General features: G+C 36.5%; 60 protein-coding genes and 5 tRNA genes (2 of these 65 cut by a window edge). 17 read left to right on the forward strand and 48 right to left on the reverse strand.

Going from position 1 to position 57,551, the window contains the following annotated elements:
* The 23 genes from rplF to NMG63_RS06415 all read right to left on the reverse strand — a co-directional run.
* Positions 1-519 carry the 5' portion of a 50S ribosomal protein L6 gene (rplF, locus tag NMG63_RS06305; protein WP_003775214.1) on the reverse strand. It extends 27 nt beyond the left edge of the window, so the window shows 519 of its 546 coding nt (coding positions 1-519); the start codon lies at positions 517-519; its stop codon lies off the left edge, out of view.
* A 15-nt stretch (positions 520-534) separates the two neighbouring features.
* The gene (gene rpsH / locus NMG63_RS06310; RefSeq protein ID WP_003775212.1) at positions 535-933 is read right to left on the reverse strand and encodes a 30S ribosomal protein S8; all 399 of its coding nucleotides are present in this window, start codon (positions 931-933) and stop codon (positions 535-537) included.
* Positions 934-954: 21 nt separating this feature from the next.
* Entirely contained in the window at positions 955-1,224 is a 270-nt protein-coding gene (gene rpsN, locus NMG63_RS06315) for a 30S ribosomal protein S14 (RefSeq protein ID WP_003775210.1), read from the reverse strand.
* On the reverse strand, positions 1,224-1,769 hold the full coding sequence (rplE, locus tag NMG63_RS06320; protein ID WP_003775209.1) for a 50S ribosomal protein L5: 546 nt from the start codon (positions 1,767-1,769) through the stop codon (positions 1,224-1,226). The genes rpsN and rplE overlap by 1 nt, the downstream gene beginning before the upstream one ends.
* A 14-nt stretch (positions 1,770-1,783) precedes the next feature.
* Positions 1,784-2,092 (reverse strand): 50S ribosomal protein L24, encoded by a 309-nt coding sequence (gene rplX, locus NMG63_RS06325; RefSeq protein ID WP_003775207.1) that lies wholly within the window; start codon positions 2,090-2,092, stop codon positions 1,784-1,786.
* A 9-nt stretch (positions 2,093-2,101) separates the two neighbouring features.
* Positions 2,102-2,470, reverse strand: a complete 369-nt coding sequence (gene rplN / locus NMG63_RS06330) for a 50S ribosomal protein L14 (protein WP_254006710.1) — start codon at positions 2,468-2,470, stop codon at positions 2,102-2,104.
* A gap of 12 nt (positions 2,471-2,482) precedes the next feature.
* Positions 2,483-2,743, reverse strand: a complete 261-nt coding sequence (gene rpsQ, locus NMG63_RS06335) for a 30S ribosomal protein S17 (RefSeq protein ID WP_003775202.1) — start codon at positions 2,741-2,743, stop codon at positions 2,483-2,485.
* Positions 2,744-2,757: 14 nt separating this feature from the next.
* The gene (gene rpmC / locus NMG63_RS06340) at positions 2,758-2,961 is read right to left on the reverse strand and encodes a 50S ribosomal protein L29 (RefSeq protein WP_003775201.1); all 204 of its coding nucleotides are present in this window, start codon (positions 2,959-2,961) and stop codon (positions 2,758-2,760) included.
* Positions 2,958-3,380, reverse strand: coding sequence for a 50S ribosomal protein L16 (rplP, locus tag NMG63_RS06345; protein WP_003775199.1), 423 nt, complete (start codon positions 3,378-3,380; stop codon positions 2,958-2,960). Before rplP ends, rpmC begins: the two co-directional genes overlap by 4 nt.
* A gap of 2 nt (positions 3,381-3,382) precedes the next feature.
* Entirely contained in the window at positions 3,383-4,159 is a 777-nt protein-coding gene (rpsC, locus tag NMG63_RS06350; RefSeq protein WP_003775197.1) for a 30S ribosomal protein S3, read from the reverse strand.
* Positions 4,160-4,173: 14 nt separating this feature from the next.
* Positions 4,174-4,509 (reverse strand): 50S ribosomal protein L22, encoded by a 336-nt coding sequence (rplV, locus tag NMG63_RS06355; RefSeq protein ID WP_003775195.1) that lies wholly within the window; start codon positions 4,507-4,509, stop codon positions 4,174-4,176.
* Position 4,510: 1 nt separating this feature from the next.
* Positions 4,511-4,786: a 30S ribosomal protein S19 gene (gene rpsS / locus NMG63_RS06360; RefSeq protein ID WP_003775192.1), complete on the reverse strand. Its 276-nt coding sequence runs from the start codon at positions 4,784-4,786 to the stop codon at positions 4,511-4,513.
* 21 nt (positions 4,787-4,807) lie between these two features.
* Positions 4,808-5,644 (reverse strand): 50S ribosomal protein L2, encoded by an 837-nt coding sequence (gene rplB, locus NMG63_RS06365; protein WP_254006711.1) that lies wholly within the window; start codon positions 5,642-5,644, stop codon positions 4,808-4,810.
* Between the two features lie 80 nt (positions 5,645-5,724).
* On the reverse strand, positions 5,725-6,009 hold the full coding sequence (gene rplW / locus NMG63_RS06370) for a 50S ribosomal protein L23 (protein WP_003775188.1): 285 nt from the start codon (positions 6,007-6,009) through the stop codon (positions 5,725-5,727).
* Positions 6,009-6,638 (reverse strand): 50S ribosomal protein L4, encoded by a 630-nt coding sequence (rplD, locus tag NMG63_RS06375; RefSeq protein WP_003775187.1) that lies wholly within the window; start codon positions 6,636-6,638, stop codon positions 6,009-6,011. Before rplD ends, rplW begins: the two co-directional genes overlap by 1 nt.
* The gene (gene rplC, locus NMG63_RS06380; RefSeq protein WP_254006712.1) at positions 6,631-7,323 is read right to left on the reverse strand and encodes a 50S ribosomal protein L3; all 693 of its coding nucleotides are present in this window, start codon (positions 7,321-7,323) and stop codon (positions 6,631-6,633) included. Before rplC ends, rplD begins: the two co-directional genes overlap by 8 nt.
* A 15-nt stretch (positions 7,324-7,338) precedes the next feature.
* Complete coding sequence (rpsJ, locus tag NMG63_RS06385) at positions 7,339-7,650, reverse strand: 30S ribosomal protein S10 (RefSeq protein ID WP_003775184.1); 312 nt, start codon at positions 7,648-7,650, stop codon at positions 7,339-7,341.
* A 360-nt stretch (positions 7,651-8,010) separates the two neighbouring features.
* Complete coding sequence (gene tuf, locus NMG63_RS06390) at positions 8,011-9,195, reverse strand: elongation factor Tu (protein WP_003775179.1); 1,185 nt, start codon at positions 9,193-9,195, stop codon at positions 8,011-8,013.
* 90 nt (positions 9,196-9,285) lie between these two features.
* Complete coding sequence (fusA, locus tag NMG63_RS06395; RefSeq protein WP_003775178.1) at positions 9,286-11,352, reverse strand: elongation factor G; 2,067 nt, start codon at positions 11,350-11,352, stop codon at positions 9,286-9,288.
* Between the two features lie 30 nt (positions 11,353-11,382).
* Positions 11,383-11,853, reverse strand: coding sequence for a 30S ribosomal protein S7 (gene rpsG, locus NMG63_RS06400; RefSeq protein WP_003775176.1), 471 nt, complete (start codon positions 11,851-11,853; stop codon positions 11,383-11,385).
* A gap of 30 nt (positions 11,854-11,883) precedes the next feature.
* Positions 11,884-12,303, reverse strand: coding sequence for a 30S ribosomal protein S12 (rpsL, locus tag NMG63_RS06405; RefSeq protein ID WP_003775175.1), 420 nt, complete (start codon positions 12,301-12,303; stop codon positions 11,884-11,886).
* A gap of 216 nt (positions 12,304-12,519) precedes the next feature.
* Positions 12,520-13,614 carry a sporulation integral membrane protein YtvI gene (gene ytvI / locus NMG63_RS06410; protein ID WP_254006713.1) on the reverse strand — a complete coding sequence of 365 codons (1,095 nt, stop codon included), beginning with the start codon at positions 13,612-13,614 and terminating at the stop codon, positions 12,520-12,522.
* Positions 13,615-13,670: 56 nt separating this feature from the next.
* On the reverse strand, positions 13,671-14,192 hold the full coding sequence (locus NMG63_RS06415) for a thermonuclease family protein (protein WP_254006714.1): 522 nt from the start codon (positions 14,190-14,192) through the stop codon (positions 13,671-13,673).
* A gap of 120 nt (positions 14,193-14,312) precedes the next feature.
* Here NMG63_RS06415 and NMG63_RS06420 point away from each other — a divergent pair.
* From NMG63_RS06420 to NMG63_RS06445, 6 genes are all read left to right on the forward strand, one after another.
* Positions 14,313-14,403 (forward strand) — tRNA-Ser (locus tag NMG63_RS06420).
* Between the two features lie 29 nt (positions 14,404-14,432).
* Positions 14,433-14,508, forward strand: a tRNA-Asp gene (locus tag NMG63_RS06425).
* A gap of 7 nt (positions 14,509-14,515) precedes the next feature.
* A tRNA-Gly gene (locus tag NMG63_RS06430) sits at positions 14,516-14,589 on the forward strand.
* A 245-nt stretch (positions 14,590-14,834) separates the two neighbouring features.
* Positions 14,835-14,910: transfer RNA gene (locus NMG63_RS06435), tRNA-Asp, on the forward strand.
* A 3-nt stretch (positions 14,911-14,913) separates the two neighbouring features.
* Positions 14,914-14,987 (forward strand) — tRNA-Gly (locus NMG63_RS06440).
* A gap of 108 nt (positions 14,988-15,095) precedes the next feature.
* A complete protein-coding gene (locus tag NMG63_RS06445) occupies positions 15,096-15,812 on the forward strand; it encodes a hypothetical protein (protein WP_254006715.1) in 717 nt (238 codons plus the stop codon).
* Positions 15,813-15,822: 10 nt separating this feature from the next.
* Here the strand turns inward: NMG63_RS06445 and NMG63_RS06450 are convergent, their stop codons facing one another.
* The 8 genes from NMG63_RS06450 to NMG63_RS06485 all read right to left on the reverse strand — a co-directional run bounded on the left by NMG63_RS06450 (position 15,823) and on the right by NMG63_RS06485 (position 25,146).
* Positions 15,823-17,832 (reverse strand): ABC transporter permease, encoded by a 2,010-nt coding sequence (locus NMG63_RS06450; protein ID WP_254006716.1) that lies wholly within the window; start codon positions 17,830-17,832, stop codon positions 15,823-15,825.
* 84 nt (positions 17,833-17,916) lie between these two features.
* Complete coding sequence (locus NMG63_RS06455) at positions 17,917-18,315, reverse strand: GyrI-like domain-containing protein (protein ID WP_254006717.1); 399 nt, start codon at positions 18,313-18,315, stop codon at positions 17,917-17,919.
* A 63-nt stretch (positions 18,316-18,378) separates the two neighbouring features.
* Positions 18,379-20,328, reverse strand: coding sequence for an FtsX-like permease family protein (locus tag NMG63_RS06460; protein ID WP_254006718.1), 1,950 nt, complete (start codon positions 20,326-20,328; stop codon positions 18,379-18,381).
* An 11-nt stretch (positions 20,329-20,339) separates the two neighbouring features.
* Positions 20,340-20,513 (reverse strand): translation initiation factor IF-2, encoded by a 174-nt coding sequence (locus NMG63_RS06465; RefSeq protein WP_254006719.1) that lies wholly within the window; start codon positions 20,511-20,513, stop codon positions 20,340-20,342.
* Between the two features lie 114 nt (positions 20,514-20,627).
* Positions 20,628-22,589: an FtsX-like permease family protein gene (locus tag NMG63_RS06470; protein ID WP_254006720.1), complete on the reverse strand. Its 1,962-nt coding sequence runs from the start codon at positions 22,587-22,589 to the stop codon at positions 20,628-20,630.
* Positions 22,579-23,346: an ABC transporter ATP-binding protein gene (locus tag NMG63_RS06475; RefSeq protein WP_254006721.1), complete on the reverse strand. Its 768-nt coding sequence runs from the start codon at positions 23,344-23,346 to the stop codon at positions 22,579-22,581. Before NMG63_RS06475 ends, NMG63_RS06470 begins: the two co-directional genes overlap by 11 nt.
* Positions 23,347-23,477: 131 nt before the next feature.
* A complete protein-coding gene (locus NMG63_RS06480) occupies positions 23,478-24,482 on the reverse strand; it encodes a sensor histidine kinase (protein ID WP_003775152.1) in 1,005 nt (334 codons plus the stop codon).
* Positions 24,472-25,146 (reverse strand): response regulator transcription factor, encoded by a 675-nt coding sequence (locus NMG63_RS06485; protein ID WP_254006722.1) that lies wholly within the window; start codon positions 25,144-25,146, stop codon positions 24,472-24,474. Before NMG63_RS06485 ends, NMG63_RS06480 begins: the two co-directional genes overlap by 11 nt.
* A 102-nt stretch (positions 25,147-25,248) precedes the next feature.
* Here NMG63_RS06485 and NMG63_RS06490 point away from each other — a divergent pair, with 102 nt between their 5' ends.
* The gene (locus tag NMG63_RS06490) at positions 25,249-26,040 is read left to right on the forward strand and encodes a CorA family divalent cation transporter (RefSeq protein ID WP_003775147.1); all 792 of its coding nucleotides are present in this window, start codon (positions 25,249-25,251) and stop codon (positions 26,038-26,040) included.
* Here the strand turns inward: NMG63_RS06490 and NMG63_RS06495 are convergent.
* Complete coding sequence (locus NMG63_RS06495) at positions 26,037-26,624, reverse strand: LexA family protein (RefSeq protein WP_238000445.1); 588 nt, start codon at positions 26,622-26,624, stop codon at positions 26,037-26,039. The two genes, NMG63_RS06490 and NMG63_RS06495, sit on opposite strands and share 4 nt — an antisense overlap.
* Positions 26,625-26,748: 124 nt before the next feature.
* On the opposite strand from NMG63_RS06495, the gene dinB reads away from it, so the two are divergent.
* Together dinB and NMG63_RS06505 are read left to right on the forward strand one after the other, a co-directional pair.
* Complete coding sequence (dinB, locus tag NMG63_RS06500; protein WP_013853161.1) at positions 26,749-27,969, forward strand: DNA polymerase IV; 1,221 nt, start codon at positions 26,749-26,751, stop codon at positions 27,967-27,969.
* Positions 27,970-28,069: 100 nt separating this feature from the next.
* Positions 28,070-29,223, forward strand: a protein-coding gene (locus tag NMG63_RS06505) for an IS3-like element ISErh1 family transposase (RefSeq protein ID WP_110899853.1) whose coding sequence is annotated in 2 segments (ribosomal slippage) — positions 28,070-28,343 and positions 28,343-29,223 — 1,155 coding nt in all. Because the reading frame shifts where the segments join, the coding sequence is not laid out codon by codon here.
* A gap of 55 nt (positions 29,224-29,278) precedes the next feature.
* Here NMG63_RS06505 and NMG63_RS06510 read toward each other — a convergent pair.
* Together NMG63_RS06510 and NMG63_RS06515 are read right to left on the reverse strand one after the other, a co-directional pair.
* Positions 29,279-30,526, reverse strand: a complete 1,248-nt coding sequence (locus NMG63_RS06510) for a sensor histidine kinase (RefSeq protein ID WP_238000444.1) — start codon at positions 30,524-30,526, stop codon at positions 29,279-29,281.
* Positions 30,527-30,620: 94 nt separating this feature from the next.
* A complete protein-coding gene (locus tag NMG63_RS06515; protein ID WP_003775139.1) occupies positions 30,621-31,349 on the reverse strand; it encodes a LytR/AlgR family response regulator transcription factor in 729 nt (242 codons plus the stop codon).
* Positions 31,350-31,565: 216 nt separating this feature from the next.
* Here NMG63_RS06515 and NMG63_RS06520 point away from each other — a divergent pair, with 216 nt between their 5' ends.
* Positions 31,566-31,904 (forward strand): hypothetical protein, encoded by a 339-nt coding sequence (locus NMG63_RS06520; RefSeq protein WP_254006723.1) that lies wholly within the window; start codon positions 31,566-31,568, stop codon positions 31,902-31,904.
* Between the two features lie 51 nt (positions 31,905-31,955).
* Here NMG63_RS06520 and dcm read toward each other — a convergent pair whose 3' ends face one another.
* From dcm to NMG63_RS06555, 7 genes are all read right to left on the reverse strand, one after another.
* Entirely contained in the window at positions 31,956-33,206 is a 1,251-nt protein-coding gene (dcm, locus tag NMG63_RS06525; protein WP_238000442.1) for a DNA (cytosine-5-)-methyltransferase, read from the reverse strand.
* An 18-nt stretch (positions 33,207-33,224) separates the two neighbouring features.
* A complete protein-coding gene (locus tag NMG63_RS06530; RefSeq protein ID WP_254006724.1) occupies positions 33,225-34,127 on the reverse strand; it encodes a PD-(D/E)XK motif protein in 903 nt (300 codons plus the stop codon).
* A gap of 13 nt (positions 34,128-34,140) precedes the next feature.
* Positions 34,141-34,821 (reverse strand): DUF6339 family protein, encoded by a 681-nt coding sequence (locus NMG63_RS06535; protein WP_254006725.1) that lies wholly within the window; start codon positions 34,819-34,821, stop codon positions 34,141-34,143.
* Positions 34,822-34,835: 14 nt separating this feature from the next.
* A complete protein-coding gene (locus NMG63_RS06540) occupies positions 34,836-35,783 on the reverse strand; it encodes a hypothetical protein (RefSeq protein WP_254006726.1) in 948 nt (315 codons plus the stop codon).
* A complete protein-coding gene (locus NMG63_RS06545) occupies positions 35,783-37,900 on the reverse strand; it encodes a hypothetical protein (RefSeq protein ID WP_238000560.1) in 2,118 nt (705 codons plus the stop codon). Before NMG63_RS06545 ends, NMG63_RS06540 begins: the two co-directional genes overlap by 1 nt.
* 9 nt (positions 37,901-37,909) lie before the next feature.
* A complete protein-coding gene (locus NMG63_RS06550; RefSeq protein WP_254006727.1) occupies positions 37,910-40,744 on the reverse strand; it encodes a Z1 domain-containing protein in 2,835 nt (944 codons plus the stop codon).
* Positions 40,745-40,934: 190 nt separating this feature from the next.
* Positions 40,935-41,954, reverse strand: a complete 1,020-nt coding sequence (locus NMG63_RS06555) for an FAD-dependent oxidoreductase (RefSeq protein WP_254006728.1) — start codon at positions 41,952-41,954, stop codon at positions 40,935-40,937.
* 180 nt (positions 41,955-42,134) lie between these two features.
* Between NMG63_RS06555 and NMG63_RS06560 the strand changes: the two genes are divergently transcribed.
* From NMG63_RS06560 to pepF, 3 genes are all read left to right on the forward strand, one after another.
* Positions 42,135-44,453 carry an HAD-IC family P-type ATPase gene (locus tag NMG63_RS06560; RefSeq protein WP_254006729.1) on the forward strand — a complete coding sequence of 773 codons (2,319 nt, stop codon included), beginning with the start codon at positions 42,135-42,137 and terminating at the stop codon, positions 44,451-44,453.
* A gap of 59 nt (positions 44,454-44,512) precedes the next feature.
* Positions 44,513-45,130: an ankyrin repeat domain-containing protein gene (locus tag NMG63_RS06565; RefSeq protein ID WP_003775131.1), complete on the forward strand. Its 618-nt coding sequence runs from the start codon at positions 44,513-44,515 to the stop codon at positions 45,128-45,130.
* Positions 45,131-45,199: 69 nt separating this feature from the next.
* Positions 45,200-47,002, forward strand: a complete 1,803-nt coding sequence (gene pepF, locus NMG63_RS06570; RefSeq protein WP_254006730.1) for an oligoendopeptidase F — start codon at positions 45,200-45,202, stop codon at positions 47,000-47,002.
* Between the two features lie 49 nt (positions 47,003-47,051).
* Here pepF and NMG63_RS06575 read toward each other — a convergent pair whose 3' ends face one another.
* The 3 genes from NMG63_RS06575 to nagA all read right to left on the reverse strand — a co-directional run bounded on the left by NMG63_RS06575 (position 47,052) and on the right by nagA (position 49,591).
* Complete coding sequence (locus NMG63_RS06575; RefSeq protein ID WP_254006731.1) at positions 47,052-47,447, reverse strand: hypothetical protein; 396 nt, start codon at positions 47,445-47,447, stop codon at positions 47,052-47,054.
* A 92-nt stretch (positions 47,448-47,539) separates the two neighbouring features.
* Positions 47,540-48,376: a M15 family metallopeptidase gene (locus NMG63_RS06580; protein ID WP_254006732.1), complete on the reverse strand. Its 837-nt coding sequence runs from the start codon at positions 48,374-48,376 to the stop codon at positions 47,540-47,542.
* 60 nt (positions 48,377-48,436) lie between these two features.
* On the reverse strand, positions 48,437-49,591 hold the full coding sequence (nagA, locus tag NMG63_RS06585; RefSeq protein ID WP_254006733.1) for an N-acetylglucosamine-6-phosphate deacetylase: 1,155 nt from the start codon (positions 49,589-49,591) through the stop codon (positions 48,437-48,439).
* 155 nt (positions 49,592-49,746) lie between these two features.
* Here nagA and NMG63_RS06590 point away from each other — a divergent pair, with 155 nt between their 5' ends.
* Positions 49,747-50,469 (forward strand): glucosamine-6-phosphate deaminase, encoded by a 723-nt coding sequence (locus NMG63_RS06590; RefSeq protein ID WP_254006734.1) that lies wholly within the window; start codon positions 49,747-49,749, stop codon positions 50,467-50,469.
* Between the two features lie 42 nt (positions 50,470-50,511).
* Here the strand turns inward: NMG63_RS06590 and NMG63_RS06595 are convergent, their stop codons facing one another.
* Complete coding sequence (locus NMG63_RS06595) at positions 50,512-50,841, reverse strand: zinc ribbon domain-containing protein YjdM (protein ID WP_254006735.1); 330 nt, start codon at positions 50,839-50,841, stop codon at positions 50,512-50,514.
* A gap of 202 nt (positions 50,842-51,043) precedes the next feature.
* Between NMG63_RS06595 and agaF the strand changes: the two genes are divergently transcribed.
* On the forward strand, positions 51,044-51,478 hold the full coding sequence (gene agaF / locus NMG63_RS06600; protein WP_003775118.1) for a PTS galactosamine/N-acetylgalactosamine transporter subunit IIA: 435 nt from the start codon (positions 51,044-51,046) through the stop codon (positions 51,476-51,478).
* 26 nt (positions 51,479-51,504) lie between these two features.
* Here the strand turns inward: agaF and NMG63_RS06605 are convergent, their stop codons facing one another.
* Complete coding sequence (locus NMG63_RS06605) at positions 51,505-52,692, reverse strand: helix-turn-helix domain-containing protein (RefSeq protein WP_254006736.1); 1,188 nt, start codon at positions 52,690-52,692, stop codon at positions 51,505-51,507.
* Positions 52,693-52,741: 49 nt separating this feature from the next.
* A complete protein-coding gene (locus tag NMG63_RS06610) occupies positions 52,742-55,807 on the reverse strand; it encodes a polysaccharide lyase 8 family protein (RefSeq protein ID WP_254006737.1) in 3,066 nt (1,021 codons plus the stop codon).
* A gap of 266 nt (positions 55,808-56,073) precedes the next feature.
* Here NMG63_RS06610 and NMG63_RS06615 point away from each other — a divergent pair, with 266 nt between their 5' ends.
* Positions 56,074-56,637, forward strand: a complete 564-nt coding sequence (locus tag NMG63_RS06615; protein ID WP_013853175.1) for a TetR/AcrR family transcriptional regulator — start codon at positions 56,074-56,076, stop codon at positions 56,635-56,637.
* Between the two features lie 12 nt (positions 56,638-56,649).
* Positions 56,650-57,057, forward strand: coding sequence for a DUF2871 domain-containing protein (locus NMG63_RS06620; protein ID WP_123171246.1), 408 nt, complete (start codon positions 56,650-56,652; stop codon positions 57,055-57,057).
* A gap of 53 nt (positions 57,058-57,110) precedes the next feature.
* Here the strand turns inward: NMG63_RS06620 and NMG63_RS06625 are convergent, their stop codons facing one another.
* Positions 57,111-57,551 carry the 3' end of a DUF885 domain-containing protein gene (locus NMG63_RS06625; protein ID WP_254006738.1) on the reverse strand. It continues 1,278 nt past the right edge of the window, so 441 of the gene's 1,719 nt are visible here — the last part of the coding sequence; its start codon lies beyond the right edge, outside the window; the stop codon is at positions 57,111-57,113.

The raw sequence follows: 57,551 nt of genomic DNA on the forward strand, positions 1-57,551 counted from the left end.
TTTGCGACGGATAACTTCATTCTTGTATTTAATACCTTTACCGAGATATGGTTCAGGTTTACGAGTAGCACGAATGTTTGCTGCCCATTCTCCAACGCGTTGCTTATCAACACCTGTGATGTTAATAGCTGTTGCGCTAGGTACTTCGATATCTACACCATCTTCTAGTTCAAACTCGATTGGATGTGAGTATCCAACATTCAAGACTAACTTGTTATCTGACTTAGATGCACGATACCCGATACCAACTAATTCTAGAGATTTAGTGAATCCTTCACTTACTCCAGTAATCATGTTAGCGATTAGTGATCGTGTAGTACCATGTAATTGTTTAACTTTTTTTGAATCATTCGGGCGTTTAACGTTAATTTCGCTTCCGTTGATTTCGATTTCGTAAAGCTCACTGAACTGACGTGTTAAAGTTCCCTTAGGACCTTTTACTGTCACCTCATTGCCAGCTTTTAATTCGACTTCAACGCCTGCCGGAATGGTAATCGTTTTATTTCCGATACGTGACATTTAGTGTCTCCTCTCTTACCAAACGTAAGCTAAGACTTCGCCACCAACATGTTTAGCGCGAGCTTGCTTGTCTGTTAGCATACCTTCTGAAGTTGAAATGATTGCAATTCCAAGTCCGTTAAGAACACGTGGAACTTCATTTGTCTTCGCGTATACGCGTTTACCAGGTTTTGAAATTCGTTTTAACCCGCTAATTACTCGTTCGTTGTTAGGACCATATTTAAGAACAATTGTAATTGTCTTCTTGATTCCTTCACCACTAACTAGGTAGTCGCGGATAAAACCTTCTTCTTTCAAAATTCTAGCGATTTCTGTTTTTTCTTTACTTGCTGGAATTTCAACTACATCGTGTTTTGCTTGAATAGCATTACGAACACGTGTAAGTAAATCAGCGATTGGATCTGTTACATACATCTGAAAAGCTCCTCCTTTATACTACCAGCTTGCCTTTTTAACGCCTGGAATTTGCCCTTTATGAGCAGCTTCGCGGAAGCGAATACGAGACATACCGTATTTACGTAAGTATCCGTGAGGGCGTCCGTCAACCATATCGCGGTTGTGAAGACGTACAGGTGATGCATTACGAGGAAGTTTTTGAAGTCCTTCGTAGTCACCTTTGGCTTTTAGTTCAGCACGTTTTTCTGCGTAGCGATCTACGATCTCTTGACGTTGTTTTTCACGAGCGATTTTTGATTTCTTAGCCATTAGTTACCCTCCTTTTTAAATGGCATGCCTAACATTGAAAGTAAAGCATAACCTTCTTTATCTGTTTTAGCTGTAGTAACGATAGTAATATCCATACCACGAACTTTATTAACTTTGTCAAAATCGATTTCTGGGAAAATTAATTGTTCTTTAACACCCATAGTATAGTTACCACGTCCGTCAAATGATCCACCGTTAATACCACGGAAGTCACGTACACGAGGAAGAGCAACTTTGATAAGTTTTTCTAAGAAGTCATACATTTTTTGACCACGAAGTGTAACTTTACATCCAATAGGCATATCTTCACGTAATTTGAAGTTAGCAATTGATTTCTTAGCTCTTGTGATAACTGGTTTTTGACCAGTAATAATTTCTAAATCAGCAACAGCATCATCTAAGAATTTTGTGTTGTTGATTGCTTCACCAACACCCATGTTAACTACGATTTTTTCGAGTTTAGGTGTTTGCATTACTGAAGTATAGTTAAATTCTTCAACTAATTTAGCAACTACTTCATTTTTGTATTGTTCTTTTAAGTTCATTTAGCTATACCTCCTTATTTTACTGCTGCGCCTGATTTTTTATAGACGCGAACTTTTTTACCTTTTTCTTCTGTGTAAGCTACACGGCTTGGAGCTTTCGCTTTAGCATCGTATAACATTACGTTTGAAACATGAATCCATGCTTCTTGTTCAATAATACCACCCTCTGGGTTCATTTGGCTTGGTTTCATGTGTTTTTTAATTAAATTAACACCTTCAACCTTAACTTTGTCATGTTTAGGTGAAACTTCAATGACATCACCAATGGTGCCCTTGTATGAGCCTGTAATTACTTGAACATTATCTCCACGTTTGATTCTCATAAAAGCCTCCTATAACACTTCCGGTGCTAATGATACGATTTTCATGAAATTATATTCACGAAGCTCGCGAGCTACCGGTCCAAAAATACGAGTTCCGCGAGGAGTCATATCATCTTTTAAGATAACAACTGCGTTATCATCAAAATTAATGTATGATCCATTTTCACGACGTACACCGTATTTAGTACGAACTACTACCGCTTTAACGACATCACCTTTTTTAACTGTTCCACCAGGAATAGCATGTTTAACCGTACCAACAACAATGTCTCCAATGCTTGCTGAACGACGACGGCTACCACCTAGGCAACGAATTACTAAGATTTCCTTAGCACCAGTGTTGTCAGCGACTTTACATCTTGATTCATTTTGTATCATCTTGACAACCTCCTACAATACTTCGGCTTTTTCAACTAATTTAGTAACGCGGCAGAATTTAGTTGCTGATAATGGACGAGTTTCCATAATTTCAACAATATCTCCAACTTTGATTTCATTAGTTTCATCATGAGCCTTGAATTTTTTTGAATAGTTTACACGTTTTCCATACAATGGATGACGTTTTGACGTTTTTACTTCTACTACTACCGTTTTATCCATTGCATCAGATACAACAGTACCACGGTAAACTTTGCGCTTGTTTCTTTCCATCGCGTTGTGTCCTCCTACTTATTGTCACTAAGCTCGCGCTCAGTGATCACTGTCTTAATCCGAGCAATCGTTTTACGGATTTCTCTTAATCGAGCAGGATTTTCAAGTTGACCAATTGCTTGTTGGAAACGTAAATCAAATAACTCTTCCTTTAAAGCATCAATTTCAACTAATAAATCAGCGTCATTTTTTTCACGGATTTCTTTTACTGTTGTCATACTTGTTCCTCCTCTCCCTTTTTAACAAATCGAGTTTTAACTGCTAGTTTGTGTGAAGCTAAGCGGAACGCTTCGCGTGCTACTTCTTCAGGTACTCCAGCGATTTCAAACATTACTCGACCTGGCTTAACAACTGCAACCCAACCTTCAGGTGCACCTTTACCAGAACCCATTCGAACTTCTAATGGTTTTTTAGTGATTGCTAAGTGAGGGAAGATTTTAATCCAAACTTTCCCACCACGTTTCATATAACGAGTCATTGCAATACGAGCAGATTCGATTTGACGGTTACTTACATAGTTTCCTGATTCAGCAACCAAACCGTATTCTCCAAAAGCAACAGTACGTCCAGCTTTTGAACGTCCCTCGTATGAAAGACGATGTGGTTTTCTATATTTTGTACGTTTTGGCATTAACATAACTAGTTACCTCCTTGCTCGTCTTTTGATGCAGCTGAAGCTGCTGGTTTAGCATTACGTGGGTTGTTGTTTGGACGACGGTCGTTACGACGACGACGTGGTCGATCAAACTTACCACCCTTAGGTGCTTCAGGTTCTTGAACCTTTTGACCTGGTAATACTTCACCGCGGCAGATCCAAACTTTAACACCTAAGATACCAAATTGAGTATTAGCTTCATAGTGTGCGTAGTCAATGTCTGAACGAAGTGTATGAAGAGGAACGATTCCCTCTGAATATCCTTCTGAACGAGCCATATCTGCTCCACCTAAACGGCCTGAAACGGCAGTTTTGATTCCTTTAGCACCTGCGCGCATTGTACGTTGAATTGTACGTTTTTGAGCAGTTCTAAATGATGCACGTTGTTCTAATTGCTCAGCAATGTTACGAGCAACTAAATGAGCATCTAAATCTGGGTTAGCAACTTCTAACACTTTAATGTTAACTGTGTTGCCTTCTGAGATTTTTGCAATATCTTTTTTAACTTTTTCAATATTTGCACCATTAACTCCAATAACAACTCCTGGGCGAGCTGTACGGATAATGATGTCAACACGATTCTTTGATCGTTCGATTTCTACGCGTGATACATATGCATCTTTAAGATTTTTGAAAATATAGTCACGAATTAATTTATCTTCGTGTAATAAATTTGCGAAATCTTTTTCAGCATACCAACGTGATTCCCAATCACGAATGACACCAACGCGCATACCGATCGGATGTACTTTTTGTCCCATTGTCTGTCCTCCCTTTAGGCGCGTTCCGAAACCACAACAGTGATGTGGCTTGTACGCTTCATGATTGGCGCTGCAGAACCTTTAGCTCTAGGTCTGAAACGCTTCATTGTTACACCTTCATCAGCATAGCATGCTGAGATGTAAAGTTTTTCTTCATCTAATTGATGATTGTTTGTTGCATTTGCAATTGCTGAGTCTAAGACTTTAGCGATTACTTTTGAAGCAGAATTAGGTGTATATCTTAAGATAGCTGCTGCATGATCAACATCAAGTCCACGAATTTCATCTAGAACAAGACGTGCTTTACGTGGAGTAACACGAACTGTTTTAACTATTGCTTTTACTTCCATATTAACGACCCGCCTTCTTGTCAGCTGCGTGACCTGTATAACGACGTGTTGGTACGAACTCACCTAATTTATGTCCTACCATGTCTTCAGTAACAAACACTGGAACGTGTTCCTTACCATTATGCACCGCAAACGTATGCTCAACGAATTGAGGGAAAATAGTTGAACGGCGTGACCATGTTTTAATTACTTCTTTTTTGCTTTCTGCATTTAGTTTTTCAACTTTGTTCATTAAATGAAGATCACAAAATGGTCCTTTTTTTAAACTACGACTCATATCTTTCTTCCTTCCTTTCGTCTACTTATCATTGCGTCGACGTACAATTAACTTAGTCGATGCTTTTTTATCTCTACGAGTTTTAACACCCATAGCTTTTTTACCCCAAGGTGTCATAGGTGACTTACGTCCGATTGGAGTACGTCCTTCCCCACCACCATGAGGGTGATCAACAGGGTTCATTGCAGAACCACGTACAGTTGGGCGAATACCCATGTGACGTTTACGTCCAGCTTTACCAATGTTAACTAATGAATGTTCTGAGTTTCCAACTTCACCGATTGTTGCACGGCATGTTGATAAAATCTTACGAACTTCACCAGATGCTAATTGAACAGTAACATGTTTTTCTTCAACACCAAGAACTTGAGCTGATGTTCCAGCTGAACGCACTAATTGTGCACCACGTCCTGGTTTTAATTCAATATTATGTACTAATGTACCTTCAGGCATTTGACCTAATTCTTTAGCGTTACCAACTTTAATATCAGCTGATGCACCACTATAAATTACGTCGCCTACTTTTAGTCCTTTAGGAGCTAAAATATAACGTTTTTCCCCATCAGCGTAGCTTAATAAAGCGATATTTGCTGAACGGTTTGGATCATATTCGATTGTTGCAACTTTTGCTGGAATATCATCTTTGTTACGTTTAAAGTCAATAATACGGTATTGACGTTTATGTCCACCACCGATGTGACGAGTTGTAATACGACCTGTATTACCACGTCCACCAGTTTTACTTAGTGGAGCTACTAATGAACGTTCTGGTTTAACATTTTTAGTTAACTGTTCGTTAGCTAAAGTTGTCATCCCGCGACGTCCAGGAGTAGTTGGCTTATAATGTTTAATTGCCATGTAATAATTCCTCCCTACGCAAGTTATCCGGAAATAGCGTAATTCTTCCGATAAGTTTTATTGATTAAAGAACTTTATGATTAAAGAACTTCGATTTTTGAACCTTCAGCAAGTTTCACGATTGCTTTGCGAACTGCTTTAGTTTGTCCTTCGTAACGTCCTACACGTTTTTTACGTGGTAAAACGTTGATAACGTTGATTTTTTCAACTTTAACATTGAAAATTTCTTCGATAGCTTGACGAATTTCGATTTTGTTTGATCCTTTAGCTACTTCAAAAGTAACTTTGTTATCATTTTGTTGCATCGCTACTGTTTTCTCAGTAATAATTGGACGAACAATAATATCTCTAGGGTTACGTTTCATTATGCAAGCACCTCCCCAGCTTCGATAGCTGCTTTTTCAGTGAATACAATTTGATCGCAATTTACGATATCGTAAACGTTTAAACCTTGAACATCTAACATCATTGTGTTTGATAGGTTACGCATTGATAAGTAAGCATTGTCAATATTTTCTTCAGCTGAAACAACAAATAGAGTTTTCTTGTTTAATTTAAGTGCATCCATCACTGCGATGAATTCTTTTGTCTTAACGTTTTCAACTGTTAGGTTTTCAACTACTGACATTTCTGAATCCATAACTTTTTGTGATAATGCTGAACGTAAAGCTAAACGACGAACCTTACGGTTAAGGCTGTATTTGTAGCTTCTTGGAGTAGGTCCGAAAACAACTCCACCACCACGCCATTGAGGAGAACGGATTGACCCTTGACGAGCACGACCTGTTCCTTTTTGACGCCATGGTTTACGTCCACCACCGCGAACCTCTGTACGGTTCTTAGTTTTGTGTGTACCTTGACGAAGTGAAGCTTGTTGCATAACAACTGCTTCAAAGATTGTTTGATTATTTGGTTCAATTCCAAATACTGCTTCGTTTAACTCAAGTTCACGAAGACTCTTGCCTTCAAGGTTTAAAATATCTAACTTAGGCATTTTCGGAATCCTCCTTAACTGCAAAGTCAACTAATTCAACTGGATCTTTTGATTTAACGCGTTTAACTGTTGATTTAACAATTACGAAACCTTTTTTAGGTCCAGGAATGTTTCCTTTAATTAATAGATAGTTACTTTCTGTATCAACTTTGATAACTTCTAATTTTTGATTTGTTGTAGTGTATCCACCATGTTGTCCTGGTAAAATACGTCCTTTTTTAATTACAGCAGGGTTTAATCCACCTGTTGCAAGTGAACCAACTCCACGGTGAAATCCTGAACCGTGAGCTTTAGGTCCGATTTTTTGGTTCGCACGAACGATTGAACCTTGGAAACCATGTCCACGTGATGTTCCTGTTACGTCAACATATTCCCCTACGCTGAATAAATCAGCTTTAATTTCTGCGCCAACCTCGAAATCCATCATTTCTGAGCCAGCAATTTCACGAACAAATTTCTTTGGAGCAGTGCTTGCTTTAGCAGCGTGAGCAATCTCAGATTTGTTTGCACGTTGTTCCTTCACATCGAAGGCACCTAATTGAACTGCTTCATAATTGTCTGATTCCATTGTTTTCTTTTGAAGAACAACGTTTGGCAATACTTCGACAACACTAACTGGAATTAATTTTCCGTCAGTTGTGAAGACTTGTGTCATTCCTAATTTACGTCCTAGTAATCCTTTCATGATAACTCCTCTCTACTAAAGTTTGATCTCGATATCAACACCGCTTGGTAGATCTAAACGACTTAATGCGTCGATAGTTTCTGCCGTTGGGCCAACAATTTCAATCAATCTCTTGTGAGTTCTTGATTCAAATTGTTCACGAGAATCCTTATTAACGTGTACTGATCGTAAGATTGTTACGATTTGTTTTTCTGTTGGTAATGGAACTGGTCCTACTACCTTTTGTGCGCCGTGATCGTTAGCAGCTTGAACAATTTTTTGTGCAGCACTATCAATAGTGCGGTGTTCATAAGCTTTTAGACGAATACGAATAAAATTCTTTGCCATGGAAATTCCTCCTTCTACTGTCTATTTCCAATAGACCTGCTCTGTACAAATTCCCCGGCTTCTCACTGACCATGACAACGCTATTCAGTGTGCCGGCAACCTTGCACTTCTATGCAGTCGCTTTAGTATTATACACTATCTATCTATAAATTCAAGGTCTTTTATAGTATTATTTTAAAAATTTTTATTTGTTTATTTTATCGATATAAGAAGCCTTTAAATCAAGCATTTCATGGCTTTAGTTGATCCGCATTTAAAACAAATTACAGCTACTATTGAACAATAATAATTTAAGTTCTCAAATTATGATTTCTCATAAAAAAACCTCTACAATGTAGAGGTTAGTTTGTTAAAAATAGATTATTTAACGATTTCTGTAACGTTACCAGCACCAACAGTACGTCCACCCTCACGAATTGAGAATGTTGTACCTTGCTCTACAGCGATTGGAGCGATAAGTTCTACAGTCATTTCTACGTTATCACCAGGCATAACCATATCAACACCTTCAGGTAATTGAATTGTTCCAGTTACGTCTGTTGTACGGAAGTAGAATTGAGGACGGTAGTTGTTAACAAATGGAGTATGACGTCCACCTTCTTCTTTGCTTAAGATATAAACTTGAGCTTTGAAGATTTTGTGAGGAGTTACTGAACCTGGTTTAGCAAGAACTTGTCCACGTTCGATTTGCTCACGGTTAACACCACGTAGAAGTGCTCCAACGTTGTCACCAGCCATAGCTGAATCTAACATTTTGTGGAACATTTCGATACCTGTTACAACAGTTTTTGATGTAGGGTGAATACCAACGATTTCAACTTCTTCGTTAAGTTTTAATTCTCCACGTTCTACACGTCCTGTAGCAACTGTACCACGACCTGAGATTGTAAATACGTCTTCGATTGACATTAAGAATGGTTTGTCTGTATCACGAACTGGTTCTGGTACATTAGCGTCGATAGCATCCATGAGTTCAATAATTTTTTCTTCCCAGTTTGCTTCGCCTTCTAATGCTTTAAGAGCTGATCCGCGGATAACTGGACAGTTATCTCCGTCGTAATCGTTTTCTGATAGTAATTCACGAACTTCCATTTCAACTAAGTCGATTAACTCTTCGTCATCAACCATGTCGCATTTGTTCAAGAATACTACGAAGTAAGGAACACCTAATTGTTTTGCAAGTAGGATGTGCTCACGAGTTTGTGGCATTGGACCATCTGTTGCTGAAACAACTAAGATAGCACCATCCATTTGTGCAGCACCTGTGATCATGTTTTTAACGTAGTCAGCGTGACCTGGACAGTCAACGTGTGCGTAGTGACGTGCTTCTGTTTCGTATTCAACGTGTGAAGTTGAGATTGTGATTCCACGTTCTCTTTCTTCAGGCGCTTTATCGATTTGGTCGTAAGCTTGAGCAGCCCCGCCACCTTTTTTAGCTAATACGTTTGTAATAGCAGCTGTTAATGTAGTTTTACCATGGTCAACGTGTCCTAATGTACCAACGTTAACATGGGGTTTGGAACGATCAAATTTTTCTTTTGACATGTGCAATTTTCCTCCTATGTATAAAATATTGCCTATCAACTATATATTAAGATAATCTTCATATAAAATCAATACGTAAATATCAACTGGTTATTTTTTCTTTTTAGCAACTGTTTCTGCAATGCTCTTTGGCACTTCTTCGTAGTGATCAAATTGCATTGATGAGTTACCGCGACCTTGTGTAAATGAACGAAGGTCAGTTGTATATCCAGACATGTTTGAAAGTGGAACCCAAGCCTTAACGATAACTGCGTTACCGCGTTCTTCTTGATCACGAATTTGTCCACGACGTCCTGAGATATCTCCCATAACTGCTCCCAAGTATTCACTTGGTGCTGTGATTTCAACATTCATAATTGGTTCTAACAATACTGGGTTACATTTTTTAGCAGCTTCTTTGAAAGCCATGCTAGCAGCGATTTTATAAGCCATTTCTGAGGAGTCAACATCATGTGATGATCCATCGAATAATGTAGCTTTGATATCAATTGCAGGGTATCCAGCAATTAAACCATTTTGAAGTGCAGCTGTAAGCCCTTCTTGTGCTGGTTTGATAAATTCACGAGGAACTGTTCCACCAACAACTTTATCAACCCATTCAAAACCTTTACCTGGATTTGGTTCAAATTTGATCCAAACGTGTCCATATTGTCCACGACCACCAGATTGACGAACGAATTTACCTTCACAGTCTGCTGCACTACGAATTGTTTCGCGGTAAGCAACTTGTGGGGCTCCTACGTTAGCTTCAACTTTGAATTCACGTTTCATACGATCAACAAGAATGTCTAAGTGTAACTCACCCATTCCGGCAATGATTGTTTGTCCTGTTTCATCATCAGTATATGTTTTAAATGTTGGATCTTCTTCAGCTAATTTAGCTAAAGCAAGTCCCATTTTATCTTGGTCACCTTTTGATTTTGGTTCAACGGCAACGTTGATAACTGGTTCTGGGAAGACCATTGATTCAAGAATGATTTCTTTCTTTTCATCACAAAGTGTATCCCCTGTACCTGTAACTTTAAGACCAACAGCAGCAGCGATTTCACCAGCATAAACATTTTCGATCTCTTCACGGTGGTTAGCATGCATTTGCATGATACGACCGAAACGTTCACGTTTACGTTTTACTGAGTTATATACTGGTCCACCTGATGTTGCAACACCTGAATACACACGGAAGTATGTAAGACGTCCAACAAATGGGTCAGTCATAACTTTGAATGCTAAAGCTGAGAATGGTGCTTCATCACTTGCTTCACGAACAGCTTCTTCACCATTTGGTAAAGTACCATTTACAGCTGGAATATCAACTGGTGAAGGTAAGTAATCGATAACTGCATCAAGCATCGCGATAACACCTTTATTCTTATAAGCAGCACCACAAAGTACTGGGAAGAATTCACCACTGATTACAGCTTTACGGATAGCAGTCTTGATTTGTTCAACCGTAGGTTCAACACCTTCAAGGATAAGCATCATAAAGTCTTCATCAAAATCAGAGATTTGTTCAAACAACACTTCACGAGCTTCAGCTACTTGAGCTTTAAACTCTTCAGGAATTTCAACAATATCATCTGTTTTTTGTGATACGTCAGCAAACATATGTGCTTCTTGCTCAACGATATCAATTAGACCATCGAAATAGTCTTCAACCCCAATAGGGATTTGGATTGGTGCTGATTTAGCTCCTAAACGATCAACAATAGTTTTTGCTGACATGTAGAAGTCTGCACCGGTTGCGTCCATTTTATTAATGAACACGATACGAGGTACGTTATATTTTGTAGCTTGACGCCAAACAGTTTCTGTTTGAGGTTCAACACCTGATTTAGCATCAAGTACTGTAACCGCACCATCAAGAACACGTAATGAACGTTCAACCTCAACAGTAAAGTCAACGTGACCAGGAGTATCAATAATGTTTACACGGTGGCCCTTCCAAGCAGCAGTTGTAGCAGCGGATGTGATTGTAATACCACGTTCTTGCTCCTGCGCCATCCAGTCCATCGTTGCAGCACCATCATGAGTTTCCCCGATCTTATGTGTACGACCTGTATAATAGAGAATACGTTCTGTTGTAGTTGTTTTACCAGCATCGATGTGAGCCATGATACCGATATTACGCATTTTATCTAATGAAAATTCTCTTGCCATAAGATGTAAGTCTCCTTTTCTACGTTAATCTTACCAACGGTAGTGTGCGAATGCTTTATTGGCTTCAGCCATTTTATGCACATCGTCACGTTTCTTAACTGAAGCACCTACACCATTTGATGCATCGATGATTTCAGCAGCTAAGCGTTCTTCCATTGTTTTTTCTCCACGTGAACGTGAATATTGAACAATCCAACGAAGTCCAAGTGTCAATCGACGTTCTTGAGTTACTTCAATAGGGATTTGGATGTTTGATCCACCAACTCGGCGAGCTTTAAGTTCTAAGACAGGTAATACGTTGTCTAAAGCTTCCTCAAATACTTCCATTGGTTGGCGACCTGTTTTTTCTTCAATAATTGCAAAAGCGTTATAAAGAATTGATTGTGCTAAACCTTTTTTACCATCAATCATGATTCTGTTGATTAAACGTGTTACTAATTTTGAATTATAAATTGGATCAGCAACTACGTCGCGCTTTGGAACATGTCCTTTTCTAGGCATTTAATTCACTCCTCTCATTTTTGATGTTAATTAATCTTCTTGTCTTGGTTTTTTAGTACCGTATAGTGAACGGCTTTGACGACGGTCAGTTACACCAGCACAGTCCATTGTTCCACGAACGATGTGGTAACGAACCCCAGGTAAGTCTTTTACACGACCACCACGAATAAGAACAACACTATGTTCTTGTAAGTTGTGACCGATTCCTGGAATATAAGCCGTAACTTCCATACCATTACTCAAACGAACACGTGCATATTTACGTAATGCTGAGTTAGGTTTCTTAGGTGTCATTGTACCAACACGTGTACATACTCCACGTTTTTGTGGACTATTTACTTTTGTTGTTTGACGTTTAATCGTATTTAAACTACGACCTAATGCCGGTGATTTCGATTTGTAAACGCGTTTTGTACGACCTTTTTGAATCAATTGGTTAATTGTAGGCATTAATTTTCTCCCTTCTTAAATTTCTATGCACACAGTACCATGTGTGCCATAACTCACATATTAATTAGGTTTCCACGAGAGAAACCCAGTATTAATTCATAAGCCTTTACATTTTATCACACTAATCGTGCTTGTCAACATATTAAACAAAAAAAATATAAAAATCGAGAGAGTCGATGAAACGTCTCTCTCAATTCCATTTATGATATGTTTTAATTAAGCTATTTCGCTCGATTCATCTGCTCTACGGAAAATATTAATTTTACCTTCATCGTGCAGTGTTTTTAGTATAGTTGCAGATATAGGAAGCGCAAATAAACCGATGAAACCAAACATCTTTAGTCCTACATATATAAGGATAAGCGTTGCTAGTGGGTGGAGTCCTATTTGATCCCCTACAATCTTCGGCTCTAAAATATTCCGAATTACAGTGATAACAATGTAAGTAATCATGAGTCCGATACCTAACGGAGTGTTACCCATAATGAGCTCAATAATAAACCACGGAATCATAACCGTTCCGGTTCCTAGAACTGGAAGGATGTCAATGATCGCCACCATAAAAGCCAAACCAATAGGATTATGGATACCAAGAATAAAGAACGCAAATGACAGCTCCACAAATGTCAGCGACATCAATTTAGCATAGGCTCTTAAATATTTACCGAGAACAGAAATCAGCCCATCTTTAATATCCAAGATCAAAGTTCTTTGTTTTAAAGGAATCATCCCCATTACACTGCTAACAATTCCTTGGTAATCCAACGTGAAGAAGAACGACGAAATAATAGCAATTAATATTGATATCAAAACGCTTGGAATTGAAGAAATAAGTCGTGTAATGAAATTAATCGTTCCCCCTGAAATCCCTTTAAAAATCCCATCAATGCTTTGAACTACAGAGCGACCAATAGATTCAATGATCTCAATGACATCCGGATCAAGATTAACGACGGCACCCTCTACCCAAACAATGACAGATTCAATTGCGGGAGAAAGCGTTGCCTGATAGAAGCTTGGAACAGCTTTCGCAAAATTTTGAATACCAGCAATAACCGCTACCAAAATCCAAAATATAGCCGCTGCTAACAATATATAGAAAAGAATAACTACTAATAATGAAGAACCTTTTTGATTTCCAATTTTCTTTGTGAGTTTAGATATAACCGGCTTCAATAAGAATGCGATCACAAAACCAATAATAAAAGGCATCAAGTATTTCGTTGAAAATTTAAGGACCAATGCTGCAAGACTAAAACTTATTGCAAAATACAAAATATTAATTATAAAATTTTTACGTTTTTCAATCATAACTTCCTCCATCTATAGTTTATTTTAATGATTTCAAGATTCAATGTCTACCTTTATCATTTCCATATACCCACTTTTTGTTTCTTAGCATTTGCCTGTAAACGATTTAATTTATCTACATGAAGGTAATCACCATAGATATATTTAACCTTAGCAAATCCTCCGGAAACTAAGAGTTCCTGTAAAAGTGCATCATCAACGTATACCCAGGCTATAACACGACCGTATTTATCAAACTTATCAGCCTCGGGATCATACTCAAGTTCGATTTTTTTTGCATTTTTTAAATGTTCACACGTAAATGAGCTCGCTTCCTCTGCAAAAAATTGAGGATTGTATTGATCATTCTGACGCAGCTCTGGCGTATCTACAGCAATAAAACGGACTTTCTCTTTTTTACCACCAATGTTTAGTTGTGCTGTATCCCCATCAATACACTTGTGAAGTGTAACGTGTTCCATATTTGAATTACTCTGCGGCTTCGCAAATTCAGATAGAAGAAATATTATTACCAAAATGACTAAAACAGTGATTTTAAGTAACATATTCGCGGTGTTTTGTTTAATTTTATTGTTCATAGACACATTATACCCTAAACAATGTTAAATATTAAAAAAAACAATAAAATCCTATTGCCTAAGACCTATTGTTGTGATAATATGAATGAGCACTCAAAGAAGAGAGCAAGAAACAAACTTGGAGATGTACTCAAGTGGCTGAAGAGGTGCCCCTGCTAAGGGTATAGGTCGGGTAACTGGCGCGGGAGTTCAAATCTCCCCATCTCCGCCATTATTTTGTTTCTCATATATAAAAAAAATGGTCCAGTGGTGTAGCGGTTAACATGCCTGCCTGTCACGCAGGAGATCGCGGGTTCGATTCCCGTCTGGACCGCCATTTTTTTGCAGGTGTAGTTCAATGGTAGAACACGACCTTGCCAAGGTTGAGGCGGGGGTTCAATTCCCCTCACCTGCTCCAAAATATAAATTATTAAGAACAGCATTGTTCTTTTTTTTATATCTTCCCTCAATTCAATAGACTTCTAATTGAATTGAGATTCCTTTTACCGTCATTTTTCAGGCTTTGTGTTGACTGTAAGGTTGCATTCTATAGCTGATTTAGAGCCAAACAAAAAAAACTAGTTTATGTTGTAAAAAAGGCTTGGAATAAGATTTTATCTATGGTAATATATATGAGCGTTAAGGGATTAACGTTTTGCAAATGGTCCAGTGGTGTAGCGGTTAACATGCCTGCCTGTCACGCAGGAGATCGCGGGTTCGATTCCCGTCTGGACCGCCATTTGCAGGTGTAGTTCAATGGTAGAACACGACCTTGCCAAGGTTGAGGCGGGGGTTCAATTCCCCTCACCTGCTCCAAATAATTAATTTAACTCTATAAGTTCGCTTATAGAGTTTTTTATTTTTAAAATCAAAGATTGGATTTAGAATAATATACGTTATAATGCTTTTATAGGAGGATTGTTTATGACCGCATCGATATATATTTTGAATATAATGGACAGTTACCAAATTGTTGTCGCAATCATCAGTCTTTCCGGTGTTTTACTTAGTTCTTTATTTGGATACATCAGTTCGTATCTTGGAAGAAAACAATCTGCCGATACCGAATTAAAGAAAATAAAAGAAAACCATCAGAAACAGATTGATCAGGAGAAGAAACTTGAAAAAGATACTAAACTTCGAATTGTATTACAAGAATTAACAGAAGGTTACTACGCTTTAAACTACGATCAATCCATTCCCGGTACGTATTTCAATACATCGGAAGGACAGGAAATCTTTAACCGTGTAATGTCTTTTATCACAGCATATGGTGATGAGCAATCCGTACAAACAACTATATACCTTCAAAAAGCAATCTTTGGAAGTCATCTTTTGAGTACCTATTATGATCGCTTATCAGAATACGTACAAGACGACTTAACTTACACCATCGATTGGATACGCTATGAAACAAACGCACTTACATCGATATTAATTGCTCAACTTCGATATGATATCAGTACTGAATTACTGAATCCAAAAGATCTTATGATGGTAAAATATAACAATGATAATCCCGTTCTCAGAGATTTCTTCGAATCCGGCGTAGACCTATTTATTGAGATGCTTCAACTTGAACACTTCTATCCATATATTGAAAAGCATACTGCTTTAAAAGAAAAAACATATTCTAATTGAATATGTTTTTTTAATTACGATGAGGTCGAATGATTCGTTTACTATTCATATAGGTGATTACAAAATAAATCAGGTAAAACAGAAAAACAATCGCGACCGTTGAAATGCTTAATACATTCGATGGATAACCTAAGTTGATAAGATTTAAATTTCGCTCTACCGCAATCAATCCAATAACTGTATGAACCAAGGCAACACCCAGTGGCATAAAGAAATATAAAGCTGTTTGTTTTAGAAGAGCACGATTTATCATGTTTGATGAAACCCCAATCTTCCGAAGGGTTTCATAGCGTGCTTGGTTATCACTGGCTTCTGATAATTGTTGGAGCGCTAAGATAACAAGACTTACGATTAAGAGTACCATCCCAACATATAGTCCCACAGCAGCAATGATAATTTCAGTACCCATTCCCGTAAGTCCTGAATTATATCTGGAAAGAATATCGGTAGCATAGTATTCTGTTGGATCATCCTTTTGTTTTAGATTTACTTGTTCTACAATCCTTTCAATCTCTGCCTCTGATGAATTCAAGAGATTACCACTCACTATCGTTTTGATAAAAATATCAGGCCAAGTGGCCTTGATATGATTGAAGTCTTGATCATTAACCACCAAGATCGGGTATCCATTCGATTGATTGGAAATGATTACAAAATTTTCTTTATCATAAGGTTGTAATCGAAATTCTTGATTATCAAAAATTAATGGCTTGCGATAATCAAGGATATCGACCAAAGGTGTGCGCATCGTAACAAGGCTGTTGTAATCCGGTTGAAAGTAAAGTTGATTCTGATCGAGCTTGAGTACCGGTTTCTTATGAAAGGTACGGACTTTATTATAGTCACTAAGTGTGACAAGTGCTAAGGGTTCTCTTAATGGCTCTATATCCTCCTCTATATCCCCTGACGGCACGAGTATATCTGTACTAAATGACTCGGAGCGATAGAGGTTAACTTGAAATCCTTCTTCAAAATATTCATCCAAACCCAAATCAGCTTTATAATTTTTTGAAACGCCTAAATCATCATACATATAAGTGAGTGTTAGGTCATAAGGGACGGTTTCTTCCGCGGAAATTGAAATTCGTTTATTGAGATTTAATCCTGTGGCTAAGATTGTGATTCCAAACAACAAGGTAATCGACACTACCGCCATCACACGATAAGTCGAACGAATTTTATTCGAAACCTGACGCATCACGAACATGTTTAAGTTTGTGTAGTATCGTGCACGCCCTAGGCGTACAATACGCTCCACAAACCCTGCCAAAGATTTAAATAAAAGTATCGTCGCGAAGATTCCGATCCCTACTATAATTGGCATAAAGAAAATCAGTTGACCTGCTTTAAGCACCCACAAATAATCAAAAATTAAGATAGCTAGCGCACTGATTAACTGAAATAAGGTCCATCCCACAGAACCCTTTGGCATCATTTCTTGTGTTCTATGAGCATTAAACAATTCATTTAACGTAATTTTATGTAATTTCCGCTGATTTAAAAACATAATAAGTATGAAAATACCACTAAAACAATAAATAGTTCGCCGCGCACCATTGATCGAAAAGATAAACTGATAATGAATCGGAACAGCCAATATCGTTCCCATCATCACCCCTGTAATCTGCGATAAAATATAACCAGTGAAAAGACCCATAAAAAGAGCAGCAAGCCCAATCAAAAATGTTTCCGACATAAGTATTAACGACATTTTAAAACGAGACATTCCTAAAAGCATATAGAGTCCAAACTCTTGTTTACGTCTTCCAATAATAAAATTATTTGCGTACACAATAAGAAACGCAAATATCACCACAACTATCACTGAAATGACATTTAGAGCCTCTGATACAAGTTTAAAGGTACGTCCCATTTGATTTGTGAGTTCCAAGATTACAGCTTGATCTTCAAACGATCCAAAAATATAAAAAAGAGCTACAGAAAACGCCAATGTCACAAAGTACACGGTGTAATCTTTATAACTCTTTCTTACATTTTTGAATGCCATTTTAATAATCATCGATGCAACTCCTTTATCGTATTTTATCACACTTTGGTAAACAAGCACCTTACATTCTCGTAATAAAAAAGAATAACATAAAAGTTATTCTACGGCGATAAAAATATCAATACGACCATCCTCATAATATTTTTCAAAATCAATTGTATAAGCACGGTTTAATTTCCCTGATGTCTCCAACGACCAAATTAATTTCCACGTATTCAGAATACCGAAATCATCTGTTATATCAACAGGAAATACTTGATAATCATTGCGATCATCCACAACCAATAATTCACTCGTTTGTTCATATTCTGTCGCAAGTCCAAGTGAATACAATCCTTTATAGTCTGTCTTGTAATCCGTGTAAACTGCATATTTTGCTGCATCATAATGTGGTAATGATGTGTTAAACCGCTCCCACATTGAAGCAAGTTTTTGTTCAAACTCTGGATCATCAAGACTATTTGTACGAATATCTTCTCTTATAAATAAATTCATGGAAAGCTCCTTTTATACTACAACTATAATACAACATTCTATAAAAAAAACTAGATGATTTCTCTAGTTTCCTTTAATAATTGACTTACTTCCAAAATAGGTTGCGCTAAAGTAGATTAAATAGATTGCCATTACACCAAAACATGTTAAGCATGTAGGGACAATACTACTTGCTTTTAACCCTGCTAAGTCTAAGTTTACATTCACAGCGCGAATGCCCACCCAAGCATGAATTGCTGCCAGTAAGAGTGGTATAAAAAAGTATAGTGCAACTTGTTTAAAGATTGATTGATTTATCATCTTGGAATCAGTACCCAGTTTGGAAAGAACTCTGTAGCGCGCCTGATTATCGTTCGCCTCTGAAAGTTGTTGGAGGGCAAGAATAACACCACTACTAATCAAAAAGACAACACCCAGGTAAAGTCCCATAAAGGTAAATACCAATTCAATCCCCAATAACATCTCAAAAAGTTCTTCCGAACTAACGCTTATGATATCATTTTGATCATACCCAAGTTCCAAAAGTTTCTGTTCAATTGATGTTTGAACCACTGCACTCTGATCTGCATTGATGTTATAAATTGTAGTCATCGTAACCGGGTTTGTTTGAGCTGATTGTATTTTCTGTAGTGTTTCTGTACTCATAAACAAGATAATATCATTGAAGTCGCCATTTCTTACACTCATATCCGTAATGTTTTGATCGTCAATCACATCCAAAACTTCATTCCCTAAGCTGATCAATCTCGTGTTGGATTTATAATCTTTGTAATTATGTTTTAAACCATAAGGGTAGACTGTTTGGTTCTTAAGAGCAATCGTAGGTAAACCATGAAGTTCACGCATTGTATTGTAGTCATTAAGATCCGCTAAATAAAGACGCGGTGTTTGTTCGTTTTTACCAACCTCAACGATATTTTGTAAAACTTCCACCGTATATTCTGAATTATAGATGTTCATGGATACCAAAGCGTCGGCTTTTTGTTGACCGAGAAATGTCTCAACGTCACGATCACGATTGCTTGTTGAATATGGAATCATCAAAGTGTAATCAAAAGGCGTATTACGCTTTACCTGTTCATCCATAACCGAATTTAAATTAAATCCTGTCGCAAGTGTTGCAATACCAAACAGAAGTAAGAGACTAACCACCGCCATCATTTTGTAGGTGGTATTCACTTTTGAGGCAACTTGTCGAAATACAAATACGTTTAAATTCTTAAAATAGATACGTTGATTCATTTGCATAAACTTAAGCATAAATCCAGAAAGTGCTTTAAAAACGATAAAAGTAGCGAATGAACCCAAAGCAATTATAAAGGGCATGAATAGTACGAGATGAATGGGTACTAATGCCCACTTATATGCAAGAACGAGAAGCACGATACCAATGATAAATAGTATTATCGGATGTTTGTTTTCGGTGGTTTCATTTACGCGTTCTGCTTGAAACAGTTCAATAACTTTGTGTTTTCGAACTACTTTACCATTGAATAATAAAACAATAATAAAGATTGCGGAAAAGCTCAGGATTGTTTTAATTGTTGCTTTAATAGAAAAAATAAAATGATAGTTTACATTTGCCTTCAAAAGTCGCGCACTCGCGATCGCGGTAAGTTGTGACCCAACATATCCTAGAATCAATCCTGATAATAATGAGATAACACCAATATAAAGTGTTTCATACGTTAAAATTTTAGAAATTGTTTTTTTAGGCATTCCGAGTAATGTATACAGGCCCAGTTCTTTTTGACGACGACGAATGAGAAACTGATTTGCATAAAGAATTAAAAATGCAAAAACGACTGAAATGATTGCCGACATCACGTTCATGGTGGTCACCAATGCTTGAACAGCTTGACCTTGGCCCGATGTCATTTTTAAAATAGATGATTGTTGTTCAAACGAACCAAATATATAGAATAAGGCTACCGAGAAGGTGAGCGTAATAAAATATACAGAGTAATCTTTGTAACTTTTCTTAACATTTCTAAGTGCTATTTTTAAATACATAGAGGTCTCCTTTATAACGTAATAATCGTTGTAATCACAAAACTTGATAAAGCTTGTCCGATTGCTTGTTCCTCTGCACTCATTTCGGAAAGCATGGGTTTGTTTTGCGTCTTTTCATCGTGTTCTCTTCGTTTATCATTTCTGATTTCATAACTTCTTATCATAGTTTTTAAGTGTGTTTTCATATACATTCTCCTTGTTGTATTTAGTATAGATTGAATCCGAATTTTGAACCATCGAATCTTCTTACACTAAACTTACAACATTGTCATATAAAAAAAACACACCGTAAGGTGTGTTTAATCTTCAAGGGTAATGACTTTACTTGAGACACAGGTAATGATGAAATATACAAGATACATTACAATAATTGCACTGGTTGTGAGTATTGCAGGCATCATGGTATCGGGTGCGAGTCCTGCAAGATTCAAGTTCACATTCATCGCCTTAATACCGACATAGGCGTGAATTAACGCAATGATAAGCGGTAAAAAGAAGTATATTGAAATTTGTTTAAGAATAGAGTTCTTAATGAGTTTGGAATCTGCTCCAAGTTTTGAAAGTACACGATAACGTGCTTGATTGTCACTGGCTTCTGAAAGTTGTTGGAGGGCTAAGACAACCACACTACTCAACAAGAAGACAAGTCCTAAGTAAAGTCCAACATAAGTAAATAATAGTTCTGTTCCATTCATGGATTCTTTCACTTCATCAGAACTTATGATGGAATGGTACAATCCCAAAGATTTTCCTTCGAGACTGTCTTGAATCGTAGAAACAAGTACATTCTGTGCTCCATCAACATCGATGTTATACACAAATGTGTTTTGATTCCACGCATCGTTTGAGATCATCTGTGATTTCAAAGTTGGAAGGTAGGAATCATTTACTACAAAAAGTGCACCATGAATCATGGATCCATTCGCAACTCTTACAGGTTTAACATCATGATTTGCTTGAAGATTGAACGATTCACCAAGCACTTCAATCGATTTTAGTTTCACTAAGTCGGTGTTTTGTAAACCTGCCGTTGGCGCTTTTTGGAAAAAGATTTCTTGTTCTGATAGATCAATTGGTTCAAACCCTTCATGCATCCGTAATGCATTAAAATCAGACTGTGTCATAAAGAGAATGCGTTGATTACGATAAATATCTTCATGCATTCCCATAGCCTCTGCTTCAAGTCCAAGATCATAAATCGATGCAGAGACATGATTTTTAAGCCCCACAACATCTTCAAATAAACTTGAGTAATCTTGACCTTCAGATCCCGAAACAACAACACTGACATCATATCCAGTTGCTTTCTCAACTTCATTGCCGAGAACATAATTTAAATTGAATGCCGTCGCAAGGGCACCGATTGCGATCAAGAGCATGAGGGTAATTACTGACATCATTTTGTATGTCGAACTAATTTTCGCACTTACCTGACGAAAAACAAAACTGTTTAAACCCTTGTTGTAGCGTTTTTGATTTATCTGCATAAACTTAAGCATAAACCCAGAAAAAGAAAGGAACAACATAAAGGTTCCCAACGCTCCTGTCACAAGGACTAAGGGAAGCAAACGAATCAGTTCTAAAGGTTTTAATGCAAGTTTGTAAGCATATCCAATAAGCACACATGCCAGGATAAAGATTACAACACTCATCCAAGTTTTGCGCACTTTAAGCGTCTCATTTTGACGCTTCGAACGTAGAAGATCGATTAACTTGTACTTATTCAAGATCACGCCGTTAAAAATCATTACAACGATAAAAATCATCATAAAGCATAATATTGTTTTAAACGTGGCGGACATGGAAAATACAAAATGATATTGTGTTGAAACACTTAAAACCTTAGCACTCAAAAGCGTTGTAATTTGTGATAAGGCAAGACCCAAGAGTAATCCTGATCCTAATGAGAACACACCGATATAAAGCGTTTCATAGATGAGTATGCGAGATATATAACGTTTGGGCATACCTAATAAAGTATAGACACCCAATTCCTGATGACGACGCTTAATTAAAAAATGATTCGCGTAAAGAATTAGGAAGGCAAACACAACCGCAGCAACAATCGACATCGCATTCATAATACGAATTAATGCTTCAACCATCGATCCTTGCGATGTACTTAAATTCATAATCGAAGCCTGTGCTCCAAAGGAAGAAAAAACGTAGAAAAGAGATACCGAGAAGGTTAAAGTAATGAAATAGATAAAGAAATCTCGATAGCTCTTCTTAACATTACGAAGCGCGAGTTTAGAGTACATTAGCGGAATCGCCTCCAAGTAAGGTTACAACGTCAATAATCTTATCAAAAAATTCTTTACGACTATCATTTCCTCGTACCAATTCATTAAAGATTTTTCCGTCTTTGATGAAAAGAATGCGTTTCGCATAACTTGCACTGAAGGCATCATGGGTTACCATCATGATTGTTGCTTGTTCTTGTTCGTTTAATTCTTGAAGTTTCTCAAGCAACATACGACTTGATTTTGAGTCTAATGCTCCTGTCGGTTCATCCGCTAAAACAAGACTTGGGTTAGTGATTAATGCACGGGCCGAAGCGACACGTTGTTGTTGTCCACCTGACATTTGATATGGAAATTTTTGAAGAACCTCTTCGATATCCAAAAGACGGGCAACACTTTGAATGCGTTGATCAATTTCTTTATGATTTATATTTTGAATTGTGAGCGCTAAAGCTATATTCTCATATGCAGTCAGTGTATCCAGTAAATTAAAATCTTGGAAGATAAAACCAAGTTGTTCACGTCGGAATCGTTGTAAGTGATCTTTCTTAAGTTTTGTAATATTTTGACCATTCACACCAATGGTACCGCTGGTCACCGAGTCAATTGTGGAAATGCAATTAAGAAGCGTCGTTTTACCAGAACCTGATGGTCCCATAATTCCTACAAACTCCCCTTTTTCAATTGTGAATGAGACACCATCAAGTGCCTTGGTAATATTTCCTTTTTTACCGTAGTATTTTTCGATATTGTTTACATCTAGTATTGTTGTCATAAGCAACCTCCTACAATTAGTCTAAAGAATTCTTGATGGTACTACCATTCATTATCATTACAGTTTTATGACATTATTGTCACTTACTTTTATTATAGTGTATTTGGACAAAAAAAACCTCGATCTCGAGGTTACTTAAACATCATTTGTGATTTTGGAAATACAAAGGTTACACAGGTTCCCTCATGACTCTCAATTTTAACGTCCAAATTGAGTTTACGGCTTAAGGTTTTCACAAGATACAAGCCCATACCTGTCGCTTGTTTATTTTGACGTCCACGCTCACCAGTAAACCCGCGCTCAAAGACACGTTCTAAATCTCCTACAGGTATTCCTGGACCATTATCACAGATTATAAGTGATATTGAATGTTCTTGGATTGAAGTTGTAACATGAACAATGCCTTCGCCCTCATCCACATACTTTAAGGAATTAGAAAGCACTTGTTTTATCATAAACTCAAGCCACTTCGGATCACTATAAACATTTGCTTCGGTTACATCCAATTCAATTTGTATCTTTCGTTGAATAAAAATGGGTGCGAGTTCTTTAATCACATTACGAATGTGTGTATTTAAATTGAGCGCTTGAATCATATAATCTTTTTCAAGTGAACTTGATCGTGCATAAAAGAGCACCTGTTCAAGGTAATTTTCAACATGACTCATTTCACGCATCAACAAATTCATCTCCGCACTTGAATGGTTCGAAGCAATTAACTTTGCACCGGCCAAGGGCGTTTTAACTTCATGGATCCAAAGTTCAATATATTCTTTGTAGTCTTCTTGACGACGCTTATAATCACTGACACGATCAGCCATCGACTTATTCACTTCTTCCATCACTTCAATCCAAAGCGTCGCGTCCAAAAAACAACCCTCAGGAATCATTTCCGTCAAAAGATACTTTTGGTCCAAACCTTCCAAATTCATCAACAGTTCATCATAAAATCGTTTTCGGCGTGAAAACTCTACCACCAATACCACAACCAACACCAAGCCCAGTAGAAACATAACAATCCCAACAATTTCATGTTGAACACCCACTGCTGTTAGGAAAAACAAAACAACCACTTCCAAAACCCCAACAAGAATCAGAAGATATGCTTTATCCGCCAAAAAATCTTTAGTTTTCATGAATTGTATATCCCATCCCACGCTTTGTCTCGATAAAGTCCACAATTCCAATTTCCTCAAGTTTCTTGCGTAATCGATTAATATTTACTGTCAAGGTATTATCATCCACAAACCAATCCGTATTCCATAGGTACTGCATTAGATCTTGACGTGAAACAATACTCCCCTTATTCGCAATCAAATATGAAAGAATTCGTAATTCATTTTTCGTAAGTTCTTGTTCTTGTCCCATATAGCGTACCATTCCACGGGGTGTATCCAACTCTACACCCCTAAGCACAGTTACTGCGTTATCATTTTTTTCATAAGCACGTCGTAAAACAGATTGTAATCGTGCCAATAGGATTTGTAAATTATATGGTTTGGTAATAAAATCGTCCGCTCCTAAGTTCATCGACATAAGTTCATCCATCGTACTGTTTCGACTTGTTACGACAATAATCGGAACGGCACTGATTTTACGGATTTCTTTTGCAAGATAGTGACCTTCAACTTTTGGAAGTGATAAATCCAAAAGCACACAATCAGCCACCTCTTGTTTAAACGTTTCCATAACGTTTTTAAAATCAGTAATGAGGGTTGTCTCATATCCGTTCTTTTTTAAGAAACTGCTCAATTCATTACGAATCGTATCGTTATCTTCAATGATCATGATTTTATACATACACTGCCTCCAATTAAATCTATTATACACGAATCTTGTTTAAGGTTTTCTTAATTTGAACTTCTCCACTCATGGTATAATACACATAAAGGAGGATTCACCATGAATCTTATAATCTATCAAGACGCTCACACACTTTCGCTCCCTGAATACATCCGTCAATCCTTAACGGATAAAGCAGAGCTTGCACATATACGACTCCTTAATGGTAATTTCTATATTATTCTTAACTATCCCAGTTCACCCGAGAACATTCAACCCATCTGTATTGAACAAATCGGTTTGGACTTTAATCTCTATTGTCATGAGTCCGTCTCTTTTTCGTCGGATGTTCGAAATACTTCCTTAACGGACCTTCTCTTGCATACGCTTAAAAACTACGAAGTCATGGTCCAAGTTATTAACGCCAAACTTTCTGAATATGAAGAGTCGATGGAGAATCTTGTTACGAAAGCAAACATTAAAGCACTTTTTAGCTTAAGTCGTAAGTTAATCCGATATCAAACAGCGATTAATGCTATTGGTGATGTTACTAACTATATCGTCGAAGCAAAACCCGAAGCCCTTTGGCTATCTGAACTTTCTTCTGAATACACAAACATCCGAATTGAAGTCAATCAATTAGTTCAAAATATCGAGATGTATCAACAAATTATTAACTCTATTGTTGATGTATCGGAATCACTTTTTTCAAATCGTTTAAATAAAATTATGCAAACACTCACATCAATTACGCTTGTACTCTCAGTACCAACATTCATCACAAGTTTTTATGGCATGAACATCGACTTACCATTTCAAGATCACCCGCATGCTCTATTAATTGTTTTTATGTTTAGTTTTTTCTTAACTCTTGGGGTAGTCATATTCCTGCGTAAAAAAGACTACTTCTAAAAATCGACACGAACATTTAAGACTTTCCCAATCACTTCTACCGGCAACATCAACACTTCTTCTGCATTGTAATATTGCGTGGGATAGTCCGGGTTGGTTGCCTCAAGTATCATCAAATCATCTTTTAAAATAACACGCTTGACCGTCACTTCATCGCCTTGAATTAAAACAACAGCGATGTCACCCGAGACGATGTCTTGCGTTTTTTTTATGAAAATCAAATCACCCTCATAAATACGCGATCCCGTCATGGAATCACCCACAACCTTCAAAAAATAATCCCCTTGATCATACTCCCGTTTTGAAACTTCTTCATAAGCAATAATATCTTGATGGGCTAATAAGTCATACCCTGCTCTTACAACACCGAGAACGGGTTTAAAAAAATGATAAACCAAATAATCCGGAACATTGATTTTAAATAAATCTGACAAGCGTTCTTGCTTCTCTAAAGATATCTTTTTTATAATTCCTGCTTCCCACCGAGACACCGTCGATTTACTTACACCTACTGCATCCCCCACTTCTTCTAACGATAATTCATGCCGTGCTCTAAAAATCGAAACCAATTCTTGTAATGTCATAATCTCACCTCTTAACGTTATTATACGCAAAATGCAATCGCCAAACAACACGAGTGTTATTGTTGCGTAGTTCGATTGATTTACACAATATTTTAACTTATACTGAGTCTATTGAGGTGATTTTATGAAACAACGCTATATTCTACATTGTGATATTGACTACTGTTTTGCGCAAATTGAAATTATGAAAAACCCTTCCTTAGCCGATGTTCCAATGTGTGTTGGTGGTGATGAATCAAAACGACACGGTATCGTCCTAGCACGAAATCCGATAGCAAAGGCCAAGGGTGTGAAAACCGCAGAGACCTTAAATGAAGCTCGACGAAAATGTCCCGGTCTTGTGATTGTCCCTCCTTCATTTGATGACTACCTAACGATAAGTAATCAAGTTAAAGACATTTATCGCGAATATACGGATAAAGTTGAATCGTTTGGAATTGATGAAGCATGGGTTGATATTTCAGACTCTTTATTACTCTTTGGAAAACCGGGGGATATCGCCACCGAAATCCGCAAACGAATTAAAACAGAAATTGGTTTAACCGTCTCAATCGGTATGAGTTTTAATAAGATATTTGCGAAACTTGGATCCGATTTGAATAAACCTGATGGGCTAACGATTCTTATGGAATCTCATGTGAAATCGATGATTTGGCCGCTTCCCGTCCAAGATTTACTCTACGTTGGTCCTAGCACCCAAAAGAGTTTAAATAAAATGGGCATTCGCACCATTGGTGATCTTGCATGTGCGGATGAAAATCAGTTACACACTCATATTGGCAAAATGGGGAGTTTACTAAAGTCTTTTGCGAATGGTGATGATACTTCAGAGGTGAATCCACACACCGACCCTGCCAAATCAGTCGGTAATGGCATGACCACCCCGCAAGACCTTGTCTCAATCGAAGAAGTCCGACGCGTTTTATTTGTACTTGCGGAGTCTGTTTCAAGCCGGTGTCGTAACATTGAGAAAAAGGGAAGTGTCTTACGAATATGCATTCGTAATAACCAGCTTGAAACCCTATCAAGACAAAAGAAACTCAATCAACCTACTAATACGGTCGATCAAATTGTGAATGAATCGCTTTTCCTCATCGAACGCTATTGGGACCAAAAACAGCCTTTACGCAGTATCACCATTACACTTAGTGATCTCGTTTCCACCACCCAACCCATTCAACTATCTCTCTTTGATGAACCAGTATCCGCAATTGATGAAACCTTAGACAGCATTCGAGATCGCTTTGGACATCATGCCATCAAACGAGCCAATGTCCTGCTTCAAAAAAACCTCGAGAAACGAAACCCCAAAGCTCATATCACCAGTTTTGGTCATAACCAATAAAAAACACCTCATCTGGAACTGACCTAGTTCCGTGGGACTAAAGAAAAAAACCTCTTGTATGAGAATTATTGTAAAATAGTTCAATATAGGAGGTTTTTATATGGGAACACGAACTATGCATAGCTATGAGACAAAGATGAAAGTTATAGAAATGAAATTGGCAGGCTACTCAAGCAGGTTTATTCAGACTGAACTTGGAATAAAAAATGTAACACAAGTCAAAACATGGTGGAGATGGTATCGAAATGGTGAACACTATCGATTTTCTCAACCGGTAGGCAAGCAATATACTTTTGGAAAAGGGCCTGAAGGAGACACGGTCGAAGAAACACAAAGACTTAGAATTAAATCTTTGGAGCAACAAATTGAACTATTAAAAAAGTATTTGGAAAGAGAAAGGATGTGGTTCCTGAAATAATCATCAAGCTCGTTGAAGAGTATCGCAACACTGTATCTATTAAAGATATCTTGAATCTTTTTGGGGTACCTAAGTCAACGTATTACCGTTGGACTAAAAAAGAGCAACTAGAGTCTAATAATTATTCTGTCAATGAAGCATTAGTAATTGAACTTTGTAAAGAAAATAAATTTCGTTATGGATATCGAAAAATAACTGCATTAATTCGAAAAGAAAGAATTATCAATAAGAACACTGTTCAAAAAATAATGCAGAAACACCAATGTCAATGCCGTGTTAAGGTCAAACGGTATAGAAAAAACAAAAATCCGAAGATCATTATGCCCAATATCATTAATCGCGACTTTAAATCACTACGTCCTCTAGAGAAATTGGTGACAGATATCACTTACATCCCTTATGGCCATAAGATGCTCTATTTATCAACGATCATGGATTTATATAATGGTGAGATTATTGCGTCTACATTGAGTGACAGACAAAACCTAGAATGTGTGGTTGATACATTAAATCAACTTCCGGATATCGTTCAGCCATGTATTCTTCATTCTGATCAAGGGAGTGTCTATACATCAAAAGAGTATCAACTCAAAGTAAAAAATAAAAGCATTACCATGAGTATGTCCCGTAAGGGGACACCCGCTGATAATGCTCCTATCGAATCGTTTCATGCCTCGCTAAAGTGTGAAACATTCGAATTAAACCCAGAACTAAAGGGTTCTACTGAAATTGTATCACAAACTGTGATAAACTATTTAAAATATTACAATGAAAATCGAATACAAGAAAAGCTAGGATATCAATCTCCCGTAAATTATCGGTTAACTTCATCCTAACTTGGTTTTTTCTTTAGTCCCACGGAACTAGGTCAGTTCCTCTCGAAGTGTTTTTTTATGATTCTACTGGATGTTCTCGAGGGAAATTCATAACAACCTTAAATACATCGTCATCGACTGACCAAGTTGTTACTCCACCTAGTTGTTCAATGGTTTTGCGAACAATTTTAGATCCAAGTCCTCGTGACCCTTTATCCGTTGTTTTGGTGCTCTCCAAATCTTCATGATAAATCCCATCGAAACGATTGGAAATCATGACATCAATCCAATGATCACGAAGTTTCGATTTAACTGTAACGAAACGCTGTTCTTTCGGTAAAAGCAATACTGCTTCATATGCATTCTTAAGGAGATTTGTAAAAATGCGCACGATTTCAAGCTCCGTTAATTTAATCGTTTCATCCCAGTAGAGTGTACATTCAAAGGTAATTCCGTCATTGGTACACGTATTCGCAAATTCCTGCATAATCGCATCCAGTAAACCATAATTCGAATATGTCGGATGAGTCGTTAAACCATCAGACATTTGAACCCCCATCTCATCTAAAATATGAATTGCCGTTTCATAATCATTTTTTCTTAACAAGGTATTGATAGTTGAGAGTGTATTTTTATAATCATGACGAAACTCACGAAACGATTGTGTATAAACTTGATACGACTTATAGTGTTTTACCTGCATATCCAATTGTTTTTGAAGCGCGACAGTTTGTTTTTCATATTCTAGTGCTTCACACGATCTTACGGAATTTGCTACTACAATTGCAGCGACCCCCATAACCACGATACAAGTAAAGAGATACATAAGCGTGAACCATTGATCATTGGCTGTATAACGCCCCCCAAAACTAACAATTGTCAAATAAAAACCCAGGGATAATTTCATAGTCGTCACAAATAAAACTTGATCTGTATTCCGAAATAAAGCCTGAATTCGGGATGTCGTAACAGAAAATTTTTGAAGAATTATAAATAAAACAATCACAAAAATACAAGTAGTTTGAAAGCTGATCAAGTCACTCATCTTTCCCGATGCAATATAACGAATTGGCATACCTGTAATTAACGAATACATACAAAACACAAAAGCGCGTACAGTATAGAAATAGAATACATGCCGAACACTTGCATATGCAGCCATTGTCGTTGATATTTTATAAATAATTTTAAAACTAATAAACATAACTAAAAGCATGAAAAGATAGCTGACGTATGCTTCAAAATCAAAGCGTCGCGAAAAAAGAACTAATATCGAACTTAAAATCATACAAATTGCCAACGAAATATTGCCGTATGATCTCATATCAGCATGGTCTCTCATAAAATATACTGATAAGTAAGTGTAAATGTAGTAGGTAATTGTGGAAGTAATCACTAAAAATAAATACAACATCTCTCTACTCCCAATTGTTTTCTACGAATTTATTGAAACTTTGCTTAACATCACTTTGGTATGCTTTACCAATCGGCAACTCTTCCCCATTTTCAAGACGAAGTGTCTGGTTTTTAAAGAGTACTATATGGTTTAAGTTAACGAGATAAGAACGATGTACACGAACAAAATTCCGATTCGCTAGACGTGTCGTTAAGTGATCCATGGTCTCATAAAAATCAAAATATTCATCGTTATTGAAATGTACACGCATCACACGACGATAAATCTCGAAGTGAGATATGTCTTTAAATGGAATACGTCGTGATTCCGCCCCGAAATTACAATCAAAAAAATCACCCGATCGTTTATCAATTTGTGTCAGTGCTTGTCCTAATACGGTACGAAAACGAGTATCATCCGTATCCTGCTTTATAAGATAATTGAATGAACCCACATCAAAGGCATCAAAAACAAAATCTGATGATGAAGTAAGAAAAATAATCTGCGAATTATAACCCATCCTACGGATTTGCTTTGCAACCTCCACACCATTAATTTCATCCATAAAAACATCTAGAAAAATAATATCTGGTTCTTCATAATGATCCGTTAACTCAAAAATCAAATCCTCACCCCGAGAAAATGAGCTTAGCTCAACTTCCAATCCTCGCGACATCACATATCGCTTAATCAAATATCGATATTTCTCAATGACATCATTATCATCGTCACACAAGACAATACGTACCATACAAGAACCCCCTATTCATTGATTGTATTATAACATGTTGCGTAAAAAGATACACAATTCACTAGGTATACGGTTCATATTCACTATACTTTTACCAGAATTTCATACAAGTTTTATCATCACAAATCCTGCCAAAATTAAACACATATATTTCATAACACATGTGTTTAATTTTCATGTTAATGTGGTATTCTTTCCGAAGAAAGGATGAGGTTTATGAAAAAAAACAATCGAATCGTAGCCCTGTTCTTAATGTTTACTCTATTAATTGGATGTCAGGCTACCCACCAAACCCGAACACTCATCACAGATAAATCATCAATCAACCATCCATTCATCGTTACCTACGTTACGGGTAAATTTTCCGAATATGGATACTCTGTAAATCAAGATGAACAAATTAAAATCTACAAAGACAATGAAGAACAATGGACCTTCACCCAATCAGCTCCCGACAACACCGAAAGCATCATCACCGTAATGTGGGATGGTCAATCCGAGATAGCGGAAACAATTTTTGTGCAAGTAGCGAATAAAGTGGTGTATAAGAGATAGTATAAATCTCTATAATGATTTTAAAGTTTTACAATAAAAAGAGACGTCAATTTAAATTGATGTCTCTTTTTGTTTTAACTTATATATCTTTTGAATTTCAATTATTTGTTTAAATATATCTTCAAGTACATTTACCACTATACTGTTGCCTGCAAGTTTATTCAATTTTTCAACACCATAAAATTCTCTAGATCTGTTAAACATAAAATTATTATCAATCAAGTTTTGGTAGTCTTTCTCATCAAACCCCATTAACATAAAGCATTCCCTAGGTGTTAGATATCTAAAAGGAGTCTTTGCATCTAAACTTTTCGGCAATGAAATTACTCCGGAATTTGGATGTCTATCTTGTTTTGTTGTGATTGTTCTTACATAACTTTGACATACTTTTTGATTTTCTACTAATTTATCATTTGAAATTTCGATTTTTCTTCTTGAAATTGTGTAATTTGGAGTACTTGATAAAGCTTCCTTTCGGTACGCATCTACATTATAATCTGTTCTTAAGAAATTTTTTAAATGTTTCGGTTCGTGATTGACTGACTCTAAATTATTATTTTTAAAATAAATTTCTACTTCTTTTTTAAAGTTCTCGTTTCCGTTATGTAAAACACTAATCATAAATGTTCTTTTTCTTTTCTGAGGAATTCCAAAATTATCTGCTGAGAGATCATAAATTTGGTTAATATATCCCATTTCCTCTAGAAATGTCGTCCATTCTGTAAAATTAGAAATATGACGCTTTGATCGAATATTTGTTACATTCTCCATAAGTAAAAATTTTGGTTTTGATTTCCCAATTTCATCGTATTCTTTGATGATTCGCTCAACTTCCCACAACATACCTGATCTATTATTGGCGTCTCTATCAATTCCCTTAGTGTTGCCATGCCAAGATCCAGATAACGATAAGTCTTGACAAGGAAATGAATAAGTTAGTAAATCGACATTATCAGGTAAATTAATCGCCTTAACATCTGTGATACTAACTAGGTTCTTAGTTCTTTTGATTGCATAATCAATTCGCATTAAAGCGTCTAGTGGATATCTTTTTAAATTACTTTTTTGAAGTGGCTCTTTACCGTTACCACTAATTGTATGAACCGATAATTTTTCTATTAGTTCTTCTTTTGTAACATTTTCATATTCAGATAAATCTTGTGGCCCATTGTGAATGATGTCATATGCGTAAATAGCATTTATATCCCATTCTATCGTAGCAACCACTTCATAATCTGCTCCAATATTACTTAGGGCTTTTGATTGACTGCCAATTCCACTAAATGCTTCAACTACTTTCATTAAAATTCTTCCTCTCAACTACCATATTTCATTTGGTATTCCTACTAAGTCAATAGTATACTCTATTTTTGTTATGTTGTCTGGTATCTTTCCAGAAACAAATGAACTCGGTGTGATAGCCGGGAAAGCTGTATCAACTAAATATCGTTTACCCTCAAGTTTTCGATATTTTATCTTTCGATCTCTACTTCCATGTCTGTATCCCAATTGACTGATTTTTTCTTCATAATCGGATCTACGTCCACCTGCAGTAACGATTAATTCCAATAAATCATCTATAGAATTTCCTTTTGATGACTCTTCAAGTTTGCACATATAAATATATAGTGTTTTATTTGATTGTAATTGAAATTGTCCACTAATTGTTACTGTTTCTGCATATTTGATCAATGTAGTTTTTACATCTAGACTTATTGTTTCAGTTTCAATATCATGAGAATTCATTGAAGGGCCTTGCCAGATAAGATTCTTTTCTTTTGATTCCAACAAGAATAATGCGCAATATAATTCTCCTATTACGTCGTAAACTTTTTTATGTTTGATTGAATTACCTAATAAATCTCTCCATTTTTTCCACCATTCAAAGGGCTCTGTTTGTAATAATATTCTATTTTCTTTATTTTCTCCTGGCTCCAAAAATTGAGCACAAATAATCGCGAACTCATTTCTTAGATGATTAAGCTCTGATGAAAGAATTAATAAATTAATTCTTTCGCCACCATTAATTTGGAATTCACTACTAAAAAGTCTTACATTACTAAATTGTTCATTAATCTCAAGATTGTTTATATTCATGATAGCAACACCATAGTAATTTGACTCTCTAATAGTCCACGATTTTTCGTCTGCTGTTTTTATCGTTCTTAAACCATGTGAAAATTGAGATGCAAAGTTTTCTCGAATTTCATCAACTATTGTCATTTGAATTTCTCCTTTAGTTCGCTTTATCAAAAAGCATATTAACGTATCCTTCGATACCACCTTCATACAAGCCAGGTTCTATCGTTTGGATATATAAAGTGTTTAATGTCATTACTTTTCGAAATAGCCCTTTTTGATTACTATCGCGATGACTTAATTCATATTTATCTCTTCGCAAATCGTACACTCGCATAATCTCTCTATATAAATTTACATCAAACCCTTTTTTTGATGTTCGATCCACAAGTTGGAGAATCTCATCTGTAGTATTTCTTCTTAAAATTTTAGAGGTGTTCTCTACGTCACCTTGCCAGCTTAGATGAATATACCACCAAATAGTCCGTAACCAAAGTCTATTTTTTGTTTTATAAAACCTTACATCATTTTCATATCCCCATCTCATTGCAACAATGTTCGGAATAACTCTAACTTGCAAATCAATCCAAATTTGCTCGTCAGATGCTTCTCTTAATGTCATTCCATTTTCATTTTTTAAAACATCATACAAATACAAACCGAACTGAAGATCTTTCATATATTCTCTATCTGATGGAATCGATAAATAATATTCAGTTAGTTTTTTTCTGAGATTCTCATAATTTCCATCGAGACTTTTCATTTGTACATCACCGTACAATTTCCATTTGTCCATCTCATTTTTTGCTTCTGATTTATTCATTTTCTCAAATATCATTACTTATTCCCCCTCTATCTATCAAATGGTAACCGTTGTCGAACTTCGCTGGACAGAAGATCTAAATCATCGTAATTTTTCAGTCCAAATGTTTTGATAAAATAATTTGCCACATGAGCAACACTTCCTATTTCAAAATAATCATCTGATTTTAAACAACTCGCATATGCGGACTGCGCCACTTTAGTAATGATGATACAAATACTACTTGCCACAATATCATTAATCAGAAATTGATCAAATTTTTTATTGTTTCGGTCTACATATTTATATCCCGGATGATTTTGATTTAGCCTAATTGCAACACTACGGCTAAATGCTTCAGTAACTGGATCATCCCACTGACAATCCACCTGCCATAAAGGTCCTTTAGGATTAGATACAATATATATAGGAAATTCAGAACCATCTCCATCAAGAACTACTTTGACCTCACTAAAACCACCTAAAATAGATCCTATATTGTTTTGTAGGTAGCCACCCCGTTCATCTATTTGATTTGCTGCTCTCTCTATATAGAGAAACGGTTGGAAAACGATGTCTCCTCGAAGTTGTCCAACATCAAAATTGATTTCAATACGGTATTCTTTAGGAATGTTGTCAAAATAATCCATTATTCCCACGCGAACTATTCCTCTTTGCATGGATTCACGAGAATACCATTGTATTGCGAAACCAATTCTTGCTCCACTATTCGCAATACCATTTTGACCAAATAAAGGTCTAGAGTTTTTTATTTCCATCTTCAACTCTACTGTAAGCGACTGACTGTTTATATCCCAAAAAGCATTTTCATCTTCCAAGATTATCAAATTGCTATTAATGGAATCTTCACTAATTTCTATTTTCTTTTTATCATACTTTGTTCGAGCATAAAACTTAATCTCTGAAACTTCATATCCAATAGCATTTATATGATTCTCATTTAGCATTGGGTAGGTTGAAAATATATTTTTTACCACTACTTATCTCCTCCTACCTTAACACACGTAAATTGTAGTATCGGTACAATATTAAAATCAGAAGTATGAACTAAAACAGAACCTCTAATTTGAATGCGACTCGGAACAGACGTTTCTAAAAGTAATCCATATGATTTATCATAATCTGATAAAATTTCTGAAATTCTATAGCGTTCGGTATTAGACTCTTTAAAACCTTTCGGTACATATATTTCTTCTTCTCTACTAATTCTAGAATCTTTATATATCATTTCGGTTTCTAGAATTTCTAAAGGAAATTGGTCATTTGTTATTTTTTCGTATTCGATTGCTTCCAAAATCCCACTCTCTCGAATAGTAGCAATTTTGACCGTAAACGAACGTACTGTTTCTAACGTGTCAATTTCAAAAGGAATTCTAATACCATCTTCACGATACTGTATCCCCTCTTCATTAATATTGAACTGTGGATTTCTTTTTTTTGATTTTACTGCATTCGGTACTTTTATAATTTTCTTAGGAGCGCTTGCTTTTTTACCGAACATACTTGAAGGCAGTAATTTTTCTCCGAATTGCTTACTAAACACAGAGTTTCTATCTTCAAGAATAACTACACTCTCCGTATTTAGTACTTTTCCAATTTTTTTTGAAACATGACTCTTAATTTTACGAGATATTTCCGGGCTTATAGTGCCATAACTTTTATCACCCCATGATGTGTGATCTGCTTCCTCGCTCATGCGCACATATTCTTCTAAACTATTAGGTAAACCTTGATTTATATACTCTTGACGAAACTTGTTTTTTGAGTTCAATACAAAATAACCAATAACATATTCATCGTCATTAGTAGCATCTATTTTCCTTACCCAATCTCCACTTGTTTCATAGGAGACTATCATGCCTGGTTTTCTAGTGTACATAAGCATGGGGGAATTTAGAGGCGAATCATCATTTAGTGTATTTGTTAAAAGGTATATATTAGGATTATTATCTGGAATACCTTGCCCTAGATCTCGACCCGTAACTTTAACAAAAGAAACAGTTCCACAAATTGGGTCGACCAAATAATGATTAACTTTAATTTCTTCCTTATAGTATTTTATTTGATTCGACATTACTAAACTTGGTTTCTTCACGCCCGAAGCATAATTATATAAATCTCTTTGAATCATAAAAAGCGGAAGTATTAATTCATCGACTAACATACAACCATTTATCGAAGCTTCCAAATAACAGCCATCGTATTGTTTATTATTTAATCTAGAAGCATACCAACGTTGTATCGATATTTCTAAATATTCTTCAATGCTGCTCGTCCAATATGGTAAATTTCGAGGTCTTTTTGCAACCTCACTCGTAACTTCTGAATTAATCCCCTGTAAATTTTGTGTAAGTAGATTTTTCGGTTCAACAAAAGGGATAATAATCGCTGTACCCGTTTCATCATTTATATATGGTTTCATACCGAATATTTTTAGAAAATCATGTATTTCATCTCGATCGGTAACGGGAACAGTAGTATTTTCAGATATTTCCTTTCCCCACCAAGCAATTCCTAGTCGTTTACTTTCTTTATAACCCGGAATAATACTTGTCGATGAAGTCTCATCTTCTACCATATTTATAGCCAATCTTTCTTCAAAAAATCCATCACTTACTCTAATCCGACTATAATAAATTACCAAACCAATTCCCAATCTATAATAGGTTGTTTTGCCTAACCCCCAAGATCCACCTGCGCCTTCTTTATTTTGTGCCTTCATTATGTCATAAACTAAAGATATTAAATTTCCCTCATCCATACCATCGGTAAGTTCATTTTGCGACATAGGACCTGTCAATCCTTCTGTATTGTAATCTCTAACAGATAAAAATTTCTTTGTAGTAAATCCAAAGCGCTCATTTAATGCCTTCTCAATTCCCTCTAAATGTTTAGACAATGAATTCGTTACAAAATCACCGACTGTAAAATCTACTAGCACTGACTTTGTATTTCCACTACGTGCGTCTAGACTATTTTGAATTGATTCTCGAACTAGTAAATCTATCCAAGGCATACTGTCGTTTTGAATGATTCTTAATAGAGCCTCTCCGGTAAGAGTGTTTCTTCCCGAACTTTCAATTTCGATATTCATTATTCCCCCCTAATCGACATCATCGATTGTTCCCTTATTATTTATTTTACTCAAATCTATTCTTATAGATTTAATATAATTTTGATTTCTTTCGCCTCCTGGGATTGTGACTACAACACCAATTAGGTCGCCTTTAGCATCTAAATTACTTCTTAACGGATTTGACTTCACTTTGGAGTATTGATCAATGCAATAAAATGTTAACTGTGGAGTTTTGTTTAACCCAAAATAATTTCTGTGGGTTATTTTAGGGTTTTTATTCATTTCTTTCTTAATTAGTTCATCATCTAGTTGATTGTATTGATCGATTCTTATATCGCTAATTAAGTCTTTCGGTCCTCGCAGTACCCCTATGTCAATAAAATCCGACTCATTTTCATTACTTTTTTTACGAGTACGACTGACCTTTGCAACAGATAAGCCATTACCGAAATCTAATTTTGATGAGTTATCATTTGATAATCCTGCAAATACGACATTCCAACTCCCTAAATTTCTATCTTCTGTATTTATTTTTATCCAATCTTGTAGAACATTAATTCTATTAAATACTCGCGAACGATTGCTAAATAAGAAATTATCAAAGAAATTAGTCGAAATCAACTCAAAATCTATATCTTCCCACACTAAGTTAGAGTGATTAAACATAAACATTTCCGTCGGTGTTGGTTTACCAAGCGATCTAATAAAATTAACTGTGATCTCTAAGTTTGATTTAATAGTTTCAATATCATTATCAAATAGAACTGTTTGATTCATTACCCCTGTAAAGTCCACTTCATCTTCAACAGCACGTTGCATTTTATTTTTTGAAGTAATACGCATGAATGACAAAGATGGTGAGCTTTTTATTCGTATTCCGACTTCTTCTGGCAACTGACCTAGTACTTCCATATTATAAATTTCATTTCTAAGCTCTAGATCTAGTTCAGATAGAAATTTAAATTTTTCGACCGCATTAATTGACATGAAAATTCTGGGAAATAATTCATACCCTCTTCGATATCCGAACCAACGTCCCATTTGCATCAGAGTATCTCCCTGGTTAGTCGTTCTTAAGAAATATGAACAGAGCAGTCCTTCTAATGTTAAACCACGAGCAAGTGTATTTCCTCCTATAACGATAAACATAGGTGCTTTTTCAAGCATATGCTTTTTAGACGGATATTCTAATCTCATATAGTCATCCTCATCCGCTGTAAATTGCGATTTACTATTATCTACACATAGATGTATACCTTCTATATACGATAAATCATTCGCTTCGTTTTCATCAATTTGAATACGGCCCATACCCTCTTTTACAATAAAGTTTAATTCGGGTAGAAGTTCTTCAAATAAAGGATAATCCCTCAAATCGCTAGCATCAACTCCATAAGTAGGGTAAGTACTTGTGAAGTTATCTAAAGTAAATCGATTTGTTTCTTGTTCCCAAAGTATATGTGCCTTAGAAATTATATTATCTCTATTTTTCAAGAACCATTTTTCAATAGCTTTCTCAATTTGGTTATGATGATCAACCTTGAAACTACTATGAACCAACATAGATATTGGTTTTTTATGGCCTTCTGTACGCAATGCAGCACCACTTAAGATAAACCAAAGTATGGCTTGTTCAAGACCTGTAGGTATATCTTGACTCTCACCTTTATGTACTTGAGATAATTCGTCAATTTCTCGAGAGTTAATATCTTCTAGTTTTCTAATAATATCTAGACCTTCTAGACCTACTTCTTCAGTTAAAGATTCATCAACACCAAATATTTGCTGTGGACCAAAATAGAGATTTGATTGTGGAAGTGTATAAATGAAGTTTTTGGGATAAAGTGTATGATCTCCGATTTCATTCAATACATTTGCATATGGGGTAGCTGTATACCCAATGTAATTCATTGCATGAAATACTCCTTTCGCTTCCTTATCATTTTTATTCTTATTATGAACGAGATTATTAATAAGTCTTGCAATCGTTTTGCGTTCATCTGTGTTTACATCTGCAGTATTCACCCCTGCTTGGTCAGATTCATCGTCAATTATTAGAATTTTCATATTTTCTTTTTGATGAGCATCTAAGTGAAGCCATTCCAATAAATTCTCAAGTCTTTTTTTATTTTTTAGTACAACTGTGAAATAAGCCATTTCCGACTCTGAAAAATGTAAATTTGATGATTTATCACGGTCTTCAGAATGCTTAGATAAATGACCTAACTCTTGCCATTTCTTATTACCTGGATGATTCAGATCATTAAGAATCCTTTTTTGAGTTTGAACACGCAAGTTATCTATCGTTCCTGAAAGAACAATAAACATGTTATAACCATAATCTGAAGCCATAGCCATTAATCCAGCCATATTCGCAGTTTTACCCGACTGAACATTCCCAATCACAAGACCTTTTGTTGGCAAACTATTTCTAGTGTCATTCGAAATTTGTTTCAAAATTCTTTCACATGATATCTCTATTGAACTTATTGCTTTATCATCGAAACCATTTGCTTTCTTTAAATGTTCTTTATATAAGACCCATGATGATTTACGATTTTTAGGAATTATTATGTCGTTTTCTTGATTATCTCCGACAATCATTGATGCTTTTGTTATATCTGTAATTTCTAGACTATCCTGCTCCGCTTCTTTTTGAAGTAAAACTAAATCTCTCCATTCTATATCATCAAATGGAGCCTCTAGACCTATAGAATTATAATTTTTCAGGAATTCATCTATTGAATTAAATAAACCAAATTTCCCTTCTATTATTTCTTCCCATGTATGACCTTCTGTTCGTTTTTTTACAATTACAGCGCGCAAATTATCATATCGCGGTGTTGAATATCTATTCCCCATTTTTGCCCTCACTTTATTAGTTTGTATATCTATAATAATCATTATATATGAGCAAGTAGAGCATCTCAATGAATAAACAGTAAAAGTGCAAACGTTTTCACCTCTATCAGTAAAAAGTTTGCACTTTATGACATATTTGTTTTTTTATTAGAAAGTTTTTTTGATCAAACAAAAATTTTGTTAAATAAACTTAATTTCGATTTATTAATTCACTCATTACTTTTCCGATAATTATTCCAGTAGTCAATCCCGAGGACCCCAGCCCACTCGCATGATATACACCCGGTTCGCCTTCTACTTCCCCGTAGAAAGGACTGAAGTTCGAGCTCACTGCGCGTGTTCCTACACGTACGTGATCAATTTCAAGTTTATCTATATCTAGGAAGTGTTTCTTAGCCTCATTTTTGAGGTATTCACTTGAATTCGGATCAATATCCAAATTAAATCCTTTTTCATTTTCATGGGTTGCACCAATGACCAATTGTCCTTGATTTCCATAAAGAAAGTCAATTTCTCCCTGTGGCATAAATACTGGATAGTTATGATTGGGTTCAAGGATGTTATTAAATTCTATCAGTTGTCCTTTTTGTGGTTTCACATTAAGATCTTTGTTTGGAAATTGTTCTTGTAACCATGCTCCACAAGCAAGGATGACTGCATCATAGACTTGCCCATCAACCATAAGCTGATATTCTTGACGTGACCAGTACACGCGTTTATTGATTACGGTAAGATTTTCAGCTTCTTTTTGTAATGTCTTGATTAGTTTTAAGCCATCTACCTGTGCACCACCTGAAACATAGAGAGCTCGTTCACATTGAATAAAGGGTGGTAGTTTTTCCTTGAGTGCTTGTCCTTCTAAAATTTCCACATCCCCCATTTCGGGTGCATCGATGCGACGTTGTAATGCAATATGGTATAGCTTATCCAATAATTTATCGTGAGTGATTAAAGCACCACTTTGACGATAGTAGGATGTGTCTTTGAGGTCTTGGTTCAACGTTTGATAGAATGCTGCTCCTTCACGTGCGAGTTGGTACCATTCTTGATTGCGACGTTGACTAACCCAAGGACAGATAATTCCCACCGCTGCTTTGGTTGCTTGTCCCGTTGAATCATCATATAGGGTAACTTGGTTGCCGTGTTTACTTAAATAATAGGCAGCTGTAGAACCAACAATACCGCCACCAATAATTGCGATTTTTTTCATTTTTGATCCCCTTTAACTTCTCTTATACTAGTGTATCAAAATATACCAGATATGTAACAAAATTGTAACTTTCGTCATAAGTTCAAAATAATCATGTATACTTTGTACTATAACACTAGTATAGTGTTGATTTTTCTTTCGATTAAATTTATAGTTATAAATAGATTACGGAGTATCGCTATGCAAAATAAAAAAGGTCTAACGACACAACAAGTAAAACAATTAACTCAGGAAGGCAAGGTCAATCGTCTACCTAAACCCGAAATTAAATCAAATGCGCAAATCATTTTCAGTAATGTATTTACGCTTTTTAACTTATATAACATTATTATCGCATCCGCACTTGTTTATGTAAAAGCATGGACAAGTTTATTCTTTATGGGTGTCATCATTTCAAATACATTCATGTTTATTTTCCAGGAAATACGTTCTCGAAATTTAATTAGCAAACTCAATATTATTATCTCTCCAAAAACGACAGTTATTCGTGACGGTGAACGACTTGAACTGGATAACGAAGACATTGTTCTTGGTGATTTAGTTTACTATGAAGCAGGAAATCAAATCAGTGCCGATGCACGGATTGTGGACGGGTCTGTTGAAGTTAATGAATCACTTCTTACTGGTGAAGTTGATCCTGTCGATAAAACGGTTGATGCGGAAATTTTATCTGGAAGTTTTATTGTTAGTGGTGCGTGTTATGCAGAGATTATTCATGTTGGAAAAGACAACTATGCCATTAAAGTAACTTCTGCTGTGAAAACTAACCGCGTTATTTCTTCTGAACTGCTTAAAACATTTAAAACGGTTACTAAAATTACAAGTTTCTTTATTATTCCAATCGGTGCCATTTTACTTTACCAAGGTCTTGTACTACGAGGTCAAGCTTTTGATTCAGTAATTGTTAATACTGCAACTGCGCTACTTGGTATGCTTCCACAAGGTCTAGTACTGCTCACTACCTTAGTCCTTATTGGAGCCGTCTTAAAACTTGGTTCTAAGAAAACACTTGTACAAGATTTATACGCAATTGAAACCTTGTCGCAATCCAGTGTACTGTGCTTGGATAAGACAGGGACATTGACACATGGTGTAATGAAAGTAATTCACGTGGAAACACTTGATGAGATTCTCTATGAATATATGAGTTCTTATATCGAAAATTCAAGTGATAACAATGCTACATCAACTGCAATTAAAGACTATTTTGAAGTCATTCCAACACAACTTAAAGCTGTCGAACAAATACCGTTCTCCTCCGCGAGAAAGTGGGCTGGAATGAATTTTTCTAACAATCACTCAGTGCTTGTTGGTGCCCCTGATATTTTACTCCCAGGAACACGAATTCCTGAAAAAGTTGAATCTTTACGACGGGATGGTGCTCGAATTCTATTAGTCTGTGAGTCCCTATCACCCGTTCATAAAGATAGTTCTCTCAAAGGAATTTTACCGCTCGCTTACATTGCCTTAGAAGATCCAATTCGTGATGACGCTTACGATGCTATACAATTTTTCCGAGAAAATGATGTTACTGCAAAAGTTATATCAGGTGATAACGTAGAAACAGTCGCAGCGATTGCTCGCAAAGCGGGTATTGAAAACTATCAAAATGTTGTAGATGCACAATCTCTAAAAACTGAAGAGGACTTAACAGAAGCAATTCTTAATTGTAATGTTATTGGTCGGGCAACGCCAAATCAAAAACTTGATTTTGTACGTATCCTTCAAGAACATGGAGAAAAAGTTGCCATGACCGGTGATGGTATCAATGATGTTCTTGCATTGAAAAACTCTGATTGTTCTATTGCTATGGGTGAAGGCAGTGATGCTGCCTTGCATATCTCGCAAATTGTCGTTATGGACGGGCAACTCTCGACACTTGTAGATGTTGTGAAAGAGGGGCGTATGGTGATCAATAACATCACCCGTTCCGCATCCATGTATTATCTACGAACAATTCTAACCATATTTATTGCCATTACTGCAGTAGTTATGAATGTTCCCTTCCCGTTTATTCCCTTCCAAATTACATTAACAAATATGTTTATTGATGGATTCCCTTCGTTTATGTTGTTGTTCCAACCCAGTTATGAACGACCTAAAGAACGAATCCTTAACCATGTTTTACGTCATGCATTCCCAAATGCCATGACCATTATTCTGTTGTGGCTCTTCCTAAATATTTGGGGAACCCACTTTGGATTAACAACAGAGGTTGTTCAAACGATGATGTACTTTATTAACGGTTATGTATCCATCGGTATGATTTACCGTATCTACAAACCCCTCAATCTGTATCGAACAACGGTCCTTATCATCAATGTTATTGGATTTGGACTTGCAACGAAACTCTTCTGGCCTCTCTTGGAACTTCAACCACTCAGCCCAGAACATGCGCAATTCACTGCAATCCTTCTGATTGTTGCCATCCCTATTGTAATCATCATCCATAAATTAGCTCTTATGTATATTGATTACACAAATACAAAAAACATCTAGAAAACACAAACACCTTCCAAAATGGAGGGTGTTTTTTGGTTTAAACCTAGAAGTGTGCTATGATTAAGACAGAAAGGATTGATATTTTGAATGAATTGATCGAAGCAATTCATCATAATGACATTGATTCAGTTCAGACAATCCTTATCAACGACCCACACGTCGTATCTCACCCTTCAGGTGATCGTTTGCAATCCCCACTACAAGAAGCAATTCAAAACAGTCGTCTTGAAATTGCTCAGTTAATTATTGAAACAAAGGATAATGTTAACTTTATGGTTCAAGGTGAACTCGAACATTGGCAGCAACCTATTTTACACGTTGCCATAAGTGAAGCCTTGAATCATTCACGTTATCCCCGACCTCAACGAGACGGCCCTAAAAATGATGGGGTTCTTTTCGACAAGCATCTTGCTTGTCTTAAACTCTTGCTTGATGAGGGTGCGGATGTCCATGGTCAAGATTCATTTGGAAATACGCCTCTTATGCGAGCTGTTTTAGATGTCATTAATATTGATTTGGGAATTGTTGATTATGAATTTGAAGAAGATATTCGTCGTGTGTTTGGATTACTCATTGATAAGGGTTCTGATATTCGTGAAGCTACAAACACGCGTAAGTCTATTTTTGAGCTGTACCGAAATCATAAAGTGATGAATTATATACCAAAAGGATGAGGATTTCACTCATCTTTTTTATTATCTCCGCTTAATTTTGATATAATAGTCAAAATTAGGAGGTTTTTTATGGCAAAGAAATTAGTACACCGTAGTGACGTTAATCCTGAACATACATGGGATTTAAGTGGTCTTTTCAAAACGGAAGAGGACTACAATCAAACATTTGATGAGCTTGAAAAAGAAGTCGATACATTTGTTTCTACTTATAAAGGGCAATTAAGCACGCCTGAGAAGATTGTTGAGGCATTAGGTGTCTACGCACCAATGTATGAGAAAATGGTTCACCTTGGCACTTATAACAGCCTTAGTGCTTCCGCAGATCAATCTAACGAGGAAACCATTCAACGTTATGGTCTTTATGCAATCCGTACGACTGAAATTTCAAATAAACTGACATTCTTTACATCTGAAATATCTGGCAATGATTATAAAACATTAGAAGATGCAGCACACCTTGATGAATTTAGTAAAGGATTTTTAAAACAGATTCTTCGTGAAAAACCCCATGCTTTATCACCAGAGGTAGAAGCTGCTGTTACCGCATTGAATAGCGCATTGGATGCACCTTACAGTATTTATAATCGTGGAAAACTTCAAGATATGAGCTTTGATGATTTTGAAGTTAATGGAAAAACGTATCCCAACAGTTTTGTCCTTTTTGAAGGCGAGTGGGAATATGAGATCGATCATGATGTACGTCATAAAGCATTTGAAGAGTTTTATGGAAAACTTGCGGAATACCAACATACTTTTGCGGAAGTCTACCAAACGCAAGTTCTCAAAGAAAAAGCACTTGCAACCCTTAAAGGCTTTGACTCTGTGATTGATTATCTTCTTTTCGATCAAGAAGTATCACGCGATATGTATGACCGTCAAATTGACTTAATCACCGAACATCTCGCACCACATATGCGTAAATACGCTCAATTACTCCAATCAGTCCATGGTTTAGATACCATGTCATTTTTTGATTTGCTTATGCCATTAGATCCTGGATTTGAACCGGATATTTCAATTGAAGCATCACGCGAAAAATTACTTGAAGGATTAAGCATTCTTGGTGATGACTATCTTGCGATGGTTAACCGTGCTTTTGATGAACGTTGGATTGATTTCCCACAAAACATCGGAAAATCTACGGGTGCATTCTGTTCAAGTCCTTATGGTGCGCATCCTTACGTCCTTATTAGTTGGACCGAACGTATGCGTGAAGTCTTTGTCTTAGCTCATGAGTTGGGTCATGCAGGACACTTCTACCTTGCCGGACAAAATCAAAATATTTATGATACACGCCCTTCTCTATACTTTATCGAAGCACCTTCAACTATGAATGAGCTTATCATGGCAAATCACCTAACGACTCAATCTGAAGATCCACGCTTCAAACGATGGGTTCTATCAACAATGATCAGCCGTACCTATTATCATAACTTTGTAACTCATCTTCTTGAAGCTGCTTATCAACGTGAAGTGTACCGTGCCGTTGATGCTGGTAAGCCACTATCAACAGCAGGCCTAAACGCTATGAAACGCTCAGTACTTGAAGCATTTTGGGGTGATGTGGTCACAATTAATCCAAATGTGGAACTCACTTGGATGCGTCAACCGCATTACTATATGGGTCTTTACCCTTATACTTACAGTGCTGGATTAACCATCGCAACCGAAGTAAGTCAAAAGGTCTTGAATGGAACCTTAGATATTGAACGTTGGAAAGATGTATTGAAAGCCGGAGGAACTAAAACTCCGCTTGAACTAGCGAAAATGGTCGATGTTGATCTTTCAACGGATGCACCTCTACGCCATACCATTGAACACATTGGTTCGATGATTGATGAAATTATTGAACTTACCGAACAAATGAAGTAATTCAAATAAAAATGCCGAAACATCACAATGATGTCCCGGCATTTTTTTGTTATGTTGTTTGTTGGTAATCTTCGATGATCACCAATAATGCATTACAAAGTTTGTCATACCCTTCGTCATTACGGTACGCAAGGTCCATATCGTAATCTGCGAGCAACGCTTTTTCCGAAATTTGACCGGTTGCGACACGTTGTGCTGTTTGACCGCTTTTACGAATCGCTTTAATAATATCTAAGCACTCATGAATGGTCGTTCCCGATAAGACTTTTTGTTTTTTAATAAATTCAGTGATGTTATCACAATACGCTTCAAAATCATCATTCCAGTGTTTGTTCTCATGTGTTTGAGCTTCCATACGTAAACTCTGGATTTGTTTTAATACATCCCCAAATACATGATCACCCTCCGTGATCAGATTGGCTAATTTTTCATTACAAGGTTCCATAAATAATAAACCTCCTTTAATAAAATATATCATGTTTGTTTCCTTATATTCACTTATATTTTAAAGATTCCAGAGAATTCATGGGTACAATTTTAAAAAGGAAATTGGTTTAGGTAAGCATCGAGACTCTTATCTGCATTTATTATTTTTTCGGAAAGTGCCCCAACATAGCGGTAGTGCCAGGGTTGAAATGCATATCCGGTTTCTGCCTCTTTTCCTTCTGGATATCGCTGGATAAAACCAAACTGATATGCGTTCTTTTGAAGCCATTGATACGCTTCTGTCTCAGTAAACTCCAGTTCATTCCATGTTTCAATGTCTTCACCACCGATATCAAATCCATAACCACTACGGTGTTCAGAACAACCATCTTGGCCTCCATAACGATGGGCAAGTTCAATTCCATACCGTTCCTTATTGCCTTCATACAACTGGTTTTGGAATTCATGCGCGCGATAGCTGCTTATTTTGTTTAATACGATACCGTCTTTAAGTGCTGCTGCTTGCATATATAAAAATTGGTTTTCAGCCTCATATCGTGGACCGGGATCATAACTTGGAGGTAAACAATGACCACGGTCAACCACAAGAATTCCCTTACGATAGACACGTGTTCCTTCCTCCATTTGATAAACATCATCCAGTTCTTTCGCAAAAGCATTGATGCGTTCTTCAAATTGATTTAATGCCTCCATGGTTTGGATGCTCCCTAAATCATCCTTTAGTTCAAGATAAGCAAGACGATGGGTGGAAAGCACGTCGCGTTGTTCATAAAACTTAAGAACACGCATGTAGTCATCAACGAGATCTACACCTTCAAGTGTTAGGTTATTTTGAATAATGGGTTGTGTTATTTCGGGACTTGTTGGCTTACATCCTGTGATGAGTAGAAGTATGATTCCTACGATTAATTGATATTTTATCTTCATAATCCTATTCTATCGCATTCACAGCACAAAAAAAAGGATTCCGAAGAATCCTTAATGGGATTATTTTTGATAACCAATAACACCACGGCATATTGTTGTTTGAACATTAATATCATCATCACAAATTACAAGGTCAGCATCTTTATTGATCGCAATGCTTCCTTTACGTCCAAAGATTTCTAAGTGTTTCGCAGCATTTTCTGATGACATCTTCACAAGATCGTGCATTGGAGCACCCGTAAAGTGTTTAATGTTACGGACTACAAAATCCATTTCCGCTACAGAACCTGCAAGCGATCCTGTCGCGATACGGCATTCTTTCCCTTTTTTAATAACTTCTTGACCTCCAAGGTCATAGTTACCATCAGGAAGTCCTTTCGCGCGCATTGAGTCTGTAATCGCAATAAAGTTCTCCGCACCTTTAATTTGGTATGTCGCTTTCACAACATCCGGATTTAAATGAATACCATCACAGATCATTTCTGCTTTAAGTGTTGGATTCATAAAACCAGCTGTAACGGCACCCGGTTCACGGTGATGATGTGGTTTCATCGCATTATGGAAGTGTGTTAAGTTTGAGAGTCCATTCTCAATCTCATCTTCGATTTGTTGGCAGGATGCATCCGTATGACCTGCGGAAGGCACAACATTTAACGAACGTAAGTGATCGGTAAATCCAATTTCTGCTTCTTCTGGTGCATAAGTAATGACCTTAATCATTCCTTCTGAGACATCCCAGAAATGATCAAATGCTTCAAGTGTTGGTTTTAAAACATATTTAGGATTTTGTGCTCCAATATGTTTAGCGGAAATAAAGGGTCCTTCTAAATGAATCCCTACGATTTCTGCTTCCCCAGGTTTATTATTGTTTTTCGCATACTTCACAATCTCGCCTAAAGCTTTATCCACAGCTTCAACGGATTGAGTCATCGTCGTTGCACAATATGATGTGGTACCTTCTTTCGGTAAGAAACGCGCAATGGTTGCGACTGCTTCTTCAGTACCATCCATATTATCAGCACCATTGGCACCATGGATGTGTTGATCAATGAATCCTGGTAAAACATTCATCCCCTTCGCATCCACAATTTCTCCCGTATAAGCGGGAACATTTTCCATTAAACCAAGCGCTTTAATGGTTTCATTTTCTGTAAGCACATAACCGTTTTCGATTACGCGGTCTTCTAAATAAATACGTCCGTTTATAATTAACATCGTAATTCCTCCTTGTAACCTTTGTTTACCTTATAATTATAGCACTCTTAATCCGTAACACAATTATAATAAACATTAGTTTTGTTGTTGTTTTGGTTTGCTTTATTGATTCGAACCCTTATAATATATGGGAGAAAGAAGAGAGGTTATTCAATATGAAATTATATGTTGTAGAAAACAGCGATGCAGGAGCAGCGTTAGGTTTCGAACTCATTAGTAAAGATTTAAACGAAGGAAAATTAAATGTATTCGGTTTGGCTACAGGGAGCACACCGATTTCATTCTACGATAAAATTACTGCAAGTGATTTAGATTTCTCAAATGTTATCTCAATTAACTTGGATGAATATATTGGTATTGGCGCAGATCATGATCAAAGTTACCACTACTTCATGAACAAGCATTTCTTCAGTAAAAAACCATTCAAAGTAAACTATTTACCAAATGGTTTGGAAGAAGATGCAGAGAAAGAATGTAAACGTTACGATGATATTATTGCTTCAAATCCAATTGATGTTCAAATTTTAGGACTTGGAATCAATGGTCATATCGGTTTTAATGAACCGGGTGCATCATTTGAAGGATTAACACAAAAAGTTTCACTTACAGAATCCACAATTGAAGCAAACGCACGTTTCTTTGAAACTCGTGATGATGTACCACGTTATGCTTATTCAATGGGTATTAAATCCATTATGTCAGCTCAAAAAATCGTATTATTTGCATACGGTGATGCGAAAAAAGATGCTGTATACAATATGATGGAAGGGACACCTACAGAAGACTGTCCTGCAAGTGCACTTCAAAATCACGATGATGTCATCGTAATTATTGATAAAGCTGCAGCAGCTTTATTAGACCTTTCTAAACATCAATAAGACCGGAAACGGTCTTTTTTTTAGTCATAAAAAAAAGAAAGCCTAAGCTTTCTTTACAAATTCTGATTTTAAACTCATGGCACCAAAACCTTCGATGCGACAATCAATATTATGATCCCCTTCCACAAGTTTAATATTTTTAACCTTTGTACCTTGTTTTAAAGCACTGGATGCCCCTTTTACTTTAAGGTCTTTTGTGATGACGATATCATCACCATCTGTAAGTACGGTTCCATGTGCGTCCTTTACCACAAGCATTGCTTCTTGAGTGCTCAAGGCATTCCACTCATGTCCACATTCTGGACATACGAATAAATCTCGATCCTCATACGTGTACTCTGAAGTACACTGAGGACAATTTGGTAATGTCATTGTATCGCTCCTTTATTTCTTCTTATCTATTCATGAGTATACCGTGGAACCGTAAGAGTTGCAAATTAGACTTGAAGTTATACGGTTAATAATTTATAATGCTATTTGTATTGTTAACTTGAGAAGTTGCTCCATTTTATGGGATTGGCCTCACATAAAATTCTTTTTCAAGAATAGTATATTTTAAAAGGAGATTAATACTATGATCGGAATTATCGTTACAGGTCACGGAAGATTTGCTGAAGGTTTGTCTTCATCCGTTGAACTTATTGCAGGTGCACAACCTCAATATAAAAGTGTTTTATTTTTAGAAGAATCAGGTCCTGAAAAATTATCAAGCGATCTTAAAGAAGCGATTGCTGAAGTAAATACAGGCGAAGGTGTTCTTGTCTTTACAGATTTAAAAGGTGGAACACCCTTTAAAGAATCCGTTATGATCGCAATGAACCACACTGATGTACACGTTCTTGCAGGAACAAACCTACCAATGCTTCTCGAAGCAAGTTTAATGCGTTTAAGTGAACCTGCAATTTATGACTTTGCGAAATCACTTGCTGAAACAGGTGCTTCACAAGTTGAACTCTTTGAAATGCCTGAAGCTGAAGAAGCTTCTGACGATTTCTCAGACGGAATTTAATTTCATATTTCAAAAAGGTCCCCGCATTAGCGAGGACCTTTTTCTTGTGTATAAATTTTTTGTGCGTACTCACTTGGCGCAAAACCAAAGTGTTGTTTAAACTTCCTTGAAAAATAATGAATTGAGCTAAAACCAAGTTTTAAAGCTACATCTGTAATAGGATACTTTCCTTCAAGAATAAGATGCTTGGCGCGTTCTAATTTCTGTTCGTTTATATATTGCTTCGGTGGCATATCAAAGTATTTATTAAACAGTAGTTGTAAAGCAGAACGGGAAATCGCAAATTGATTGCATATATCTTCAACCGATAATGGGCGATGAATATTAGCTTGAATATAAGTATAGATCTCATCCATCATTTCATTTTCGAAATTGACTTGAATTGGATTGGATGTATTATGACTGCTCGTTGGTTCATCATATTGAAACAAAAGAATCATGATTTCTTGGAGGTATGAGACCATAAGATCTTTCGCAAAAGGACTTTGTTCCTGCTCAAGAATGGTCGATTGTCGGATGAAATGATTCATCAAGGTATAAAGTTCGTTCCCACAACTCATCACACGATTTTGAATGTGTTCAATGGATTGCGGAAGCATATTCATATCAAACATAATGGTTAAGTAGGAACATGCATTTTCACCAAGTACCGACTGAGTATGAAATTGACCGGGGAAGTACAGAATCATTTCTTGATTTTCCAAAGTAAATGAGGCCCCTTCAATTTCTGTAGTTAATACCCCTGCGTCCACGTAAGTAAGTTCCCAATAGTTATGGGCTTCCCCTTCAAAATGATAATTTTTTCCCTTCACATTATAATAGTAGGAATAAATTTCACTGACATTAAATTGTGGTTTGATGGATACGTATTCAATTTCTGATTCCAAACTGGTTTCAATCATCGTGGGTTGACCTTCTGTTTGGTAGGATATTTCTACCATAGCACTTTGTGTAATCGGCATCAGTGCATAGCGAATATGGGGATGAATTACTGCTGTTCGATGAATGACAAACCGTTCTCGATTCCCATTCGCATCCTCAACCAAGACAACGGCAATCCCTTCCACGACCCGGATGTAGGTTGCTTCGGAAACGGCAGTGAGCGCATTGGGTTTTTTATTGGCTAAGATTTTTGAAATAATGGGATACGAGCTGACTTTATCCGTCGCATGACCGTATTTTAGAAACTGCGGTCCTGTGGTTTTTTGATACATTACTTACCTCCTATAAGACGAAAAAGCACACATGTGCTTTTTCTATATATTATTTTTTGTTTTTACGTTTTCCGTAAAGGATAAAGCATCCACCGACAACAACAAGTACACCCACAAATGGTAGGACATTTTGTGGTGTAACACCCGTTGATGGCAATACCTTAACATCTTTTTCACCCAAGGCAAAGAGTGAGAATGAAGCAGTATCAAAGGTAATACGTGTTCCATCTTCCTCCCATGCAAGAGATTCAAATCCATCTTTAGTTTCATGGTAAACTTGTAAACTCGCACGATCTAAGGCTTTTTTCGGTTCAATTGAGACATTGACTGGATTTTTAGGTTGTACTGCATGACCATCACTCAAGAGTGTGATATCATAGCCAACTGTATTTTTTAATCCATCAACAGTGAGGTTATTCTTAATTGAAACACTTAAGCTTGTATTTTCTGGGAGATCACCTTCCGTATAGGTAATCACCACATTGGATGCATCATCCACAAGTGTTAATGTTTTTGGTGTTTCAGGTTTTACTTCTGGTTTTGGTTTTTCAGGTGTTGTAACCGTTACAGCTTCAAGTTGTAGGTTTTGAGATACACCGTTTTTATTTTCGGTATTCACCGTAATGTGTGTTTTTCCGTTCTCAATTACAGCGTCACCATTGCCTGATACCACATCAAATGTTCCATCTAAAGTAAAGGATACTGTTGCTTGTTTGTGCGTTGGATCTTGTACTGCAAAGTTTAATCCTTTACGCATCACAATCATTTTACTGTTTGTACTTAGATCTTCTACTGTGTGGTCTGATTCATCAAAGAAGGCATAACCGGTCATACCGAGATCTTTTTGACGTACAGCATGAACGCCATCTTCTTGCGCAACAATCTCAATAGGATTTGCTTTTGCGTAAGCTTCTGTCTCATCAGCACTTGCATTCGGTAAGATTGCATAAGCATATTGGTTTGTTTCTTTACCGTTATGTTCGTACGTTACCGTCGCAAATTGACGTGTTACTTCTTTATCGGCAGCTCCTACTGTTTTATTACGAACATAAGAGTATTTTTGTGTATTACTTGATGTATTTACATTCACATCTTGATTACCAAAGAATACATAACCTGTGTCTTTATTAACACCGTCGGTACCCATTGCGAGCCATTTAAGTCCTTTTTGAACGCCATTTTCAAGTGTTTTCACACCCTCTTGGTTTTCACCTTTAAGGTTAATAGCATCTGTAGTTTCAAACATACGGTTTTCAACGGTTGTCGTTAAGTCACGTTGTTTTTCATCATGAATGTTTGATCCTAAAGCGACAATCTCATCATCAAACATAAACCATGATTTATTTGCTTCTGCGTTTTTGTAAACTTTGAAATCTTCAGGGAGAAGTCCTTCTTGCGCATCCGCGTAAGCCTCATCATCGCCCAATTGCATTGCGGACGCACCGTAGATTCCCATCTTTACATCACCTGAGTAATCATTTGTACCCAATGGGAAGTATACGTATTTATTTTGTGTAATGGATCCGGCTTCAAATCCTTCAGCACGATCATAGAAATCTTTTCCGTAAAGTTCTGGAATTGTTTGGCGTACTTCATTGACTGTTGTGATACCCGGAAGTTTATGGTGATCAACGGTTGCATAGAAGTTAATACCGTGCATGCTTGTTTGATCGTTTCCACTTTGGTAGAGGTAGTATGCACCATCACCTTGGAACCATGAACGAAGGTTTTCACCACTCATGTATTCATATTTAGAAATACGATTTGAACTTCTTGAAAGTGCAAATGCAAAGCCTTCACGTGTATGGATTGCTTTATCCATTAAGTTAAATGCGTAGTGATCATTTGTTTCTAATGGGTTTAATGCTTTGATGTCTGAATTCTTAACAATTGCTTCATATGCCGCAATATTTTGAATTGAAACAAAGGTTGCGGGATTAATGGTTGAGCGAATGTTTTCAATCAAATATTTGATATAGCTTTGAAGTTTCAGTTGTTCTGCTTGAGGAAGGCTTTGGGATAGTTGTACAAATGCTTCAATAACACTTGAAGCATCACCATAACCTGAACCGGTACGTGATACAGCACGACCCTTTACAATTTCCATCATGTATCCTTCATACATAACGGGTGCAAAACCACGGTAAATCCATTCTTGAACTGTATCCAATAAGGTATCATTTTGCCATTTTGTACCATCTAATACCGTTACAAGTTGCGCAATACGACCCAGTAATACTTTTCCATATGAACCGGTATAAGCAACCGTTGAGTGTTGGACAAAGGATCCATCTTCATAAAAACCATCCGTAACGCCATGTTGGAGGTTACTTGGGTCAATCGTACTGAATACGGTCATTGAATTTTCTACAGCTTTACTGATGCGTGCTTCATCCTTAAGCACAGCACCTTGAAGAATGCGGTTAAAGGTAATATCTGTAAGGTTTGCTCCAGTATGTTGACGTGCATCAAGGTTTACATCGCCAATGGTAGGATCACCAGGCTTCGCATCACCACGGATATAGGAATCCATTGCGATTACGGATTCTTTGATAAATCCTGGAAGTGCAGCTTCGATCTCATCACCAAGTAGGAACATGATGTTTGATAAGCTTTGAGGGACACCAATTTCCCAGCTGTACCAGTTTCCATAATATCCAGTATCCATTTTATTAAAGTAGTTATCACCCAACCACTTAATACCATCTAAAACTGCCTTTAACGCTTCAGGGGATTGATAAAGGGGGTTTTCATTACCTGGCATCGAGTAAGCCAAGGCAATCGCATTAAGTTGTTGATATGATTTTTGTAGGTTTGTGGACAAGTCGTGATCGGTTTTACCACCACCACGTAATACTAAACCTGTAATGTATTCATCATCATGACCAACGATGGATTCCATTGCTTTTTTCCCGTTGGTATAGATTGCAGTAATTTTCTTTTGATTGACTGCATCGTTATTAATTGTTTCATTCCCTAATAAATATTCACGATAGTTGCTGTTTATTTTGTCAATATCGTTATGATCCGCTGTAACGCTACGAACCCCTACCATCGATAATGACACTGCAAGCGTCATTAAAAATGTGAACACTTTTCTCATATGTTTCTTCATTTTCGTCTCCATTCAAATTTAAAGATTAGTCCTAAACCGGTTTACAAACGAATTATATGTTAACGGTTACATTGTGTCAACACCTTTTTAAAAATTAGGTGAACCGGTTTTGTGAAAATCGACGTTTTTTTGACGAAGATGTTAATCGTTAAGAACTTTATGATAAGATAGTGTTATAAAAACGCAGGTTGTTCTCGAATTCAATTTCGTTGACACCATTTATCGACAGGCGTATAATGAACATTGTTCAGTAATGAGGTGATTAAATGAAAAAAGCAGTAATAAGTAAGGAATCGCTCCTTGAGGTTGCGAAAGATATTGTATTTAAAGATGGCTTGGATAAGTTAAACATGCGTAATTTAGCGCAAAAAGCTGATGTTTCGATTGGTTCTGTTTATAATTATTTTCCATCCAAAAATGATCTGCTCTTAGATGTCATTGAAGATTTTTGGAAACAAGTTTTTTATGATGATATCTGTAAAGTTGATACAAATATTCAATTTGTAGACTTTATAGAACAGATATATGATCGTTTGCGTCATCATATCGACGAGTTCAATTCCTTGTTTATGAGTCATGTGGAAATCATGAATCAAGAAGCAAAAATGAAGGGACATCATGTCGGAATGCAATATGTTGATCATATTCGAACCGGTCTTCTCTATGTTCTTCAAGAAGATTCAACGATTAAATCCACTGCATTTACCGATTCCTTTACCCAAGATGGGTTGTTAGATTTTGTATTTCTTCACGTATTTATCTCATTACGTAAAGGTAGTCCAAACATTGATTTTCTTGCGGAAGTTTTAAATCGACTCTTATATGAGTAGAAAGAGGTTTATATGAAAAAGATGATTAATACGTCCTTTGCTTATCTGATTGCAGGACTTGTTGGTGGTGTGTTTTATCGCGAATTTACGAAATTTCAAGGCTTTACCGGTTTTACACGATTGAGTCTAATTCATCCACATTTATTGGTCTTGGGTATGATTTTATCCCTGATTGTGGCCTTGTTCTTTGTGAAATTTGATCTTGATAAAAAACCTAAGTGGAATCGCTTCTATATTACTTATAATTTAGGTGTGATTACCACAACACTGATGCTTTTGGTACGAGGTCTTACTGAGGTCTTAAATATTTCTTTATCTTCAGGAATGTCCGCTGCCATCTCGGGTCTAGCAGGTCTAAGTCACATTATCTTAACTGTTGGAATTATGTATTTATTCACCCTATTACGCAATGAAGCTTAAAAAAACACCAATACGACGGAACTTGGTCAGTTCCACATTGTATTGGTGTTTTTTTATTGAGCTTGTAAATATTCATCAAACAGTATATCCATTGTATCAAAACTTGCACTGCCTAAATCAAGAATCATTTGATGGAATGTTTTCTCATCAAATGCATCCCCGAGTTCTTTTTGAGCACGTTCTTTCATGCTTTGAATCGACATGGCTCCATAATAGTAACTCCAGATATTTCCTGGTTCTAAAATGATTTGACGATAGATTTCATCCCGTTCATCCTCAGTATTGTTTACGTATACCGAATCAAAGAAGGACCCCATCTCCTCACGACTCCAATCATTATAATGAATACCGATATCCACTTCTAGAAGAATTAAGTACATGGATTCATAAAGATCCCGTATATAATCTTCATATCCTTTTGGACCACCTAGATATCGGACGGAAAGTAGTTCAACATATTGTGCCCAACCTTCGGTCATCGCATTATTTCGAAT

The sequence above is a fragment of the Erysipelothrix amsterdamensis genome (assembly GCF_940143175.1).
GTDB classification, from domain to species: Bacteria; Bacillota_I; Bacilli_A; order Erysipelotrichales; family Erysipelotrichaceae; genus Erysipelothrix; species Erysipelothrix amsterdamensis.

Excerpts from the sequence above, each read along its gene's own strand:
- NMG63_RS06530 (WP_254006724.1), bottom strand. The coding sequence starts at position 34,127 with ATGACAATAGTTGATGAAATTCGAGAAAACTTTGCATCTCAATTTTCA.
- rpsL (WP_003775175.1), bottom strand. The coding sequence starts at position 12,303 with ATGCCTACAATTAACCAATTGATTCAAAAAGGTCGTACAAAACGCGTT.
- NMG63_RS06620 (WP_123171246.1), top strand. The coding sequence starts at position 56,650 with ATGAAAAAGATGATTAATACGTCCTTTGCTTATCTGATTGCAGGACTT.
- rplN (WP_254006710.1), bottom strand. The coding sequence starts at position 2,470 with ATGATACAAAATGAATCAAGATGTAAAGTCGCTGACAACACTGGTGCT.
- rpsS (WP_003775192.1), bottom strand. The coding sequence starts at position 4,786 with ATGAGTCGTAGTTTAAAAAAAGGACCATTTTGTGATCTTCATTTAATG.
- rplB (WP_254006711.1), bottom strand. The coding sequence starts at position 5,644 with ATGGCAATTAAACATTATAAGCCAACTACTCCTGGACGTCGCGGGATG.
- fusA (WP_003775178.1), bottom strand. The coding sequence starts at position 11,352 with ATGGCAAGAGAATTTTCATTAGATAAAATGCGTAATATCGGTATCATG.
- NMG63_RS06575 (WP_254006731.1), bottom strand. The coding sequence starts at position 47,447 with ATGGAACCTTGTAATGAAAAATTAGCCAATCTGATCACGGAGGGTGAT.
- NMG63_RS06445 (WP_254006715.1), top strand. The coding sequence starts at position 15,096 with ATGACCGCATCGATATATATTTTGAATATAATGGACAGTTACCAAATT.
- NMG63_RS06490 (WP_003775147.1), top strand. The coding sequence starts at position 25,249 with ATGAATCTTATAATCTATCAAGACGCTCACACACTTTCGCTCCCTGAA.
- NMG63_RS06610 (WP_254006737.1), bottom strand. The coding sequence starts at position 55,807 with ATGAAGAAACATATGAGAAAAGTGTTCACATTTTTAATGACGCTTGCA.
- NMG63_RS06495 (WP_238000445.1), bottom strand. The coding sequence starts at position 26,624 with ATGACATTACAAGAATTGGTTTCGATTTTTAGAGCACGGCATGAATTA.
- dcm (WP_238000442.1), bottom strand. The coding sequence starts at position 33,206 with ATGAAAGTAGTTGAAGCATTTAGTGGAATTGGCAGTCAATCAAAAGCC.
- rplX (WP_003775207.1), bottom strand. The coding sequence starts at position 2,092 with ATGAGAATCAAACGTGGAGATAATGTTCAAGTAATTACAGGCTCATAC.
- rpsG (WP_003775176.1), bottom strand. The coding sequence starts at position 11,853 with ATGCCTAGAAAAGGACATGTTCCAAAGCGCGACGTAGTTGCTGATCCA.
- rpsC (WP_003775197.1), bottom strand. The coding sequence starts at position 4,159 with ATGGGACAAAAAGTACATCCGATCGGTATGCGCGTTGGTGTCATTCGT.
- rplV (WP_003775195.1), bottom strand. The coding sequence starts at position 4,509 with ATGGAAGTAAAAGCAATAGTTAAAACAGTTCGTGTTACTCCACGTAAA.
- rplP (WP_003775199.1), bottom strand. The coding sequence starts at position 3,380 with ATGTTAATGCCAAAACGTACAAAATATAGAAAACCACATCGTCTTTCA.
- NMG63_RS06580 (WP_254006732.1), bottom strand. The coding sequence starts at position 48,376 with ATGAAGATAAAATATCAATTAATCGTAGGAATCATACTTCTACTCATC.
- NMG63_RS06565 (WP_003775131.1), top strand. The coding sequence starts at position 44,513 with ATGATTAAGACAGAAAGGATTGATATTTTGAATGAATTGATCGAAGCA.
- NMG63_RS06475 (WP_254006721.1), bottom strand. The coding sequence starts at position 23,346 with ATGACAACAATACTAGATGTAAACAATATCGAAAAATACTACGGTAAA.
- rplW (WP_003775188.1), bottom strand. The coding sequence starts at position 6,009 with ATGAAACGTAACCCTAGAGATATTATTGTTCGTCCAATTATTACTGAG.
- NMG63_RS06595 (WP_254006735.1), bottom strand. The coding sequence starts at position 50,841 with ATGACATTACCAAATTGTCCTCAGTGTACTTCAGAGTACACGTATGAG.
- NMG63_RS06615 (WP_013853175.1), top strand. The coding sequence starts at position 56,074 with ATGAAAAAAGCAGTAATAAGTAAGGAATCGCTCCTTGAGGTTGCGAAA.
- NMG63_RS06455 (WP_254006717.1), bottom strand. The coding sequence starts at position 18,315 with ATGAATTTATTTATAAGAGAAGATATTCGTACAAATAGTCTTGATGAT.
- NMG63_RS06460 (WP_254006718.1), bottom strand. The coding sequence starts at position 20,328 with ATGTATTTAAAAATAGCACTTAGAAATGTTAAGAAAAGTTACAAAGAT.
- agaF (WP_003775118.1), top strand. The coding sequence starts at position 51,044 with ATGATCGGAATTATCGTTACAGGTCACGGAAGATTTGCTGAAGGTTTG.
- rplC (WP_254006712.1), bottom strand. The coding sequence starts at position 7,323 with ATGAAAGGATTACTAGGACGTAAATTAGGAATGACACAAGTCTTCACA.
- rplD (WP_003775187.1), bottom strand. The coding sequence starts at position 6,638 with ATGCCTAAGTTAGATATTTTAAACCTTGAAGGCAAGAGTCTTCGTGAA.
- NMG63_RS06485 (WP_254006722.1), bottom strand. The coding sequence starts at position 25,146 with ATGTATAAAATCATGATCATTGAAGATAACGATACGATTCGTAATGAA.
- NMG63_RS06560 (WP_254006729.1), top strand. The coding sequence starts at position 42,135 with ATGCAAAATAAAAAAGGTCTAACGACACAACAAGTAAAACAATTAACT.
- rpsH (WP_003775212.1), bottom strand. The coding sequence starts at position 933 with ATGTATGTAACAGATCCAATCGCTGATTTACTTACACGTGTTCGTAAT.
- NMG63_RS06465 (WP_254006719.1), bottom strand. The coding sequence starts at position 20,513 with ATGAAAACACACTTAAAAACTATGATAAGAAGTTATGAAATCAGAAAT.
- NMG63_RS06535 (WP_254006725.1), bottom strand. The coding sequence starts at position 34,821 with ATGATATTTGAGAAAATGAATAAATCAGAAGCAAAAAATGAGATGGAC.
- rplE (WP_003775209.1), bottom strand. The coding sequence starts at position 1,769 with ATGAACTTAAAAGAACAATACAAAAATGAAGTAGTTGCTAAATTAGTT.
- rpmC (WP_003775201.1), bottom strand. The coding sequence starts at position 2,961 with ATGACAACAGTAAAAGAAATCCGTGAAAAAAATGACGCTGATTTATTA.
- rpsN (WP_003775210.1), bottom strand. The coding sequence starts at position 1,224 with ATGGCTAAGAAATCAAAAATCGCTCGTGAAAAACAACGTCAAGAGATC.
- ytvI (WP_254006713.1), bottom strand. The coding sequence starts at position 13,614 with ATGATTGAAAAACGTAAAAATTTTATAATTAATATTTTGTATTTTGCA.
- NMG63_RS06480 (WP_003775152.1), bottom strand. The coding sequence starts at position 24,482 with ATGAAAACTAAAGATTTTTTGGCGGATAAAGCATATCTTCTGATTCTT.
- NMG63_RS06450 (WP_254006716.1), bottom strand. The coding sequence starts at position 17,832 with ATGATTATTAAAATGGCATTCAAAAATGTAAGAAAGAGTTATAAAGAT.
- NMG63_RS06605 (WP_254006736.1), bottom strand. The coding sequence starts at position 52,692 with ATGTATCAAAAAACCACAGGACCGCAGTTTCTAAAATACGGTCATGCG.
- NMG63_RS06590 (WP_254006734.1), top strand. The coding sequence starts at position 49,747 with ATGAAATTATATGTTGTAGAAAACAGCGATGCAGGAGCAGCGTTAGGT.
- NMG63_RS06520 (WP_254006723.1), top strand. The coding sequence starts at position 31,566 with ATGAAAAAAAACAATCGAATCGTAGCCCTGTTCTTAATGTTTACTCTA.
- nagA (WP_254006733.1), bottom strand. The coding sequence starts at position 49,591 with ATGTTAATTATAAACGGACGTATTTATTTAGAAGACCGCGTAATCGAA.
- dinB (WP_013853161.1), top strand. The coding sequence starts at position 26,749 with ATGAAACAACGCTATATTCTACATTGTGATATTGACTACTGTTTTGCG.
- NMG63_RS06550 (WP_254006727.1), bottom strand. The coding sequence starts at position 40,744 with ATGGGGAATAGATATTCAACACCGCGATATGATAATTTGCGCGCTGTA.
- rpsJ (WP_003775184.1), bottom strand. The coding sequence starts at position 7,650 with ATGGCAAAGAATTTTATTCGTATTCGTCTAAAAGCTTATGAACACCGC.
- NMG63_RS06470 (WP_254006720.1), bottom strand. The coding sequence starts at position 22,589 with ATGTACTCTAAACTCGCGCTTCGTAATGTTAAGAAGAGCTATCGAGAT.
- NMG63_RS06545 (WP_238000560.1), bottom strand. The coding sequence starts at position 37,900 with ATGAATATCGAAATTGAAAGTTCGGGAAGAAACACTCTTACCGGAGAG.
- tuf (WP_003775179.1), bottom strand. The coding sequence starts at position 9,195 with ATGTCAAAAGAAAAATTTGATCGTTCCAAACCCCATGTTAACGTTGGT.
- NMG63_RS06415 (WP_254006714.1), bottom strand. The coding sequence starts at position 14,192 with ATGAACAATAAAATTAAACAAAACACCGCGAATATGTTACTTAAAATC.
- NMG63_RS06515 (WP_003775139.1), bottom strand. The coding sequence starts at position 31,349 with ATGGTACGTATTGTCTTGTGTGACGATGATAATGATGTCATTGAGAAA.
- rpsQ (WP_003775202.1), bottom strand. The coding sequence starts at position 2,743 with ATGGAAAGAAACAAGCGCAAAGTTTACCGTGGTACTGTTGTATCTGAT.
- NMG63_RS06555 (WP_254006728.1), bottom strand. The coding sequence starts at position 41,954 with ATGAAAAAAATCGCAATTATTGGTGGCGGTATTGTTGGTTCTACAGCT.
- NMG63_RS06510 (WP_238000444.1), bottom strand. The coding sequence starts at position 30,526 with ATGAGATCATACGGCAATATTTCGTTGGCAATTTGTATGATTTTAAGT.
- pepF (WP_254006730.1), top strand. The coding sequence starts at position 45,200 with ATGGCAAAGAAATTAGTACACCGTAGTGACGTTAATCCTGAACATACA.